This window comes from Micromonospora sp. NPDC048063, from assembly GCF_043202855.1.
Taxonomy (GTDB): Bacteria; Actinomycetota; Actinomycetes; order Mycobacteriales; family Micromonosporaceae; genus Micromonospora.
In genome coordinates this window covers 287,640-343,811 of sequence record NZ_JBIDBG010000006.1, presented here as the reverse complement: position 1 = coordinate 343,811, position 56,172 = coordinate 287,640, and the positions used below count along the sequence as shown (strand labels likewise).

At 73.4% G+C, this 56,172-nt stretch carries 52 protein-coding genes and 1 tRNA gene (2 of these 53 running past the window's edge); 20 read left to right on the top strand and 33 right to left on the bottom strand.

Annotated features, from left to right (window positions below; all coding sequences use genetic code 11):
- A protein-coding gene (locus ACGFZ2_RS18310; protein ID WP_393454897.1) for a maleylpyruvate isomerase family mycothiol-dependent enzyme crosses the window boundary here: on the top strand, positions 1–541 show its 3' portion. The gene continues 176 nt to the left of window position 1, outside the view; 541 of the gene's 717 nt are visible here — the last part of the coding sequence; its start codon lies off the left edge, out of view; it ends in the stop codon at positions 539–541.
- 6 nt (positions 542–547) lie between these two features.
- On the top strand, positions 548–1,201 hold the full coding sequence (locus ACGFZ2_RS18305) for an MBL fold metallo-hydrolase (protein WP_350709178.1): 654 nt from the start codon (positions 548–550) through the stop codon (positions 1,199–1,201).
- 57 nt (positions 1,202–1,258) lie between these two features.
- Here ACGFZ2_RS18305 and ACGFZ2_RS18300 read toward each other — a convergent pair whose 3' ends face one another.
- Positions 1,259–1,870 (bottom strand): DedA family protein, encoded by a 612-nt coding sequence (locus ACGFZ2_RS18300; protein ID WP_393454894.1) that lies wholly within the window; start codon positions 1,868–1,870, stop codon positions 1,259–1,261.
- A 99-nt stretch (positions 1,871–1,969) separates the two neighbouring features.
- Positions 1,970–2,665, bottom strand: coding sequence for a class I SAM-dependent methyltransferase (locus tag ACGFZ2_RS18295; protein WP_393454891.1), 696 nt, complete (start codon positions 2,663–2,665; stop codon positions 1,970–1,972).
- Between the two features lie 174 nt (positions 2,666–2,839).
- Here ACGFZ2_RS18295 and ACGFZ2_RS18290 point away from each other — a divergent pair, with 174 nt between their 5' ends.
- Positions 2,840–3,043: a cold-shock protein gene (locus ACGFZ2_RS18290; RefSeq protein WP_007072071.1), complete on the top strand. Its 204-nt coding sequence runs from the start codon at positions 2,840–2,842 to the stop codon at positions 3,041–3,043.
- Between the two features lie 48 nt (positions 3,044–3,091).
- On the opposite strand, the gene ACGFZ2_RS18285 is transcribed toward ACGFZ2_RS18290, so the two are convergent.
- The 5 genes from ACGFZ2_RS18285 to ACGFZ2_RS18265 all read right to left on the bottom strand — a co-directional run bounded on the left by ACGFZ2_RS18285 (position 3,092) and on the right by ACGFZ2_RS18265 (position 8,374).
- A complete protein-coding gene (locus ACGFZ2_RS18285) occupies positions 3,092–4,420 on the bottom strand; it encodes an MFS transporter (protein WP_393454888.1) in 1,329 nt (442 codons plus the stop codon).
- On the bottom strand, positions 4,417–4,992 hold the full coding sequence (locus ACGFZ2_RS18280; RefSeq protein WP_393454885.1) for an ArsR/SmtB family transcription factor: 576 nt from the start codon (positions 4,990–4,992) through the stop codon (positions 4,417–4,419). The genes ACGFZ2_RS18285 and ACGFZ2_RS18280 overlap by 4 nt, the downstream gene beginning before the upstream one ends.
- A gap of 141 nt (positions 4,993–5,133) precedes the next feature.
- Complete coding sequence (locus tag ACGFZ2_RS18275; RefSeq protein ID WP_393454882.1) at positions 5,134–6,000, bottom strand: hypothetical protein; 867 nt, start codon at positions 5,998–6,000, stop codon at positions 5,134–5,136.
- Positions 6,001–6,147: 147 nt separating this feature from the next.
- Entirely contained in the window at positions 6,148–7,854 is a 1,707-nt protein-coding gene (locus tag ACGFZ2_RS18270) for a CocE/NonD family hydrolase (protein ID WP_393454879.1), read from the bottom strand.
- A gap of 4 nt (positions 7,855–7,858) precedes the next feature.
- Positions 7,859–8,374 carry a MarR family transcriptional regulator gene (locus tag ACGFZ2_RS18265; RefSeq protein ID WP_350709378.1) on the bottom strand — a complete coding sequence of 172 codons (516 nt, stop codon included), beginning with the start codon at positions 8,372–8,374 and terminating at the stop codon, positions 7,859–7,861.
- A 166-nt stretch (positions 8,375–8,540) separates the two neighbouring features.
- Between ACGFZ2_RS18265 and ACGFZ2_RS18260 the strand changes: the two genes are divergently transcribed.
- Complete coding sequence (locus ACGFZ2_RS18260; RefSeq protein WP_393454876.1) at positions 8,541–10,670, top strand: MMPL family transporter; 2,130 nt, start codon at positions 8,541–8,543, stop codon at positions 10,668–10,670.
- Positions 10,671–10,795: 125 nt separating this feature from the next.
- Here ACGFZ2_RS18260 and ACGFZ2_RS18255 read toward each other — a convergent pair whose 3' ends face one another.
- Positions 10,796–12,193, bottom strand: a complete 1,398-nt coding sequence (locus tag ACGFZ2_RS18255) for a DedA family protein (RefSeq protein ID WP_393268962.1) — start codon at positions 12,191–12,193, stop codon at positions 10,796–10,798.
- A gap of 135 nt (positions 12,194–12,328) precedes the next feature.
- On the opposite strand from ACGFZ2_RS18255, the gene typA reads away from it, so the two are divergent.
- Positions 12,329–14,197, top strand: coding sequence for a translational GTPase TypA (typA, locus tag ACGFZ2_RS18250; protein WP_393268965.1), 1,869 nt, complete (start codon positions 12,329–12,331; stop codon positions 14,195–14,197).
- Positions 14,198–14,271: 74 nt separating this feature from the next.
- Here the strand turns inward: typA and ACGFZ2_RS18245 are convergent, their stop codons facing one another.
- Positions 14,272–14,937, bottom strand: coding sequence for a class I SAM-dependent methyltransferase (locus ACGFZ2_RS18245; protein WP_393454873.1), 666 nt, complete (start codon positions 14,935–14,937; stop codon positions 14,272–14,274).
- A 65-nt stretch (positions 14,938–15,002) separates the two neighbouring features.
- Between ACGFZ2_RS18245 and ACGFZ2_RS18240 the strand changes: the two genes are divergently transcribed.
- The gene (locus tag ACGFZ2_RS18240; protein ID WP_393454870.1) at positions 15,003–15,863 is read left to right on the top strand and encodes a serine hydrolase; all 861 of its coding nucleotides are present in this window, start codon (positions 15,003–15,005) and stop codon (positions 15,861–15,863) included.
- Positions 15,864–15,903: 40 nt separating this feature from the next.
- Here the strand turns inward: ACGFZ2_RS18240 and ACGFZ2_RS18235 are convergent, their stop codons facing one another.
- The gene (locus ACGFZ2_RS18235; protein ID WP_393454867.1) at positions 15,904–16,701 is read right to left on the bottom strand and encodes a tyrosine-protein phosphatase; all 798 of its coding nucleotides are present in this window, start codon (positions 16,699–16,701) and stop codon (positions 15,904–15,906) included.
- 116 nt (positions 16,702–16,817) lie between these two features.
- On the opposite strand from ACGFZ2_RS18235, the gene ACGFZ2_RS18230 reads away from it, so the two are divergent.
- Both ACGFZ2_RS18230 and ACGFZ2_RS18225 read left to right on the top strand, forming a co-directional pair.
- Positions 16,818–17,918 carry a mandelate racemase/muconate lactonizing enzyme family protein gene (locus ACGFZ2_RS18230; protein WP_393454864.1) on the top strand — a complete coding sequence of 367 codons (1,101 nt, stop codon included), beginning with the start codon at positions 16,818–16,820 and terminating at the stop codon, positions 17,916–17,918.
- A 50-nt stretch (positions 17,919–17,968) separates the two neighbouring features.
- Entirely contained in the window at positions 17,969–18,886 is a 918-nt protein-coding gene (locus ACGFZ2_RS18225) for an NlpC/P60 family protein (RefSeq protein WP_393454861.1), read from the top strand.
- A 63-nt stretch (positions 18,887–18,949) separates the two neighbouring features.
- Here the strand turns inward: ACGFZ2_RS18225 and ACGFZ2_RS18220 are convergent, their stop codons facing one another.
- From ACGFZ2_RS18220 to pnuC, 3 genes are all read right to left on the bottom strand, one after another.
- Positions 18,950–19,951 carry a TerC family protein gene (locus tag ACGFZ2_RS18220; RefSeq protein ID WP_393268981.1) on the bottom strand — a complete coding sequence of 334 codons (1,002 nt, stop codon included), beginning with the start codon at positions 19,949–19,951 and terminating at the stop codon, positions 18,950–18,952.
- Positions 19,952–20,272: 321 nt separating this feature from the next.
- The gene (locus ACGFZ2_RS18215) at positions 20,273–21,478 is read right to left on the bottom strand and encodes an AAA family ATPase (protein WP_393454858.1); all 1,206 of its coding nucleotides are present in this window, start codon (positions 21,476–21,478) and stop codon (positions 20,273–20,275) included.
- Entirely contained in the window at positions 21,475–22,128 is a 654-nt protein-coding gene (pnuC, locus tag ACGFZ2_RS18210; protein ID WP_393454855.1) for a nicotinamide riboside transporter PnuC, read from the bottom strand. The genes ACGFZ2_RS18215 and pnuC overlap by 4 nt, the downstream gene beginning before the upstream one ends.
- A 99-nt stretch (positions 22,129–22,227) precedes the next feature.
- On the opposite strand from pnuC, the gene ACGFZ2_RS18205 reads away from it, so the two are divergent.
- Positions 22,228–22,521 (top strand): antibiotic biosynthesis monooxygenase family protein, encoded by a 294-nt coding sequence (locus ACGFZ2_RS18205; RefSeq protein ID WP_393454852.1) that lies wholly within the window; start codon positions 22,228–22,230, stop codon positions 22,519–22,521.
- Positions 22,522–22,658: 137 nt separating this feature from the next.
- A complete protein-coding gene (locus tag ACGFZ2_RS18200; protein WP_393454849.1) occupies positions 22,659–23,417 on the top strand; it encodes an SDR family oxidoreductase in 759 nt (252 codons plus the stop codon).
- Between the two features lie 97 nt (positions 23,418–23,514).
- Here ACGFZ2_RS18200 and ACGFZ2_RS18195 read toward each other — a convergent pair whose 3' ends face one another.
- The gene (locus tag ACGFZ2_RS18195; protein WP_393268993.1) at positions 23,515–24,375 is read right to left on the bottom strand and encodes a helix-turn-helix domain-containing protein; all 861 of its coding nucleotides are present in this window, start codon (positions 24,373–24,375) and stop codon (positions 23,515–23,517) included.
- Positions 24,376–24,653: 278 nt separating this feature from the next.
- A complete protein-coding gene (gene uvrB, locus ACGFZ2_RS18190) occupies positions 24,654–26,762 on the bottom strand; it encodes an excinuclease ABC subunit UvrB (RefSeq protein ID WP_393454846.1) in 2,109 nt (702 codons plus the stop codon).
- A gap of 300 nt (positions 26,763–27,062) precedes the next feature.
- Between uvrB and ACGFZ2_RS18185 the strand changes: the two genes are divergently transcribed.
- On the top strand, positions 27,063–28,556 hold the full coding sequence (locus ACGFZ2_RS18185; RefSeq protein WP_393454843.1) for a hypothetical protein: 1,494 nt from the start codon (positions 27,063–27,065) through the stop codon (positions 28,554–28,556).
- A 73-nt stretch (positions 28,557–28,629) separates the two neighbouring features.
- Here the strand turns inward: ACGFZ2_RS18185 and coaE are convergent, their stop codons facing one another.
- Both coaE and rpsA read right to left on the bottom strand, forming a co-directional pair.
- Entirely contained in the window at positions 28,630–29,811 is a 1,182-nt protein-coding gene (gene coaE / locus ACGFZ2_RS18180) for a dephospho-CoA kinase (protein WP_393454984.1), read from the bottom strand.
- 337 nt (positions 29,812–30,148) lie between these two features.
- A complete protein-coding gene (gene rpsA / locus ACGFZ2_RS18175) occupies positions 30,149–31,639 on the bottom strand; it encodes a 30S ribosomal protein S1 (protein ID WP_357700111.1) in 1,491 nt (496 codons plus the stop codon).
- 400 nt (positions 31,640–32,039) lie between these two features.
- Between rpsA and ACGFZ2_RS18170 the strand changes: the two genes are divergently transcribed.
- From ACGFZ2_RS18170 to ACGFZ2_RS18155, 4 genes are read left to right on the top strand one after another with little or no spacing between them, the layout of a single operon-like run.
- On the top strand, positions 32,040–32,897 hold the full coding sequence (locus tag ACGFZ2_RS18170) for a class I SAM-dependent methyltransferase (RefSeq protein WP_393454840.1): 858 nt from the start codon (positions 32,040–32,042) through the stop codon (positions 32,895–32,897).
- Between the two features lie 4 nt (positions 32,898–32,901).
- A complete protein-coding gene (locus ACGFZ2_RS18165; RefSeq protein ID WP_393269004.1) occupies positions 32,902–33,504 on the top strand; it encodes a Uma2 family endonuclease in 603 nt (200 codons plus the stop codon).
- Between the two features lie 44 nt (positions 33,505–33,548).
- Positions 33,549–33,770: a DUF2945 domain-containing protein gene (locus tag ACGFZ2_RS18160; protein ID WP_393269006.1), complete on the top strand. Its 222-nt coding sequence runs from the start codon at positions 33,549–33,551 to the stop codon at positions 33,768–33,770.
- On the top strand, positions 33,757–34,185 hold the full coding sequence (locus ACGFZ2_RS18155) for a DUF3140 domain-containing protein (protein WP_393269009.1): 429 nt from the start codon (positions 33,757–33,759) through the stop codon (positions 34,183–34,185). The genes ACGFZ2_RS18160 and ACGFZ2_RS18155 overlap by 14 nt, the downstream gene beginning before the upstream one ends.
- A gap of 156 nt (positions 34,186–34,341) precedes the next feature.
- Here ACGFZ2_RS18155 and polA read toward each other — a convergent pair whose 3' ends face one another.
- From polA to ACGFZ2_RS18100, 11 genes are all read right to left on the bottom strand, one after another.
- On the bottom strand, positions 34,342–37,041 hold the full coding sequence (polA, locus tag ACGFZ2_RS18150; RefSeq protein ID WP_393269011.1) for a DNA polymerase I: 2,700 nt from the start codon (positions 37,039–37,041) through the stop codon (positions 34,342–34,344).
- 106 nt (positions 37,042–37,147) lie between these two features.
- Positions 37,148–37,900 (bottom strand): amino acid ABC transporter ATP-binding protein, encoded by a 753-nt coding sequence (locus ACGFZ2_RS18145; RefSeq protein WP_393269053.1) that lies wholly within the window; start codon positions 37,898–37,900, stop codon positions 37,148–37,150.
- A 53-nt stretch (positions 37,901–37,953) separates the two neighbouring features.
- Positions 37,954–38,934 carry an amino acid ABC transporter permease gene (locus ACGFZ2_RS18140; RefSeq protein WP_393454837.1) on the bottom strand — a complete coding sequence of 327 codons (981 nt, stop codon included), beginning with the start codon at positions 38,932–38,934 and terminating at the stop codon, positions 37,954–37,956.
- A 3-nt stretch (positions 38,935–38,937) separates the two neighbouring features.
- The gene (locus ACGFZ2_RS18135; protein ID WP_393454834.1) at positions 38,938–39,849 is read right to left on the bottom strand and encodes an ABC transporter substrate-binding protein; all 912 of its coding nucleotides are present in this window, start codon (positions 39,847–39,849) and stop codon (positions 38,938–38,940) included.
- 33 nt (positions 39,850–39,882) lie between these two features.
- Positions 39,883–40,593: an ABC transporter ATP-binding protein gene (locus ACGFZ2_RS18130; RefSeq protein WP_393454831.1), complete on the bottom strand. Its 711-nt coding sequence runs from the start codon at positions 40,591–40,593 to the stop codon at positions 39,883–39,885.
- Positions 40,583–41,428 carry an ABC transporter ATP-binding protein gene (locus tag ACGFZ2_RS18125; protein WP_393454828.1) on the bottom strand — a complete coding sequence of 282 codons (846 nt, stop codon included), beginning with the start codon at positions 41,426–41,428 and terminating at the stop codon, positions 40,583–40,585. The genes ACGFZ2_RS18130 and ACGFZ2_RS18125 overlap by 11 nt, the downstream gene beginning before the upstream one ends.
- Complete coding sequence (locus ACGFZ2_RS18120) at positions 41,421–42,530, bottom strand: branched-chain amino acid ABC transporter permease (protein ID WP_393454825.1); 1,110 nt, start codon at positions 42,528–42,530, stop codon at positions 41,421–41,423. The genes ACGFZ2_RS18125 and ACGFZ2_RS18120 overlap by 8 nt, the downstream gene beginning before the upstream one ends.
- Positions 42,527–43,477: a branched-chain amino acid ABC transporter permease gene (locus ACGFZ2_RS18115; RefSeq protein WP_393269022.1), complete on the bottom strand. Its 951-nt coding sequence runs from the start codon at positions 43,475–43,477 to the stop codon at positions 42,527–42,529. Before ACGFZ2_RS18115 ends, ACGFZ2_RS18120 begins: the two co-directional genes overlap by 4 nt.
- Before the next feature lie 107 nt (positions 43,478–43,584).
- Positions 43,585–44,745 (bottom strand): branched-chain amino acid ABC transporter substrate-binding protein, encoded by a 1,161-nt coding sequence (locus tag ACGFZ2_RS18110; protein WP_393269024.1) that lies wholly within the window; start codon positions 44,743–44,745, stop codon positions 43,585–43,587.
- 259 nt (positions 44,746–45,004) lie between these two features.
- Entirely contained in the window at positions 45,005–46,174 is a 1,170-nt protein-coding gene (locus ACGFZ2_RS18105) for a hypothetical protein (protein ID WP_393454822.1), read from the bottom strand.
- Positions 46,175–46,332: 158 nt separating this feature from the next.
- A complete protein-coding gene (locus ACGFZ2_RS18100) occupies positions 46,333–46,953 on the bottom strand; it encodes an ANTAR domain-containing response regulator (protein WP_393269027.1) in 621 nt (206 codons plus the stop codon).
- 102 nt (positions 46,954–47,055) lie between these two features.
- On the opposite strand from ACGFZ2_RS18100, the gene ACGFZ2_RS18095 reads away from it, so the two are divergent.
- Positions 47,056–47,129, top strand: a tRNA-Leu gene (locus ACGFZ2_RS18095).
- Between the two features lie 265 nt (positions 47,130–47,394).
- Entirely contained in the window at positions 47,395–47,724 is a 330-nt protein-coding gene (locus tag ACGFZ2_RS18090) for a hypothetical protein (RefSeq protein ID WP_393269030.1), read from the top strand.
- A gap of 266 nt (positions 47,725–47,990) precedes the next feature.
- Here the strand turns inward: ACGFZ2_RS18090 and ACGFZ2_RS18085 are convergent, their stop codons facing one another.
- Positions 47,991–49,169 carry a trans-sulfuration enzyme family protein gene (locus tag ACGFZ2_RS18085; RefSeq protein ID WP_393269033.1) on the bottom strand — a complete coding sequence of 393 codons (1,179 nt, stop codon included), beginning with the start codon at positions 49,167–49,169 and terminating at the stop codon, positions 47,991–47,993.
- A gap of 83 nt (positions 49,170–49,252) precedes the next feature.
- Here ACGFZ2_RS18085 and ACGFZ2_RS18080 point away from each other — a divergent pair, with 83 nt between their 5' ends.
- From ACGFZ2_RS18080 to ACGFZ2_RS18070, 3 genes are all read left to right on the top strand, one after another.
- A complete protein-coding gene (locus tag ACGFZ2_RS18080; RefSeq protein WP_350682462.1) occupies positions 49,253–49,732 on the top strand; it encodes an Lrp/AsnC family transcriptional regulator in 480 nt (159 codons plus the stop codon).
- Positions 49,733–49,808: 76 nt separating this feature from the next.
- On the top strand, positions 49,809–50,819 hold the full coding sequence (locus ACGFZ2_RS18075; RefSeq protein ID WP_393454819.1) for an LLM class flavin-dependent oxidoreductase: 1,011 nt from the start codon (positions 49,809–49,811) through the stop codon (positions 50,817–50,819).
- A 218-nt stretch (positions 50,820–51,037) separates the two neighbouring features.
- Positions 51,038–52,471, top strand: a complete 1,434-nt coding sequence (locus ACGFZ2_RS18070; protein WP_393454816.1) for a pyridoxal-dependent decarboxylase — start codon at positions 51,038–51,040, stop codon at positions 52,469–52,471.
- A 15-nt stretch (positions 52,472–52,486) separates the two neighbouring features.
- On the opposite strand, the gene ACGFZ2_RS18065 is transcribed toward ACGFZ2_RS18070, so the two are convergent.
- The 4 genes from ACGFZ2_RS18065 to pyk all read right to left on the bottom strand — a co-directional run.
- Positions 52,487–53,461 carry a sulfite exporter TauE/SafE family protein gene (locus ACGFZ2_RS18065; RefSeq protein WP_393454981.1) on the bottom strand — a complete coding sequence of 325 codons (975 nt, stop codon included), beginning with the start codon at positions 53,459–53,461 and terminating at the stop codon, positions 52,487–52,489.
- A 338-nt stretch (positions 53,462–53,799) separates the two neighbouring features.
- Complete coding sequence (locus ACGFZ2_RS18060; protein WP_350709253.1) at positions 53,800–54,270, bottom strand: Rrf2 family transcriptional regulator; 471 nt, start codon at positions 54,268–54,270, stop codon at positions 53,800–53,802.
- An 88-nt stretch (positions 54,271–54,358) separates the two neighbouring features.
- Positions 54,359–55,243, bottom strand: a complete 885-nt coding sequence (locus ACGFZ2_RS18055; RefSeq protein ID WP_350682454.1) for an acyl-CoA thioesterase II — start codon at positions 55,241–55,243, stop codon at positions 54,359–54,361.
- Positions 55,240–56,172, bottom strand: the 3' portion of a protein-coding gene (pyk, locus tag ACGFZ2_RS18050) for a pyruvate kinase (protein ID WP_357701687.1). The gene runs 516 nt beyond the window's last position; the window shows 933 of its 1,449 coding nt (coding positions 517–1,449); its start codon lies beyond the right edge, outside the window; it ends in the stop codon at positions 55,240–55,242. The genes ACGFZ2_RS18055 and pyk overlap by 4 nt, the downstream gene beginning before the upstream one ends.

Sequence of the window (56,172 nt, the reverse complement as noted above, 5' to 3'; positions counted from 1 at the left end):
GTTCACCGCGGCCCGCACCGGCGAGCCCGTCCCGATGTACGCCTCCGCGACGGCCCGGGAGGCCGACATCGAGGCCGGCGCTCCCCGGCCGCCCGAGGCCCACCTCGACGACCTGCGCCGCTCGGCCGACCGGTTCGCCGAGGCGGTCGCGGCGATGCCCGTCGAGGCGTGGGCGGGCACGGTCCAGACCCGGCGCGGCCCGTGGCCGACGGCCATGCTGGTCTGGGGCCGGCTGCGCGAGATCGAGGTGCACCACGTGGACCTCGACGCCGGTTACCGACCGGCCGACTGGCCCGAGTCGTTCGGCCACCGGCTGCTGCACGAGGTCGCCGGCGACCTCGCCGGCCGCGCCGACGTGCCGCCGATGGTGCTGCGCTTCGACGGCAGCCGGCACGAGCTCGTCGTCGGCGACCGCTCGGCCGCGCCCACGGTTGCCGGCTCCGCCCCCGAACTCGCCGCCTGGCTGATCGGCCGCAGCCCCGGCACCGTGCTGGCCGTCACCCCCGACGGCCCCCTGCCGCAACCACCGGAATGGATATAGCCAACGATGACCTACAGCGGAGACGTCACGCCCGGCGGTGCGCCGGCCGTACGCGAGCTCGACGCGCTCACCATCACCAAGGTGTCGGTGGGCCCGATGGACAACAACGCCTACCTGCTGCGCTGCCGGGCCACCGGCGAGCAGGTGCTGATCGACGCGGCGAACGAGGCCCCGCGCCTGCTCGACCTGGTCGGCGACGCGGGGCTGGGCACCGTGGTCACCACCCACCAGCACATGGACCACTGGGTGGCGCTGGAGGAGGTGGTCGCCAAGACGGGCGCCCGCCCGCTGGTGCACGCCGACGACGCGGCGGGGCTGCCGATCGAGGCGGAGACGCTGGCCGACGGCGACACCGTGCCGGTGGGCGACTGCGCGTTGGAGGTCATCCACATCAAGGGGCACACCCCCGGCTCGATCGCGCTGCTCTACCGCGACCCGGCCGGGACGCCACACCTGTTCACCGGCGACAGCCTCTTTCCCGGCGGGGTCGGCAACACCGACAAGGACCCGGAGCGCTTCGCCGCGCTGATCGACGACGTGGAGCACAAGCTGTTCGACAGGTTGCCCGACGACACCTGGTTCTACCCCGGCCACGGCAAGGACAGCACGCTCGGCGCGGAGCGCCCGGCGCTGCCCCAGTGGCGCGCCCGGGGCTGGTGAGCACCGGCGGGGCCGGGTGCGTCGCGCGCCCGGCCCCGCTCCCCCCGTTGGCGGCGGTCAGCCCCCGGTGACCGCCCGCAGCCGGCGCCGCGTACCCATCAGCACCACCCCCGCCAGCAGCAGCCCGACCGCCATGGTGACCAGCATCGGGCTGGACTCCCCGGGCAGCAGCCCGGCCAGCGACCGCGAGGCGGTCCCCAGCATCAGGTAGAGCCCGGCCCAGGCCGCCGCGCCGACCGTCGCGCAGCCCAGGAAGCGCCGGTACGACATCCGCAGCCCGCCCGCCGCCAGCGGCAGCAGCGCGTTGAACACCGGCAGGAAGGGCGCGATCAGCACCATCCGGCCGCCCCCGCGCCGCAGGATCCCCTCCGCCGCCGCCCAGCGTTCCTCGCCGATCCACCCGCCGATCCGGCTGTGGCGCAGCCGGTCCCCGTACCGGCGGCCGGCGAGGAAGCTCAGCGACCACCCGGAGAGGCAGCCGGCCACCACGACGGCGAAGGTGGCGACGCCGGTGACCGGGCCGCCGACCCCCATGGCGGCCAGGATCGCCACGTCCCCCGGGACCAGCACGCCGAGCAGCGGTACGGCGTCAAAGAGCATCACCACCCCGAGCACCCCCATGAGCAGGGTGGTGGGAAGCTCTCCGACCTGGGCCAGCCAATCCGCCATGCCCCGTACGCTATGACCGCCCGGCCACCCCGGGCATCGGGTCCGATCCCCCACCGCCCCCTGGTATCCGGGTCGGGGTCGACCCTGAGGAGCCCGGGGTCACCGGGGGCGCAGCACCTGGACCCGCCGGATGGGCGTGTCGACGGCGGGCTCGGTGGTCGGCAGGACATAGCTCGTCACGGCCGCCAGCACGTCCGGCGGCAGGTGCCCCCGCCCGGGTTCGCCGACGAGCACGTCCGCGCCGGTCGCGGCGGCCCGGCGCAGGAAGGGCAGCACGCGCGCCGTCATCGCCTCGTCGTAGAGCACGTCCCCGGCCACCAGCAGGTCCACCTCGGACGGATCGGAGTCGAGCAGGTCGCCGCCGGTGGCCGCGACCGTCACCCGGTTGGCGCGGGCGTTGACGGTCACCGCCGCGACCGCGTACGGGTCGATGTCGTTGGCGACCACGCGGTCGGCGCCGGCGAGCGCGGCGGCGATCGCCACCAGGCCGGACCCGGCGGCCAGGTCGAGCACCCGCCGCCCGGCGGCGAGGTCGGGATGGTCGAGCAGGTGACGGGCGAGGGCCTGCCCGCCGGCCCAGACCGAGGCCCAGTACGGCGGCGGCAGGGCGTGCCCGGCGTGCGCCTCCATCCGGGCCCACCACACGATGGCGTCCTCGGCCAGGTGCAGCCGCACCTCGGGCACGAACGGTGCCCGCACCAGCCGGAGCCGGTCCAGGCCGGCGCCCGGAGCGTCGATCTCGCGCTCCAGCTCGGTCAGCGCGACGGCTGCGGCACCTCTCACCGGCGCAAGCATGCCCCAGCGAGCCGGTCGCCGCGCGGCTTTCGCCCAGTGGCCCCAAGAGTTCACCACGCCGCCTACGGCACTTCGGCCAGCAGATCGGCGTTCGGCCGGTTACTGTCGGGGAGGTACCGGGCGATCATCGGTCGAGCACCGAGGGATCACCCGCTTGGGAACAGGGAGAGATGCATGGCAACCGGCACGGTTAAGTGGTTCAACTCGGAAAAGGGCTTCGGCTTCATCGAGCAGGACGGCGGAGGGCCGGACGTCTTCGTCCACTACTCGGCCATCGCGACGAGCGGTTACCGGGAGCTGAACGAGGGCCAGAAGGTCGAGTTCGAGGTGACCCAGGGGCAGAAGGGTCCGCAGGCGGACAACGTCCGCCCGATGTAGATCCGTGCCGGTGGCGGCGGCCGGGAGCCGGCCGCCGCCGCAGCGCATTCAGGGCGCCTCCGGCGCGGCGGGCAGGTCCCGGCGCCGCCGCAGCGGCCCGACCAGCAGGATCACCGGGGTGAGCGCCAGCCAGCCGGTCATCACGGCGATCGCGGTGCCGGTCCCGTACGCCGCGCCGACCGCCCCGGCCAGCAGCGCGGCCAGTGGGATCGTGCCGTAGTTCAGCATCTGCATGCTCACCGTGACGCGGCCCAGCAGGTGGTGCGGGGTGTAGGTCTGCCGGAAGCTGCCCTTGATCACGTTACCGACCGCCACCCCGAGGCTGAGCAGCATGCCGCCGACCGCCGGCAGCACCAGCGCGCTCCCTGGGCCGGCGAGCGGGATCAGCAGCGCCGGCGGCCCGCTGAGTGCCCCCGCCAGCAGCAGGGCCCGGGCGGTGCCGATGCGCCGGCCGAGCCTGGTGGCCAGCAGCGCGCCGACGATGCCGCCGAGACTCATCACCGCGACCAGCGCGCCGACCGACGCGGGCGCGAGGCGCGCCTCCCGGACGAGGAAGACCACCAGGACGGCCTGGTAGCCGACCAGCCCGACGTTGCTGGCCGCGCCGAAGACGGTGAGTGCCCGCAGGTAGGGGTCCCGGGCGACGAACCGGATCCCCTCCCCGATCTCGCGTCGCAGCGACCGGGACCGCCGCACGCGCCCGGGAGGCTCCTCGACGGTGCGGATGCGCAGCAGGCAGACGGCGGAGAACAGGAAGCTCAGCGCGTCGAGCAGCAGCGCCGTGACCGCGCCGGCGAGCTGCGCGACCCCGCCGGCGAGCCCGGGGCCGAGCACGTAGCTCGCGGTCTGGGTGGCCTGGAGCTTGGCGTTGCCCTCCGGCACCTGCTCGGGGCGCAGCAGCACGGGCAGGTAGACCTGGTCGGCGGTCTCGAAGAAGACCCGGGCCAGGCCGGCGCCCAGCGCGACCACCAGCAGCTGCCCGACGGTCAGCACGCCGAGCAGGGCGGCGACCGGGACGCTGAGGAACAGCGCCGCGCAGACCAGGTCGCAGGCGATCATCAGGGGCCGGCGCGGCAGCCGGTCCACCCAGGCGCCGACCGGCAGGCCGACGAGCAGCCAGGGCAGCCAGGAGGCGGCGGTGAGCACCGCGACGCCAAAAGCGCCGGCGTCGAGCACGGTGACCGCGACCAGGGGCAGCGCCACGGTGGTGACGTTGCTGCCGACGGCACTGGCCGTCTGCCCGGCCCAGAGCAGCCGGAAGTCCCGGTGCCGCAGCAGGCCGCCGCGTCGTACCCCCGGGTCGCCCGCCGGGGGCGGCGGCGGGGTCTCGCCGGCGGCAGGGGTACGGGGCGGCGCGGAGCCGGCGGCCCGCGTCACGGCGTGGCCGGAATGCCGTAGGCGAACAGGAAGACCGGCTCGCGTTTCCGCCCGTCGTCGGGCACCTCCCGGTCGGCCCACCGGGCGAGCAGGTCGTTCACCTCGCGCCCCAGCTCGGCGAGTTCCTCGTCGGTCAGGTGCAGCCAGCGGTCGGTGGAGAACGGCCCCGAAGGCCAGGCGGCCTGGCTGGCCTCGTCGGTGGCGTGCCAGGCGCGGGCGAGGGCGGCGTGCCGGTCCAGGTTGAGCGAGGTGGCGGCGTCGGCGACCGCCCGGGCGGCGGGGTCGGCGTCGAAGTCCGACTGGGACCAGCGCACGCCCCGGCTGACCAGGCGCCACCAGCGTTCCCGGCGGTCGCGGGCCAGCTCGGGCGCCTCCTCGAGCAGCTCGGCGCCGGCCAGCACCCTGAGGTGGTGGCTGACGTTCGCCGGCGCCTGGTCGGTCCGCTCGGCGAGCTGCCCGACGGTCGACGGGCCGTGCACCTTGAGCACGTCCATCAACCGGCGACGCAGCGGGTGGGACAGCGCGGCGAGGACCCGCGAGTCGGTGACCTGGCGCACCTCAGGGTTCGTCATGCCGCCAGTCTGGCATCGGCAACGCCAATTGCGCAAGGATCATTGCGCAACTGACGTTGCCGGTTCCGGGTGGTCCCAGGCGCCCACACGGCGTTCGGCACCCCGCTCGCGCCGCCCAGAGGGGTCAGGGTCGACGGCGGGTCAGGCGGCCAGCCGGCGGCCCAGTTCGTCGGCGACCTGCGCGGCCATGGTGGCGGGGATCGCCGCGGCGATCTTCTCGGGGGTGAGGGTGGCGAGCACGCCCGCCACGATCGCCTGCTCGTCGGTGAAGTCCTTGCCGGACAGCGCGGTGAGCTGCACGACGAGCGTGTCGAGCCGCTGCATCGTGTAGTCCAGCTTCGCCACGATGCTGTTGCTGGCCTTCTCGGGGCCGCCCGCGTCGGGGTCGACGCTGCGCCCCATGCTCGACCCGCCGTAGAACATGCCGGTGTACATGCTGTTGATCTGACTCTCGGCCTGTGCGCTCATGTCGTCCTCCAGAAGTCCGATGGCGGTCAGGTAGCGGCGAAACAGCGGGGTCTGGTCGCGTCTCGCCTTGATCGAGTCGCGGAAGAAACTGAAGTGGGTGTGCCACAGGTGGGAGTCGTCCCCGCTCGTTCGCTTGCGCAGGCGGTCCCACCGTCGGACGACCCTGCCGTCCGGGGAGTAGATGATCTCCCTGATGTCCCGGCTGTCCGGGGTGTTGGCGACGCACTGCGCCACGCACCAGTTGGAGAAGGTGCGCAGGTCGTGCGTACGGCCGCCGGAGTCGACCGCGAAGAGGCCGACGTCGAGCGCCGCCGCGTCGAGGGTCAGGCCGGCGGAGTCGCGCGGCGACTCGACGACGGAGTAGTCGTTGGGCACCACCCGGTCGGAGCCGCAGTGGTAGCCGCCCCGGTGGGCGGGGTCGCCGACGATGCCGACCTCGTCGGGTTCGAGGTCCTGGCTGCGACTGGTGTCGGGGTCGATGTCGAGGTGGTCGAGCAGCAGACGGCGGACGGTCAACAGGTTCTCCGGTGCCCGCGTCATGGGATTCCCCCTTGCGGATGGTCAGGGGCCGGGCACGACGGTTACACCGCGTAGGCGGTGTGGGGCCGCACGCGCGGGCCCGGCCGAGTGGTGCACAGCGCCGGGCGTTGGCCCAACCATAGCGCCGCCGATGAATGAATGCCCAGCTCAGAAGGGGTTTTTTCGACTGGTAGAAAGCTGCGTGGGGGTCGCCGTGATCGGCAGGACCACTGCGGACGGTCGCTGCGGGTCGTGCAGGATTTCTCGCCATCCGGCACGGAGGGTGACGGCAGCCCCGAGGGCTTCGCCGGTGCCGGGGTTGCGCGCGTAGCGCGGATGGGCGCCGCCGGAGACCTGTACCCGCAGCCGGTGCCCGGGCGCGAACCGGTGTGCCGTCGGCCAGATCTCCACCGGCACGCGCACCACCCCTTCCGGGTCGGTGGGGTACCGGCCGGGTGTGACGCGGACCAGCCCGTCGCAGACGTTCCAGGACCGGCCGCGCCGGTCCACGTCGCACAGTCGCACGAAGACGTCCAGGTGGGACAGTTCGCTGCGGAGGTGGATCTCGGCGCGTACCGGGCCGATCACTTCGACGGGCCGGTCGAGCGGGGCGCTGGTGAAGGTCAGCACGTCGGGTCGGGCCTCGACCAGGCGGTTGTCCACCGGCCCGGCACGCTGGGCGACGAGCAGTGGCCCGCCGAGCGAGGGCGTCGGGTCGGCCGGGTCGTAGCGGAAGCGATCCGGCGCCGACGGGACCGGCGCCGCGGTGTCCAGCCGGCCGCCCGGGTGCAGGTGCCACCGGATCGGCGCGGCCGGCGGGGGCCAGTCCGGCAGGTCGCGCCAGCCGCCACCGGCCCCGCCGACGTGCACCCGGACCGGGGCCGCCCGGCCGGCGGCGGTGCCCCGCCGCTCCGCCCGGTGCGGCGGGCGGCCGGCGAGGTGCTCGTCGAGCCAGTCCAGCCCCTCGCGCAGGGCGGCGACGAACAGCCCTGGGCTGCCGTGGGTCCACGGCCCGACGGTCAGCCGGGGGTGGGCACCGGCCGCGCGCAGCGCCGCGAAGTCGCGCAGCTGCGCCGGCAGGAAGATGTCGTGCCAGCCGGTCACCATCGCCACCGGGGCACGGACCTCGGCGATCCGGTCGCCGAAGACGCGGTCGCGCCAGTAGCCGGCGTCCGGAGTGTGGTGGCGCAACCACTCCTGGAAGAACGGCACCGTCACGCCGGTGGCCACGCGGTCCGCCTCCAGCAGCGGCAGGTGCGCCAGCGCCGCGGTGAGCCGGGGCTGGCCGCGCTTGAGCTCCCACTGCCGGGCCAGCCACGGCACGGTCTGCGCCTGGAGCAGCTCCGCCCAGGTGAGGACCGTGTCCAGGGCGAAGGACTCCCCGGCGTACGTCGAGTCGCGGGTGCCCGAGGCGGTCACCACCGCGACCATCGCCCGCAGCTCCGGTCCCGCGTCGGCGGCCAGGGCCCACTGCACGAAGCCCTGGTAGCTCGCGCCGAACATGCCGAACGCGCCGGACCACCAGGGCTGGCGGCGCAGCCAGTCGAGGGTGTCCAGGCCGTCGTCGCGCTCGTGCACCAGCGGGTCGAAGGTGCCGCCCGAGCCGAACGTGCCGCGGCAGGACTGGATCACCACGTGGAAGCCGCGCTCGGCGGCCAGCCGGCCGAGCAGCCGCATCGGCCCGCCCCGCCCGTAGGGGGTACGGATCAGCACGGTGGGCGCGCCGGGGAGGTCCGGGGCGTAGTGGTCGGTGCGCAGCGGCACACCGTCGCGGACCCGCACCGCGATGCCGCGGGTGACGGTGACCCGCCGGGTGCGCGCGGGCGGCAGCCGCAGCGCGGCGACGGCGAGCCGGACGGCCGGCCGGTCGAGCACGACGTCAGCCCTTCGCGCGCCGGGGTGGCTCGTCGCGGGCGGCCCGGACGGTGTCGCGGTGCTCCCGCATCGAGGCGGTCATCGCGGCCATGAACCGGTGCACGACCTCCAGCTCGTCGTCGCCGAAGCCGGCCATCACCTCGTCGGTGCGCCGGCCCAGCGGGCGGAAGAAGTCCGTCGCCAGCGCCGCGCCCCGCTCGGCGTAGTGCAGGAAGACCTTGCGCCGGTCGGCGGTGTCGCGGTCGCGGCGGATGTGCCCGGCGCGCTCGAGCCGGTCGATCAGCGCGGTGACGGATCCGGAGGAGAGGCTGAGCTGCTCGCCGAGGCGCCCCGGGGTGATCGGCTGGCCGGCCAGCTCGGCGTCCATCACCGCGATCAGCGCCTGCAGGTCGGTGGCGCCCAGCCCGTGCAGGTTGGCGAAGGCGTGCCCGACGTGCTGCGCGTCGACGGAGTAGCGCCGCAGCTCGGCCGCGATCTCGGCGACCAGCTTCTCGCGGCGGGTGTCGCGCCGCCGGTACATGCCGTGGCCTGTCACGTCCGCCGTTTCCTCCCGCCGCCGCTCCGGTTGCAGCATAACTCAGCAGCCTATAATCTCGATTATCGAGATACTCGACGGTCGGCATACTTCCGGTGGCGGCGAGGTCTTGCGTCGAAGCAGTCCCGCCGAGAGACCGTGAGGGCATCCGATGTCTGTGTTCACCCGCGTGGCCCGCGGACGACCGGCCGCATGGCTCACCGTGGTCACCGCGTTCTTCCTCGGCGCGGCCGTCTTCGGGCTGCCCAAGCCCGACAACCCGGCTCCCATCTCCGCCACCGGCCTGTCCGTCGAGTGGCAGTCGACCCAGGTGGAACGCCTCCAGGACCAGTTGCCCTCCCGCGACGTCCAGCCGGCGATCGTCGTGGTCAGCCGCGCCGACGGCGGGCCGCTCACCGAGGCCGACCGCGCGGCGCTCACCGGCCAGTCCGGCGACCTCGGCCGGTTCGCCGCCGACGGCCGCGTCAGCCCACCGCGGGTCTCCCCCGACGGCACCGTCGCGCTCGTCGCCGTGCCACTGTCCACCGGCGGCGGGCAGGAGGAGGTCGCCGGCCGGGTCGACGAGCTCCGCGCCTCCCTGGACGACGCACCCGAGACGCTCACCGTCGAGGTGACCGGCGGGCCCGCGTTCGCCACCGACCTGACCAAGGTCTTCGACGGCGCCGACACCACGCTGCTCGTCGTCACCGCCTGCGTCGTCGCGCTGCTGCTGCTGATCACCTACCGCAGCCCGTTCCTGTGGATCGTGCCGCTCGTCGTCGTCGCGGCGACCGAGCAGCTCACGCTGCGCGCCCTCGACACGATCGTCCCGGCGGTCGGCATCAACCTGCCCGGCGGAGCCGTCACCGGCATCGCCAGCGTCCTGGTCTTCGGCGCCGCCACCGACTACGCGCTGCTGCTCATCGCCCGCTACCGGGAGGAGCTGCGCCGCGAGGAGGACCGCTTCGTGGCGATGCGCGCCGCGCTGCGCCGCACCGCCGAGCCCATCCTCGCCAGCGGCTTCACCGTCGTGCTCGGCGTGCTCACCCTGCTGCTGTCCGAGCGGGAGCTGAACCACGCCCTCGCCGTGGCCTGCGCGACGGGCGTCGTCCTCGCCATGCTCTCCGCGCTGTTCGTCCTGCCCGCCGCACTGGTGATCTTCGGCCGCGGCCTGTTCTGGCCGTTCGTGCCCCGGGTCGGCGGCGCGGTCCGCGAGGGCCGGCTGTGGGGCCGGCTCGGCGCCGCCGTCGAACGCCGTCCGGTGCCGGTCGCCGTGCTCGCGACGCTGCTGCTCGCGGGGCTCGCCCTCGGCGGGCTCGGCATCCGCACCGGCCTGTCCGAGACCGAGCAGTTCCGGGTCAGACCCGAGGCGGTGGCCGGCGCGGAGACCCTCGCCCGCGCCTTCCCCGCCGGGACGACCCAGCCGGTCGCGGTCCTGACCACCCCCTCGGCGGCACGGGCCGTCACGGACGCCGCCGCGGCCGTGCCCGGCGTCGCCTCGGCGCGGCCCGGCGAGGCGGGCGCGCGGGTCGCCCAGGTCGACGTCGTCCTCGACGCGGAGCCCGGCACCGCCGCCTCCGACCGCACCGTCGAGGCGCTGCGCGACGCGGTCGCTGCCGTGCCCGGCTCCGCCCCGCCCGCGGTCGAGGGCGCCGCCGCGTTCGACGGGGCCGTCGTGGGCGGCCCGGTCGCCGCGACCCACGACTCGGGCGCGGCCGACGGCAGGGACCTACGGCTCATCCTGCCGGTCATCCTGCTGCTCGTCGGCGCCGTACTCGTGCTGCTCCTACGCGGCCTGATCGCACCGGTGCTGCTCGTGCTCACCGTGATCGCGTCGTTCTTCGCCAGCATCGGCGCGTCGTGGCTGATCTTCGACCACGTGCTCGGGTTCCCCGCGCTGGACAGCGGCGTGCTCCTGCTCGCCTTCGTGTTCCTGGTGGCGCTGGGCGTCGACTACAATATCTTCCTCGTCACCCGGGCCCGCGAGGACGCGCGGCGCACCGGCACCCGGGACGGCATGCTGTCGGCCCTGCGGATCACCGGCGGCGTCATCACGAGCGCCGGCATCCTGCTCGCGGCGGTCTTCGCCGTGCTGGGCGTCCTGCCGCTGATCCTGCTGACCCAGATCGGGATCATCGTCTGCATCGGCGTCCTGCTGGACACCCTGCTCGTCCGGACGGTCCTGGTGCCGGCGCTGGCGTTCGCGCTCGGCGAGCGCTTCTGGTGGCCGGGCCGGATCGCCCCCGAGCCCGCCACGCCCCACGCCCCGACCCGCCCGGAGCCGGCGGCGGCCCGGGACTGACCGACGCGATCCGGGGCCGTGGCGGGGACCAGCGCGTGCCGGGTCACCACCGGGTGTACCTGGCCCGCCAGGTCGGGGTCGCCCACCCGGCGACGTCACGGCCCCGGCGGAGGCCGCGGACCCGGTCAGGCGTCGGCGCGCACCGCCGCCGGTTCCGGTTCCGCCGGGGCGTCGCCCACCGCCCGGTCGCGGGTGGCCCAGGCCACCACGAACAACACCGTCCACGCCACCCCGAGCAGCACCGCCGTGGCGCTGCCGCTGGCGGTGCTCCACCCCAGGTAGAGGCGGGCGCCGACGATGCCGACCATCCCGGCCGCCGCGCCGGTCCAGGCGGCCACCGCCACCGGCCAGCGCGCCCCGCGCGACAGCAGCCAGGCGAGGGTGCAGAGGCTGGCCGCCACCACGGCGTTCTGCGTCGGGAACAGGGCGGGATCCCGGCTCCCCGGGCCGCCGGTGGCCGACCCCGTCAGGTCGACCACCACGGCGAGCACCACCAGCGGCACGAACGCCCCCACCGTGCCGACCACGCTGAGCAGGTCGGCCCGCCAGGGCCGGTTGCGCCAGGCCAGCACCGCGGCCACGACGGCCACCAGCACGATCAGCGTCGACCCGCGCAGCGCCGAGACGACCACCAGCGTGACGTCGACGGCCCCCGGCGTACGCCGGTCGGCGAACCAGTCGGCGATGGCCCCGTCGATCACCGCCAGCCCGCTGTGCCGGACCACCGCCCCGAGCACCCAGGCGATGGCGAACCCCGCCACGAAGAGCAGCAGCAGCCCGCCGACCAGATTGATCAGCAGCGTCCAGGCCGGCCCCACGTGCATGGCGAGCAGGAAGAACAGCACGCCGTAGCGGCCGCTGAGCCAGCGCACCGGCCGCAGCCCGGCGGCCCGGGACGCCAGCGCCCGCGCCGGGTCCGGGTTGCGGCCCAGCCACCGTCCCGCCAGCACCACCGCGACCAGCGCGGCCACCAGCACCAGCACGGCGCCGGTGGCCCGCCCCAGCAGCCGGGAGACCGTCTCGTACGACTCGCCGGCCAGGTTGCCGGCCAGCACCGAACCGCCCACCCAGGTCACCACGCCGGCGAGGTTCCACGGCGCGAACCGCCGGTACGGCATCCCCGCCGCGCCGGCCAGCCGGGGCACCAGGGTGCGGGCGAAGGCCACCCAGCGGGCGGTCAGCACGCCACGCCCGCCCAGCCGGCCCAGCATCCCGTCCGCCCGGCCCCACCGCTCGTGGCCCACCCAGGCCCCGAGCCGGCCGGCCCGCAGCCGGGGCCCGTACCGGCGGCCGGCACGGAACGCGAGTGTGTCCCCGATCACGGCTGCAAGGATCATCACCAGCAGGGCCGGCGCGAGCCGCAGCGTCCCCGCGTACGCTAGGAAACCGACCAGCAGCAGGGTCGCCTCGCCCGGCACCAGCAGACCGAAGATCACGGCGGTCTCCCCCGCGACGATCATCGCGGCGATCACATAGATCAGCAGGGGCGGCAGGCCCTGCAGCCAGGTCAGCAGGTCGTGCATCGGGCCCCCATTCCCACGGGGGTCAGCATGCCAGGCGCTGAAACGGTCGGAACATCAGTTTCGGCAGAGATCCGGGCCATCTGGGGGGAGACCCCGACGCGTGCCCCGGCAACCGCAGACAGGAGTATGAAGCGTATGCAGCTTCGCACCGACCTCCGCAACGTCGCCATCATCGCCCACGTCGACCACGGCAAGACGACCCTGGTCGACGCCATGTTGCGGCAGGCCGGCGCCTACGGCGCCCGCGGCGAGGTAACCGAGCGGGTCATGGACTCGATGGACCTCGAACGGGAAAAGGGCATCACCATCCTGGCCAAGAACACCGGCGTGCGGTACATGCCGGCGGACGGCTCCGACCCGGTGACCATCAACATCATCGACACCCCCGGCCACGCCGACTTCGGCGGCGAGGTCGAGCGCGGCCTGACCATGGTCGACGGGGTGGTACTGCTGGTGGACGCCAGCGAGGGCCCCCTGCCGCAGACCCGGTTCGTGCTCCGCAAGGCGCTCAAGGCCCGCATGCCGATCATCCTCGTGATCAACAAGGTGGACCGTCCCGACGCCCGCATCAAGGAGGTCGTGGACGACACCTACGAACTCTTCCTCGACCTGGACGCCGACGAGGAGCAGATCGACTTCCCGATCGTCTACGCCTGCGCCCGCGACGGCATCGCCTCGCTGACCCAGCCCGCCGACGGCGCGGTCCCGGACGACAGCCACAACCTCGAGCCGCTCTTCCGCACCCTGCTCGACACCATCCCGCCGCCCGCGTACGAGGAGGACGCGCCGCTGCAGGCGCACGTCACCAACCTCGACGCGTCCCCGTTCCTCGGCCGGCTGGCGCTGTGCCGGGTGCGGCAGGGCACCATCCGCAAGGGCGAGACCGTGGCCTGGTGCCGCACCGACGGCAGCACCCAGCGGGTCCGCATCTCCGAACTGCTGATGACCGAGGGCCTGGAGCGCAAGCCCGCCGACTCGGCCGGCCCGGGCGACATCATCGCGGTCGCCGGCATCCCCGAGATCATGATCGGTGAGACCCTGGCCGACGCGGAGAACCCGCAGCCCCTGCCGCTGATCACCGTCGACGAGCCGGCCATCTCGATGACCATCGGCACCAACACCTCGCCGCTGGTCGGCCGGGTCAAGGGAGCCAAGGTCACCGCCCGCATGGTCAAGGACCGGCTCGACAAGGAGCTGATCGGCAACGTGTCGCTGCGGGTGCTGCCCACCGAGCGTCCGGACGCCTGGGAGGTGCAGGGCCGCGGCGAGCTGGCCCTGGCCATCCTGGTCGAGCAGATGCGCCGCGAGTCCTACGAGCTGACCGTGGGCAAGCCGCAGGTCGTCACCAGGGAGATCGACGGGAAGACCTGCGAGCCGGTCGAGCGGCTCACCATCGACGCCCCCGAGGAGTACCTCGGCGCGATCACCCAGCTCCTCGCGACCCGCAAGGGCCGGATGGAGCAGCTGGTCAACCACGGCACCGGCTGGATCCGGATGGAGTGGCTGGTCCCGGCCCGCGGCCTGATCGGCTTCCGCACCGAGTTCCTCACCGAGACCCGGGGCACCGGCATCCTGCACCACGTGTTCGAGTCGTACGAGCCGTGGGTCGGCGAGCTGCGCACCCGCAACAACGGCTCGCTGGTCGCCGACCGCTCGGGCGCGGTCACCGCGTTCGCGATGACCAACCTCCAGGAGCGCGGCCAGCTCTTCGTCGAGCCCGGCACCGAGGTGTACGAGGGCATGATCGTCGGGGAGAACTCCCGCTCCGACGACATGGACGTCAACATCACCAAGGAGAAGAAGCTGACCAACATGCGCTCCTCCACGGCAGACGAGACCGAGAAGCTGATCCCGCCGCGCAAGCTGTCGCTGGAGCAGGCCCTCGAGTTCTGCCGCGAGGACGAGTGCGTCGAGGTCACCCCGGCCGCCGTCCGGATCCGCAAGGTGGTGCTCGACCAGACCGCCCGCGGCCGGGCCGCCGCCCGCCGCAAGCACGCCGGCTGACGTACGACGACAGCCTTTCCCGGAGCCCGGACCGCCCCACGCGGTCCGGGCTCCGCCCGTTCACGACGCCCGGGTCAGGCGGGGCGGGTGGCGAGGAAGGCGAACAGGTCGGGCACCGGGCCGGGGCCGGACTCGGCCGTGCGGACCAGGGTCAGGCCGGCGTCGGTGACCGCGTTGAGCAGGTCGGCCAGCGGGACGTGCCACGCACCCACCCGCACCCGCACCCCGTGCGGCGTCCAGGCCCGGAAGCTGCGCTCCCGGTCGGCGTAGCCGCCGTCGACCACGATCCGCTCCGCGTCGGACCGGTCGGCGAACGCCCCGACGAAGCACGGGTGCACTCCGACGTGGACGAACCGCCCGCCGGGCGCGAGCACCCGGGCCGCCTCGGCGACCACCGCCGCGTAGTTCGGCACGTCGGTGTGGGCGAGCACGCACGCCACGGCCGGCACCGAGCCGTCGGCGACCGGCAGCGCCGCCGCGTCGGCGCGGGCCACCGGCAGGCGCGGCCGGGCGTGCCGCAACTGCCCGCCCGACAGGTCGACCCCCACCGGCTGCCACCCCAGCCGGCGCAGCTCCGCCGCCTGCAGGCCGGTGCCGCAGCACAGGTCGAGGCAGCGGCCGGCGCCGGCGCCGAGCAGGTCGCGCAACCGGCCGCGGACCCGGGTCATGTAGTCGCTGGACGTGTCGGTGGCGAACGCCTCGTACCAGTCGGCGTGCGCGTCGTAGGCGGCGACCGTCATCCCCGCACGGTACGGCGCTCCGCCCCGTTCCGCCGCCCCGCCGGTGGTCCGCTACGGTCAGCCGCATGACCTGGGACGAGCTCGACGCCCACCTGGACGGGGTGCCCGGCACCGTGTCGGCGTACGTGGGGCGGCCCGGCGCCGCCCCCGCCTGGACCCGGCACGCCGACGCCACCCACTACGCGGCCAGCACCATGAAGGCGGCGGTGCTCGTCGCGCTGCACCGGGCCGCCGAGGCCGGTGCCCTCGACCTGGACGCCCCGGTGCCGGTGCGCAACAAGTTCGACTCGGCGCTGCCCGGCGCGCCCCGATTCTCCTGCGCCCGCCACTACGACAACGACGAGGCCGTCTGGGAGCGGGTCGGCGACAGCGCGCCGCTGCGCTGGCTCGCCCACCGGATGATCGTCCGCTCCAGCAACCTGGCCACCAACATCGTCATCGGCCACGTCGGCCTGCCGGCGGTGGCGGAGGTCTGGGCGCTCGCCGGGGCCCGGCACAGCGTCACCGGGCGGGGCATCGAGGACTTCGCCGCCCGCGAGGCGGGCATCACCAACCTGGTCACCGCCGCCGACCTGGCCGCCCTGCTCGGCGCGCTCGCCACCGGGGCGGACACCCCGGGCCCGCTCGCCTCGCCGGCCGGCTGCGCCGCCATGCTCGACGTGCTGTTCGCCCAGGAGCACCGCGAGGACCTCGCCGCCGGGCTGCCCGAGGGCACCCGCATCGCGCACAAGAACGGCTGGGTGCACGGCGTGCGGCACGGCGCCGGGGTGGTCTTCCCCGACGACGCGCCGGCGTACGCGGTGGTCGCCTGCACCACCACCGACCTCGCCGACGGCGGCCCCGACGGCGACGAGGCGGAGGACGACGCCTGCCGGCTGATCGCCGGGATCTCCGCCGCCGCCTGGGCCGCCCGACACGACCTGTGACGGCCGGTCGGCCCACCTGGGCCGGCGCCGCGCGGTGCCGTCACTCCAGCAGGTGCGCCCGCAGCGCCGCCACGACGTCGTCGGTGATCCCGAGCCCGTCGCGCAGGTACGCCCCGAACGAGCCGTGCACCCGGCGCACCTCCCCGTACGCGGCGTCGAGGTAGTCCTCGCGCGCCTCCAGCACCGGCCGCACCGCCCCGACGTCCAGCCCCGGCTGCCGCCGGCGCATCGCCTCCAGGAGGACCTCCCGCAGGCTCTCGGTCAGCGCGTTGTTCGCCAGGTAGTCCGCCCGGATCGCGGCCTCGTCCACGCCGAGCGCGCTGAGCAGCAGCACCGTCAACCAGCCGGTGCGGTCCTTGCCGGCCGAACAGTGGTAGACCAGCGGCAGGTTCCGCGCCTCCGCGGCCAGCCGCACCGCCGCGCCGAAGCTCTCCCGCGCCGACGCCCCCGTGACGAACCAGCGGTAGATCGCCGCCATCGCCGCCGGGGTGCCCTGCTCGGCCAGGGCCGCGTACGCGCCCAGGTCGTGCCCGAGCAGCACCGCCGAGACGTAGGTGAAGACGGGGTGTTCGGCGTCGTGCACCGGCAGGTGCACGACGGTGGGCTCACCCGGCAGCCGGTCCGGCGGGGCGACCACGATCTCCGAACGGTCCCGCAGGTCGACCACGCAGGCCGGGCCGAGCCTCGCCAGCACCGGCAGGTCCTCGTCGGCCAGCCGGCCCAGCGCCGGGGTGCGGATCAGCACGCCCGGCCGCACCCGCCGGCCGTCCACGCCGACCAGCCCGCCGAGGTCCCGGGCGTTCGGCGCACCCACCAGATCCCAGCCCCGCTCGCTCATGCCGGCACTCCGCTCCGCTCCGTGCCGCCACGAGGCGCCACCGCACCGCACCCCATGATTCGCTCGCTCATGCCGGCCTCCCCTTCGCTCGTGCGTGTCCGTATAGGGTGCCGGACATGACGATCGCCGCGGTGCGCACCCACCGGCTCTCCGCCCCCCTGCACACCCCGTTCGTCACCGCGCTGCGCCGCACCACCACCGTGGAGACCCTGGTGGTGGAGGTCGTCGACGCCGACGGCCGCTCCGGCTACGGCGAGGCGCCGCAGGTGTGGCAGGTGACCGGGGCGTCGGTGGCCGGCTCCGAGGCGTGCGTCCGCGACCTGCTCGGCCCGGCGCTCACCGGGCGCGACGCCGACGACCTGGTGGCCCGTTGCACCGAGGTGCAGCGGGCCGTCGCCGGCAACGAGGCGGCGAAGGCGGCCGTCGACGTCGCCCTGCACGACCTGGCGGCGCGGCGGCTCGGCGTACCGCTGGTGCGGCTGCTCGGCGGCACGGCCCTGCGGGTCCCCACGGACGTCACGCTCGCCGCAGGCGACGCGGTGGATCTCGCGGCGGCGGCCCGGCAGCGGCAGGCGGAGGGCTTCGGCGTGCTCAAGATGAAGGTGGGCACCGACGCGGCCGGCGACCTGGAGCGGGTCCGCGCCGTGCGGGCGGCAGTCGGCCCGGACGTACGGATCCGGCTCGACGCCAACCAGGGCTGGACCCCGCGCGAGGCGGTCCGGGTGATCCGCGGCGTCGAGGACGCGGGGCTGGACGTGGAACTGGTCGAGCAGCCGGTCCCGCGCTGGGACCTCGACGGGCTGGCCTGGGTCAGCGACCGGGTGGACGTGCCGGTCCTCGCCGACGAGGCCGTCTTCGGCGTCCGCGACCTGGTCGAGGTCATCCGCCGCCGGGCCGCCGACATGGTCAACGTCAAGCTCGCCAAGTGCGGCGGCCTGCACCCCGCCCGGACCCTGCTCGACCTGGCCGCCGCGCACGGCCTCGGCACCGTCGTCGGGTCGATGATGGAGAGCCAGGTGGGCATCGGCGCCGCCGCCAGCCTGGTCGCCGCCTACGGCACCACGGCCGTCGCCGACCTGGACGCCGCGTGGTGGCTGGCCCGGTCGCCGGTGCGGGACGGCCTCCGGTACGACGGCGCGACCGTCGTGCTGCCGGACGCGCCGGGCCTCGGCGTGACCTCCGTGACTGAAGCAAAGATGCAGACTGGCGATTGCTGACTGGCGGAAACTTTCATAGGGTCGCGGGAACGATCGAGCTGGGGGTGGACGTGGAGCTGCAACCGGGCCGGGAGGCCGTGGTCCGGGTCGCCGTCGCGACCCTCTGGGCCTCTCCCGAGGCGGTACGACCCGTCGACGGTCCCGCCCTGGCCGCGCGCACCGACATCGCGGCCTGGATCTCCGGGTTGGACACCGACCAGCAGGTCGGCGACTGCGTGCTGAGCCAACTGCTGCTCGGCGAGCGGGTGCTCGTCACCGACGTGCGCCCGGACGGCTGGGCGCACGTGGTGGCCGTCGAGCAGCCGGCCCCCGGGCTGCACCCGCGCGGCTACCCCGGCTGGCTCCCCGCCGAGCAGCTCGCCCCGGGCGCGGTCCCCGCCGACGCCGAGTCGCTCGTGGTCGACGCCACCGTCACCGCCCTGCACACCGCCCCGGGCGGGGCCGAGGTCGTGCCCGGAGTGGTCCTCGGCACCCGGCTGGCCCCGACCGGCCCGGCGGTCGACGGATGGCGCCCCGTGCACGCCCCCGGTCACGCCGACCCGCTCTGGCTGCCCGCCGCCCACGCCGTGCCGGTGCCCACCACGCCCCCGTCGGCCGGGGAGGTGCTGGCCGTCGCCCAGCGGCTGGTCGACGTCGTCTACATCTGGGGCGGCGTGTCCGCGTACGGCATCGACTGCTCCGGCCTGGTCCACCTGGCCTGGCGGCGGCTCGGCGTGCTGCTGCCGCGCGACGCCGACGACCAGGCCGCGGCGACCACGCCGGTGCCGCTGGGCACGGAACGCCCCGGCGACCTCTACTTCTTCGCCCGGCCCGGCCGGAAGATCCACCACATCGGCATCGTCACCGCCGACCCGCGTCCCGGCGACGACCGGCGGATGCTGCACGCCTGCTACCTGCGGCGCCGGGTGCTGGAGGAGCGGCTGCCAGCCGAACGCACCGCCACCCTGGTCGGCGCGCACCGGGTCTGACCCGCGTACGGCACGAGGGGGCGCTCCCGGTCCGGGAGCGCCCCCTCGTCGCGTGGGTACGCCTCAGCGGCGGGCGTCGGACAGCAGGCGGCGCTGGTCGCGGGAGGACTTGACCAGGCTGGCGACGGTCGCCACGGCGAGGGTGCCGAGGATGACGGTCAGCGAGAGCCAGATCGGGATGTGCGGGGCCCAGGAGACGTGCTGCCCACCGTTGATGAACGCCAGGTTGTTGCCGGCCAGGGCCTCCAGCACCAGCTTCACGCCGATGAAGCCGAGCACCACGGCCAGGCCGTAGGTGAGGTAGATGAGCCGGTCCAACAGGCCGCCGAGCAGGAAGTAGAGCTGCCGCAGACCCATCAGCGCGAAGACGTTCGCGGTGAAGACCAGGTACGGCTCCTGCGTGATGCCGAAGATCGCCGGGATCGAGTCGAGCGCGAAGATCAGGTCGGTGGTGCCGATGGCGATCATGACGATCAGCATCGGGGTGAAGATCCGCTTGCCCTTCGGCGAGTGGGTGGTCAGCCTGGCGCCGTCGTAGTCCTTCGAGATCGGCAGCGCCTTGCGGCTCCACCGGATCATCACGTTCTCGCTGAAGTCGTCCTCGTCCGGCTCGCCCTGCCGGACGAAGTTGATCGCGGTGTAGATGAGGAACGCGCCGAAGATGTAGAACACCCAGGAGAACTGGGAGATCAGCGCGGCGCCGGCGGCGATGAACCCGCCCCGCATGACCAGCGCCAGCACGATGCCGATGAGCAGCACCTTCTGCTGGTACTTCCGGGGCACCCCGAAGCGCGCCATGATGATCACGAAGACGAAGAGATTGTCGACCGAGAGGCTGTACTCCGTCAGCCAGCCGGTGTAGAACTCCCCCGCCGCGCCCGCCCCGGAGGCGAGCCAGACGCCGGCGCCGAAGATCAGGGCCAGTGCGACATAGAAGCCGACCCACAGGCTCGACTCACGCACGCTCGGCTCGTGGGGGCGCCGACCGATGATCAGCAGATCCACGAGCAGGATCGCGGTCAGTACGACAAGGGTCGCCGCCCAGACCAGTCCGGACACGTCCAAGGCTCATTCCTCCGGCAGACACGCAACGACGGGCACACCGTACGCCCTCGGTGGGCGCGGTGTGCCGGTGACGCTGACTCTGGTGACTGTCGGAGGTCTCTTCCGTCACCGTCCTGCGGGCGGTGACCGACGGGGCCGGGTCGCGCACCGGGGACCGACGCTCGACCGTGCTGACGACTCCGTCACGGGGGAATACTCCCCTCCTCGTCCGCCATTCTTGCCCACCGGGCCCAGCCACCGCACCTCGGGCTGGCCGTGTCTTAGCCCACCGACAGCCGCCGACCCTCTCGGTGATCCTGAGCGCACTCTGCGTACGCCATCCTAGGAGGCTAGGTGCTCCCGGTTGGCGGGGTCGCGCGAGGCTAGGTGCTCCGGGGTGGCGGGGTCGCGCGGGTCCGCCGGCGACCCGCCGGGCACCAACGGGTCGGCCAGCGGCCAGCCGGCCGCGAGCAACGCGTCGCAGGCGGCCACCGCGCGGGCCAGCCGCTCCGGATGCGGGCCGGTCAGCTCGACCACCGGCACCCCGCACCCGGCCAACTCCGTCCGGAACCGCCCGGTCATCCACGCCCGCAGGTGCTCCCCGTCGCGCAGCCCGTCGTCGTCGAAGGGCACCCCGACGTGGTCGGTCAGCAGGTACAGCGCGGGCCGCCGGGCCGCCGCCCGCACCCGCGCCGACGCCGACCCGAGGTAGCGCTCCTCCCACACGGCGGTGGCCCGGGCGTCGGTGTCGCAGAACAGCAGCGGGCCGCACGACCGGGCCGCCGCGTCCTCCGCCGCCTGCTGCTCCCGGACCACCTCGGCGAAGTCGTCACGGTCCCAGGACACGTCGAAGATCGTGGCCGCCGGGTCCCGCTCGCGCAGCCGGGCCAGCTTCCGTTCGGTCAGCTCCCGGCCGTACTCGGGGACCCACCCGGTGCCGTAGTGCTCCGCGAGGGCGGCGGCCATCGTGGTGGTGCCGGTGGACTCCGCGCCGACCACCACCACCCGCCGCACGAACCACGCCCGCACCGGCGCGCTGAGCCGGTCCCAGTGGCCCGCCGGGTCCGCACGCACCGCCGTCCCGGAGACCGGCACGCACCGCCGCCCCTGGTCCACGCACACGCCGACGGCGTCGAAGCGCCGGGCCAGTTCCTCGCCGTACGCCTCGGAGGAGAAGACGGCGTCCACCCGCCGCCCGCCCAGCGCCTCGCGGAACACCGCGCAGTGCAGGTCCCACACGGCCGGGTCGGCGTAGTCCACCGGGTGGTCGTCGTACCGGCCGACGAAGCGGACCCACGGGGTGTCCGCGTGCACCTCGCGCAGCCAGTCCAGCCGCAACCCGAGCGGGATCGACTCCCGGCGCGACGGCGCCACCACCACGGTGACGGCCGCGCAGCGGGCGGCGGCGGCCTCGATCAGCCCGTGGTGGCCGGCGTGCGGCGGATAGAACTTGCCCACCACCAACCCGTGCCGGAACTCCGGCGCCCCCGGCCCGGCCGCGCCGCCGCCCGCCGCCGGGCGTTCGTCGGCCGGCGCCGGGCCCGTCATGCCGCCACCGGGGCCGGACCGGACGGCGCCCGGGTCGCGCCGGCGCCGCGCCGCAGGTCCGCCCGCCACTCGCGCAGCCCGAGCACACAGAGGCCGAGGAAGATCAGGTAGAGCGCCGCCGTGAGGTACAGGCCCTTGTAGGCGTAGAGCGGGATGTAGATCAGGTCGGCCGCGATCCACAGCCACCAGCTCTCCACCCGCTTGCGGGTCTGCCCGTACGTGGCCAGCAGCGACAGCGCGGTGGTCAGCGCGTCCGGCAGCGGCACCGTCGAGTCGGTGGCCCGGTCCAGCAGCACCCACAGCGCTCCGGTCAGCGCCACCCCGGCCAGCCCCAGCGCCCACCACTCCCGACGGCTCGTCCCGCGGACCGTCAGCCGGCTGCGCCGCTCGCCGCCGTAGAGCCACGCCCACCACCCGTACAGGCCCAGGACGACGTAGACGACCTGGAGGCCGGCGTCGGCGTACAGGCCGGCGGTCCAGAACAGCAGCATCAGCAGCAACACGTTGGCGATGCCGACCGGCCAGTTGGCAATCCGCTGCCGGGCCACCAGCCAGACGTTGAGCACCCCGGTGGCGAAGCCCAGCAGCTCCGCGCGGGTCGTGCCGGTGCCCGCCATGGTGAACGCCGTGCCGGTAAGCCAGTCGATCATGCCTCTCCCCTCTCCGCGCGCCCACCCTAGATCCGCCCGACCACCGGGAACAGGCCCCCGCGACGGCGGGCCGCCGGGGCGACGTGAAAGGCTGCGGCCATGGTGCTTGAGGTCGCGCTCATCGACGTACTGCCGGGACACGAGGACGAGTTCGCCGCCGCGTACGGCAAGGGACACCCGGTGCTCGCCGGGACGCCGGGCTGCCGGTCGGTGCGGATGACCCGGGGCGTGGAGTCCCCGTCCCGGTTCGTGCTGCTGGTCGAGTGGGACTCGGTCGAGGCGCACAACGACAACTTCCGGGGCACCGAGCGCTTCACGCAGTGGCGGGCGCTGATCGGCCCGTACTTCGCCAACCCGCCGCTGGTCGAGCACTTCGTGGACGTGCCGGCCTGAGGCTGTCGTACCCCTGCCCTACCCTGCGCGGTGCACGCGCCGGCTGCCGGTCCCGACGGGCTCGGGGGCGCCGGGCCCGGTGGCCGCGCGGCGAAATCGGGTGGCCGGCGACCGCCCGTGCGGGTTGACTGGCGATCATGACGGACCGGGTGGCCCTGGTGACGGGCGTGAGCCGGCGGATCGGCATCGGCGCGGCGGTCGCCCGCACGCTCGCCGCGGACGGTTGGCGGCTGTTGCTCACCGGCCTGCCGGAGTTCGACGAAGCCCAGCCCTACGGCGGCGATCCCGAGGGCGTGCCGACCCTGCTGGGCGCGTTGGGCGGCGCCAGCTACGTCGCGGCCGACCTGCTCGACCCGGCCGCGCCCGCCGAGCTGGTGGCCGAGGCGGTACGCCGGCACGGTCGGCTCGACGCGGTGGTCGCCGTGCACGCCTACTGCACCGACACGCCGTTCGGCGCGTTGGACCCGGCCGAGGTCGACCGGCACCTGTTGGTCAACGTGCGGGCCACCCTCCTGCTCGCCGAGGCTTTCGCGGCGGCGTTCACCGCCGGATCGGGCGGCCGGCTGGTGCTCTTCTCCAGCGGGCAGCGCCTCGGTCCGATGCCGCAGACCCTCGCCTACGCGGTGAGCAAGGCGGCGGTGGAGAACGCCACGTTCCAGCTCTCCCCGCTGCTGATGCCGCAGGGCATCACCGTCAACTGCGTCCACCCGGGCCCGACCGACACCGGATACGCCTCACCCGAGGCGCACGCCGAGATCGCCCAGCTCTTCCCGGCCGGACGCTGGGGCACCCCGCAGGACGCGGCCCGGCTGGTGCGCTTCCTCTGCTCAGCCGACGCCGACTGGATCACCGGGCAGGTGATCGACTCGGAGGGCGGGTTCCGCCGCCACCTCTGATCCGCGCGCCGACGCCACTGCTCCCCGGCTCGGCCGCGCTGCGCGCACCCGGCCGGGTCTGTCGGTGGGCGTCGCCGCCCCGGTGCGCCGGCAGGGGTCACCCGGCGGCACGACGGCTCAGCGCCGCGCTCGTCTCCTCCGGGCTGAGCGCCGCGTCCAGCAGCCAACCGGTGAGCTGGTCGTAGCGGTCGACGTCGGCCGTCGTCGCCAGGCGCACGTCGGTGGTCAGCGCCTCCAGCATCACGGTGCGGGGGTCGGCCGGGTCGGGGAACGAGTAGCAGGAGTACGGCGTGAGCGGCTGCGCCCCGCCCCGCGCGGCGACGCCCCGGGGCAGCAGCCGGATCGTCACGTGCGGCAGGCCGGCCAGGTCGACCAGGAACCGCAGCTGCTCCTGCCACACCTGCGGCGGAATGTCGCCGGCCTCGCAGGCCGCCTCGGCGAGCAGCGCCGTGTAGCGGGGCGGATCGGTGCGCCGCAGCACCTCGTGCCGCATCGCGCGGGCGCGCACGTCGGCCTCCACGTCGACGGTCGGGTCGAGCAGCCGCCCGGCGGCGATCCGCAGCCGCGCGTACGCCGGGGTCTGGAGCAGCCCCGGCACGACGGCGGGCTGCCAGTCCACGATGGTCGCCGCCCCCGCCTCCAGCTCGGCGTAGGTGCGCTGCCGCTCCCCCATCTCCCCCAATGCCTTCCACCAGCCCCGGCTGGTGGCGGCGTCGCGGGCGATGACGATGAGCGCCTCCCGCTGTGGCGGCGGCACCTCGTAGACGTCGAGCAGATCGAGGACGTCGGCGAGATCCGGCCGGCTCTGCCCCAGCTCGATGCGGGACAGCTTGGAGGTGGACGCCCAGCCGAGCCGGTCGCAGACCTGCTCCAGTGTCAGCCCCTCCCGCCTGCGCAACTGGCGCAGCTCGGCGCCCAACCGCGCGCGTCGAATGACCGGACTCGTTGGCAACGGCATCCCCGCCTCCCCACCGAGGGAGATTACGCAGCACGATCACCCAGCGCAATAGTCTGCTCGCGTACCGCAATCGAGACTAGTAGCCCCGTTGCCGACCGGGCCCCGCCGGCCGCCCGTCAGGGCCGGTCCGTGCCGAACGCGCAGACGTCGCCGGCCAGGTCACGGGCGCTGCGGTACCAGGCGCGACCGGGCCCGGCGCCCGAGGCCGCCGACGCCCGGTGGTCTTCGGCGACGGGCCGGCCTCGTGGCGGAACCGCGCGGAGCCGCCAGCCGGGCGGTTACTTCACGCCGGCGGCGTCCATGCCGCGCAGCTCCTTCTTCAGGTCGGCGACCTCGTCGCGGATCCGGGCGGCCAGCTCGAACTGCAGCTCCCGGGCCGCGGCCAGCATCTGGTCGTTGAGTTCCTGGATGAGCTGGGCCAGCTCGGCCCGGGCCATCCCCTCCCGCGCGGGCCCGGCACCGCCGGCCCGGCCGCGACTGCGGGTCTCCTTCACCGGCGCCTTGCCCCGGGACAGCTGCCGCACCGCCCCGCCGACCCGGCTGTTCTCCGTGTCCTCCGCCTCGCGGTAGATGTCGTCGAGGATGTCGTGGATCTTCTTGCGCAGCGGCTCCGGGCTGATGCCGTGCGCCTCGTTGTGCGCGATCTGCTTGGCCCGCCGCCGGTTGGTCTCGTCGATCGCGTCCGCCATCGACGGAGTGATCTTGTCCGCGTACATGTGGACCTGGCCGGAGACGTTCCGGGCCGCCCGGCCGATGGTCTGGATCAGCGACCGGCCACTGCGCAGGAAGCCCTCCTTGTCGGCGTCGAGGATGGCGACCAGCGACACCTCGGGCAGGTCGAGGCCCTCCCGGAGCAGGTTGATGCCGACCAGCACGTCGTAGTCGCCCTTACGCAGCTCGCGCAGCAGCTCCACCCGGCGCAACGTGTCGACCTCGGAGTGCAGGTAACGCACCTGGATGCCGTTCTCCAAAAGGTAGTCGGACAGGTCCTCGGCCATCTTCTTCGTCAGCGTGGTGACCAGCACCCGCTCGTCGCGCTCGGTGCGCAGCTTGATCTCGTGCATCAGGTCGTCGATCTGGCCCTTGGTGGGCTTCACGACGACCTCGGGGTCGATCAGGCCGGTCGGCCGGATCACCTGCTCGACGAACTCGCCCTGGGCCTGCTCCAGCTCCCAGGGGCCGGGCGTGGCGGACAGGAAGACCATCTGGCCCACCCGCTCCAGGAACTCGTCGAACCGCAGCGGCCGGTTGTCGGCCGCGCTGGGCAGCCGGAAGCCGTGGTCGATCAGCATCCGCTTGCGTGACGCGTCGCCCTCGTACATGCCGCCGATCTGCGGGATGGTCACGTGCGACTCGTCGACGACCGTCAGGAAGTCGTCGGGGAAGTAGTCGAGCAGGCAGTGCGGCGGGCTGCCCGGCAGCCGGCCGTCGATGTGCATCGAGTAGTTCTCGATGCCGGAGCAGAAACCGACCTGCCGCATCATCTCGATGTCGTAGGTCGTGCGCATCCGCAGCCGCTGGGCCTCCAACAGCTTGCCCTGCCGCTCCAGCTCGGCCAACCGCTCGCCCAGCTCGGCCTCGATGTCGCGGATCGCCCGCTCCATCCGCTCCGGACCGGCCGCGTAGTGGGTGGCCGGGAAGATCAGCAGGTGGTCGACCTCGCGGACCACGTCGCCGGTGAGCGGGTTGAGATAGTAGAGCTTCTCCACCTCGTCACCGAAGAGCTCGATCCGGACGGCCAGCTCCTCGTAGGCCGGGATGATCTCCAGCGTGTCGCCCCGGACCCGGAAGGTGCCCCGGTTGAAGGCCATGTCGTTGCGCGAATACTGGATGTCGACCAGGCGGCGCAGCAGCTGGTCGCGGTCGAGCTCCTGCCCGACGGCGACGCGCACGGCCCGGTCGAGGTATTCCTCCGGGGTGCCCAGGCCGTAGATCGCCGAGACGGTGGCCACCACCACCACGTCGCGCCGGGTCAGCAGCGACATCGTCGCCGAGTGCCGCAGCCGCTCGACCTCCTCGTTGATCGAGGAGTCCTTCTCGATGTAGGTGTCGGTCTGCGGGATGTAGGCCTCGGGCTGGTAGTAGTCGTAGTAGGAGACGAAATACTCCACCGCGTTGTGCGGCAGCAGCTCGCTGAACTCCTTGGCCAACTGGGCGCAGAGCGTCTTGTTGGGCGCGAGCACCAGCGTCGGCCGCTGCAACCGCTCGACGAGCCACGCCGTGGTGGCGCTCTTGCCGGTGCCGGTCGCGCCGAGCAGCACCGTGTTGCGGTCGCCGCGTCGGACCCGACGCTCCAGGTCGTCGATGGCCGCCGGCTGGTCGCCGGCCGGCTGGAAGTCGCTGACGACCTGGAAGCGGCCGTCGAGCCGGGGAATGTCGAGCGCCATGACCCCAACGGTACGCCGGGGGTCCGACACCCCGCTCCGACTACGGACGGTCCCTGATCGGCTTCGATATTCCCATTGTGTGGCCGATCTCACGAGACTACGCTCTCGGTGTAGGCCGCTCGCGGCGGCCGACCGGGCAGGCGGCCAGGCCCTCAGCGGCCGGCCCGCCCCCGGCACAGGGGTCGCAGCACCCGGCACGCCCGGCGTGCGCACCCGACGTGGTCGCGCCCGAGGCGCTGACCGGCCGCCGCGAGCGCCCCTGCTCGTCACCCCGCGACGGTGAATCCCGTTCAACCATCCGTGGACACCTCCGCCGCCCGGGCCACCCGTGCCGACCCGACCTCCCCGCCGCAGGACCGGCCGCCGCACGACGACGCCCACACCGGGGCCGTCCCGCGGGTGCTGACCGGCCGCCGGCGCACCACCCTGCTGGTGCTCGCGGTCGTGGCCGTGCTCTCCGCGGCGGCGCTGGTCGCGGGGCTGCTGAGCTGGTCGCCCGACCGGTCGGAGCCGTCCCGGGCGCTGACCGGTGACGAGCGCGAGCGGCTGGCCGCGATGCGGGTCACCAACCACCGCGACCTGCGGGCCGGGGTGCGGGTGACGACGGGCACCGGGTCCGACCGCATCGAACTGGTCGGCTGGGTCGACTGGTCCCGGCCGCTGGTCTACCTGGACGTCGGCGGGCCCGGCGCGGGCGCCGAACGCGGCCTGCTGCAGGCCACGCCGACCGTGGCCGTGCTGCGGCCCGACCCGTCGGCGGTGCCCACCGCCGCACCGCCTCCGCTGGTGCCGCCGGCGGACCGCTGGCGGCTGCACGACCCGTCCGGCGGGCGAGGGCTCGCCGCCGTGCTCGACCTGCTCTTCCGGCTCGGCGCGGACCGCCCCGAGCCGCCCTCGGCGGCCGCCCGCTGGGTGGGCCGCTCCACCGTCGGGGCGGAGCCGGTCGACATCCTCCAGGCGCCGTCGGCCCCGGGCACGCCACCGCCACCCGCGTCCGCGGCGACGGGCGACCACCCGCGCTACTGGCTGGACCGCGACGCCCGCCTGCACCGGCTGGAGACCGGACTGCCCGGCGTCGGGCCGGTCACCGTGCAGTTCACCCGCACCGACCGGCCGACGCTGCGGCCGGTCGACGCCCTCGGCGGCCGGCCCGGGCAGCCCCGGGCCCTGACCGCCGGGGAGCGGGACCGGCTGGACCGGCTGCCCGCCCGGCTCCGCGCCGCCGGCGGCGCCTCCGTCACCCTCACCGGGCCCCTCGCCGCCGGCACCAACCTGCGCGGCGCCGGCTGGGTGAGCTGGACCGACCGGGCCGCGTACGTGGCCGTCGCCGACCTCGGCGCACCGGAGCACCGGGCGCTGCTGCGCGTCGACGGGACGGACGTGACCCGGTCGGAGGTCCCCGCCACGACGGTTCCCGGCACGGTGGAGGCACCCGGCCGGCCCCCGCTGCCGCCGCCCGCCCGGGGCTGGCGGGCCGACCCGACGCGCGCCGGCGACCTGGGCCTGCTGCTCGGCGCGGCGCTACGGGCCGCCCGGTCGCCCGCGCCGCGGGGCGCCACTCTCCGGGTGCGCGGAGACAGCCTGTCCGGGAGGACCGTGGACGTGGTCGAGCTGCGCACGTCCGGGGCGCTGCTGCGCTACTGGATCGACCGGTCCGGCGTGCTGCGCCGGCTGGAGCTGCGTACCCGGTCGGGTGCCTGGGCCCAGCTCGACCTGGCCCCCGGCGCGGTGCCCCGGTTGCCCGCCGCCCGGCCGGCGCCGCAGCGCCCGGAAGCGCCGGCCGGCGGGCGATGACCGATCGGGGTCAGGGGCGCCGCCGGGGCGACGTCAGGGCCCCGGCGCGCCGGCGACGGCGGCCGGTGACGGGTCAGGGGCGCCAGCCGGTCTGCGCCGCCCAGTCCTCGGCGCGCAGGTGCTCCTCGTCGAACCACGGGTCCTTCGCCGTGGTGTAGGTGGCGCTGTCCGGGGCCGAGGCGGCCAGTTCCCGCTTCAGCAGCAGGTAGGCCGCCCGCTGGTCCGGGTCGGCACGCAGGTGGTCGCGCATCAGCAGCGCGTACCGCCAGCCGGGCGAGTCCACGGCGCGGACGTGCAGGTACACGGGGCGGCCCGGGTCGGCGCTGCCGTGCAGCCGCTTCTCCCACCGGCCGCTGCCGGGCAACCGGGGGTTGTCCCACCAGTCGCCGGGCAGGCGCGGGAAGCCCGCGGCGGCGAGCCGCTCGGCCAGCGGGCCGTCCGCGTCGGCGAGGGTCGGCACGGTGAGCTGGATGTCGATCACGTCCTTGGCGGCGAGGCCGGGCACCGCGGTCGAGCCAATGTGATCGATCCGCAGGTCGGCGGGGGCGATCGCGTGCCGGATCCGGGCGGCGAGCCGCGCGTACTGCTGCGGCCAGGTCGGGTCGGCCTCGGTCAGCACGACGCGGTGCGGTCGCACCGGTCGCCGCTCGCGCAGGTTCGCCTCGTAGGGCAGCAGCCGCTCCTGCCACAGCGCGTCGACCGCCGCGTGCAGGTCGGCGAGGCTGCCGTCGTTGGTCAGCACCACGTCCGCCGCGGCCCGGCGTCGGGCGTCGTCGGCCTGCGCGGCGATCCGCCGCTCGGCCTCCGCCTGGTCCATCCCGCGGTCGCGGGCCAGCCGCGCCAACCGGGTGGCCACCGCCGTCTGCACCACGATCACCAGGTGGTACGTGGGCGCAAGCCCCACCTCCACCAGCAGCGGCACGTCGTTGACCACGATCGCGTCGGGCACCGCCGCGGCGGCCAGTTCGGCCGTGCGGGCCCGTACGCGGGGATGGATGATCCCCTCCAGCCGACGCCGGGCCGCCTCGTCGGCGAAGACCACCGCGCCCAGCGCCGCCCGGTCGAGGGCCCCGCCGGCGTCGAGGACCCGGTCGGAGAAGGCCGCGACGATCTCGGCCAGTCCCTCGGTGCCCGGCGCCACCACCTCCCGGGCCACCTGGTCGGCGTCGATGACCACCGCGCCCCGCTCGGCCAGCCGGGACGCCACCGCGCTCTTGCCGGATCCGATCCCCCCGGTCAACCCCACCATCAGCACCGGACCAGTCAACCCGATCTTCCCCGCACCGCCAAACCGGGCCGGTGCCCGCGCCCGGCACGCCCGCCCCGCCGGACGGAGGCCGGCGCGGGCCATCCGGGCCACGGTCTGGCTGGCCGCCGGGTGGATGGGCCCGGCCTCCGGGCCCCACCGGCACGGACGGGCCCGGCGCCCCGCCCCACCGGAACGAACCGGCCGGTGCCGGGGCCCGCCGGAGCGGCGCCGAGCGGCCGCCCCGCGCCGGAGCGGGGGCCGGCAGGGGCGGGCAACGGCGAGGGCCCCGCCCCCGGCGATCTCGCGATCGCGGGGACGGGGCCCTCGTCCGTCGTTCAGCGGGTCACTTGCCGCCGGCGAGCTTCTCCCGCAGAGCGGCGAGCGCCTCGTCGGTGGCCAGGGTGCCGGCCGGCTCCTCGGCCTGCCGGCTCGGGGCCGCGCTGGTCGAGGTGGTGGTGCCACCGGTGACGGCCGGAGCCGGGTTGGCAGCGGCCTCGGCGTCGGCGGCGCGGGAGGTCTGCACCTGCTTGGTGTGGGCCTCCCAGCGCTGACGGGCCTCGGCGTACTGGTTCTCCCAGGTCTCGCGCTGCTTGTCGTACCCCTCGAGCCACTCGCCCGTCTCCGGGTCGAAGCCCTCCGGGTAGATGTAGTTGCCCTCGGCGTCGTAGGTCGCGGCCATGCCGTAGAGGGTCGGGTCGAAGTGCTCCTCGCCCTCGACGAAGCCCTCGTTGGCCTGCTTGAGCGACAGCGAGATCCGGCGGCGCTCCAGGTCGATGTCGATGACCTTGACCATGACCTCGGAGCCGACCTGGACGACCTGCTCCGGGATCTCCACGTGGCGCTCGGCCAGCTCGGAGATGTGGACCAGGCCCTCGATGCCGTCGTCCACCCGGACGAAGGCGCCGAACGGCACCAGCTTGGTGACCTTACCCGGCACGATCTGCTGGATCGCGTGGGTGCGGGCGAACTGCCGCCACGGGTCCTCCTGGGTCGCCTTCAGCGACAGCGAGACCCGCTCGCGGTCCAGGTCGACGTCCAGGACCTCGACCTCGACCTCCTGGCCCACCTCGACGACCTCGGACGGGTGGTCGATGTGCTTCCAGGACAGCTCGGAGACGTGCACCAGGCCGTCCACGCCGCCCAGGTCGACGAACGCGCCGAAGTTGACGATCGAGGACACGACGCCCTTGCGGACCTGGCCCTTCTGCAGCTTGTTGAGGAACTCGGTGCGCACCTCGGACTGCGTCTGCTCCAGCCAGGCCCGGCGGGACAGGACCACGTTGTTGCGGTTCTTGTCCAGCTCGATGATCTTGGCCTCGAGCTCACGGCCGACGTACGGCTGCAGGTCCCGCACCCGACGCATCTCGACCAGGGAGGCGGGCAGGAAGCCGCGCAGCCCGATGTCGAGGATGAGGCCGCCCTTGACCACCTCGATGACCGAGCCGCGGACGACGCCGTCCTCGTCCTTGATCTTCTCGATGGTGCCCCAGGCCCGCTCGTACTGCGCCCGCTTCTTGGAGAGGATCAGACGCCCCTCCTTGTCCTCCTTCTGGAGGACCAGGGCCTCGATGTGATCACCAACCGAAACGACCTCGGCCGGGTCCACGTCGTGCTTGATCGACAACTCCCGAGAGGGGATGACGCCCTCGGTCTTGTAGCCGATGTCGAGCAGGACCTCGTCCCGATCGACCTTGACGACGGTGCCTTCGACAATGTCGCCGTCGTTGAAGTACTTGATGGTCTCGTCGATCGCGGCGAGGAAAGCCTCCTCGGAACCGAGATCGTCGTGGGTGACCCGGGTGGCGCTCGAGGGGGCCTCGATGCTGCTCGTCATGTGGGCGGTTGCTCCGGTCGGATGGTGTGTCACAGCAGGCTGGTGTCGCGGTGACCTGTTCGCGCCAGCGGATCCGTCGCCGGGCACACCGAAGATCGAGTGAGATCATGGAGGTAACTCCGCCAGTGGTCCCGGAGACCGCGCACCTGCTCCCTGCCGAGGCACACGATTCGCGAGCGCATCGTCTAGCCTACCCGCTGCATTACCACAGCGTGCAAGGCCTCCCGCCCTCTCGCCGCCTCGCCACCTGCGAAAGCGGAGATTTCGGTAGGAAGCTGTCCCACCTGTCGCGTCCGTCACAACGGCACCACCGGGAACCGTAGCGCCACCCCTGTTCCGCCACGCCCGGGGGCTCGCCGCCCGCCGCCGCGCCCTGCGGGAGAGGCACTAGCGTGAGCGGGTGGACGACGACAGCAGCCGGGTGACCCGGCGCCGGGTGGGCGACGCCGAGGCCCGGCGCGCCAGCCGCCACTGGTGGGACACCGACGCCGACGACTATCAGGCCGAGCACGGCGGCTTCCTCGGCGACCTCGACTTCGTCTGGTGCCCCGAGGGGGTACGCGAGGCGGACGTACGGCTGCTGGGCGAACTGACCGGGCGGCGTGTGCTGGAGGTCGGCTGCGGCGCCGCGGCCGCCGCGCGGTGGCTCGCCACCCGGGGCGCCCGGCCGGTCGCCATGGACCTGTCCGCCGGCATGTTGCGACACGCCGCCCTCGCCGCCGCGCGCACCGGCGTACGCGTGCCGCTGGTGCAGGCCGACGCGTTGGCGCTGCCCTTCGCCGACGCGGCGTTCGACACCGCGTGCACGGCGTTCGGGGCGATCCCGTTCGTGGCCGACTCGGCGGCGGTGATGCGCGAGGTGTTCCGGGTGCTGCGCCCCGGCGGTCGCTGGGTGTTCTCGGTGACCCACCCGATGCGGTGGATCTTCCTCGACGACCCGGGCGAGGGCGGGCTGACCGCCACGCACTCGTACTTCGACCGCTCCCCCTACGTGGAGCAGGACGAGACCGGCGCGGCCACCTACGTCGAGCAGCACCGCACGCTCGGCGACCGGATCCGGGAGATCGTGGGCGCCGGGTTCGGCCTGGTCGACCTGGTCGAGCCGGAGTGGCCCGAGGGGCACGAGGGGATCTGGGGGCAGTGGAGCCCGCTGCGCGGCCGCCTCTTTCCCGGCACTGCCATCTTCGTCGCCGAGAAGCCCGCCCGAGAAGCCGGACAGTCGGTGCGACGGCCAGGGCCGCCCGCAGGGTTACGCTGAGCCGGTGAGCGCCGAGCCGATCGCGACACCACCTGGCCCCTGGTGTCCTGACCCGATCCGGCAGCAGCGTGCGGACTACACGCTGGAGGATCTGCTCAACCTGCCGGACGACGCCCCGCGCGTCGAACTCGTCGACGGAGTCATCCAGGTGACACCCTCCCCCACCCTGGGCCACCAGGACATCTCCAGCCTGCTCTGGCTGTGGCTGCGGACCCACGCCCCCGCCCACCTCCGCGCCGCTCAGGCCGTCGGCGTGGCCCTCAACGCGAACACCAGTCGACAGCCGGACGTGCTGCTGCGCCGGGCCGAGGTGACCCCCGACCGGTCACTGCTCGTGCCTGACGACGTCATCCTCGCCGTGGAGGTGGTGTCCCCGGGTACGCGGCGCACCGACAGGTTCGCCAAGCCGGGTGAGTACGCCGCCGCGGGCATCCCGTTCTACTGGCGCATCGAACAGGACCCCGTGCACCTGTACGCCTACCGCCGGGGCGAGCGGCTCGGGCCGGGCGGAGAGCGGCAGTACGAACTGATCACCGACAGCGCCGAGCTGGTCGAACTCAGCGAGCCGTTCGAGATCAAGCTGCCGATCGCCGAGATCACCCCCTAGGGGTCCCCCCGTTTCCTGGCATCGACGCCGGGTACCCACCCGGCATGGCCGAGCAGAACGAGTTCCGCAAGGGTGACCACGTCTCCTGGGCCAGTCACAGCGGCCGGGCGTACGGCGTGGTCAAGGAGAAGCTGATCGACCGGACGCACGTGCGCGGGCACGCCGTGAACGCGTCCCCGGAGCACCCGCAGTACCGGATCCGCAACGACGACTCGGGCCGGGACGTCGCCCACCGACCGGAGGTGCTGCGCCATGAGCGGGGGTGACGAGGGTCGGGACGTCTATCGGGAGTTCACCGAGGCGGTGAACATGAAGCCCGGCGAGCTGTCGACGTGGCTGGAGACCGACGAGTCGAAGCATGTCGGCTGGCGGAAGGGCACCAAGGGCGGCGAGTCGGTGGGGCACGAGTCCGGCCGCAGGATCATCAGCCTGCTGCGCCGCAAGCGCGACCAGCTCTCCGAGGACGACTACCGGCACATGCGCAAGGTCGTCGGGTACGTCCGGCGGCACATGGCGCAGCGACCGAGCGGCGACGTGCGCCAGACCCGGTGGCGGTACTCCCTGATGAACTGGGGTCACGATCCCGTCAAGGCCCCGCTCCCGCCGCCCGGCGGACCGTCCCGGAAGGCCCTGGAGCGGCACGGCGCCCCGCCGAAGTCCCGCCGGGGACCGGGACGGTGAACCGGACCCGGCCACGACGTCCGGCAGGGGTGGTACACCGGAACGGGCCGACACGACGCCGACCGCGACGGGTTGCGGGGCAGCCCGACCAGCGCAGGGATCACGCCTGACCGCCCGGAGCGGGTCGGGCCGCCCCGCAACCCACCACGAAGACACTCAGTGGTCGGCGCTGTTCCAGTCCCGCCCCTCGCCGACCGACACCTCCAGCGGCACCGACAGCGGGTACGCCCCGCCCATCTCCCGCCGCACCAGCGCCTCGAGGGCCTCCCGCTCGCCGGGCGCGACCTCGAACACCAGCTCGTCGTGCACCTGGAGCAGCATCCGCGAGCGCAGGCCAGCCTCGCGCAGCGCGGTGTCGACGTGCAGCATGGCCACCTTGATGATGTCGGCGGCCGAGCCCTGGATCGGCGCGTTGAGCGCCATCCGCTCGGCCATCTCCCGGCGCTGCCGGTTGTCGCTCACCAGGTCGGGCAGGTAGCGCCGGCGCCCCAGGATCGTCGAGGTGTAGCCGTCGTGCCGGGCCCGGGAGACGATCTCCTGGAGGTAGTCGCGCACCCCGCCGAAGCCGGCGAAGTAGTCCTCCATCAGCCCGCGCGCCTCCTCGGCGGTGATGCCGAGCTGCTGGGAGAGGCCGAACGCGCTCAGCCCGTACGCCAGGCCGTAGTTCATCGCCTTGATCTTGCGCCGCTGGTCCGCGGTGACCTCGTCGAGGGGCACCCCGAAGACGGACGAGGCGGTGGCGGCGTGGAAGTCGGCGCCGGAGTTGAACGCCTCGATGAGCGCGTCGTCCGACGACAGGTGCGCCATGATGCGCATCTCGATCTGGCTGTAGTCGGCGGTGAGCAGGCACTCGTAGCCCTCCCCGACGACGAAGGCGCGGCGGATCCGCCGCCCCTCCTCGGTGCGGATCGGGATGTTCTGCAGGTTGGGCTCGGTAGAGGAAAGCCGGCCGGTGGCCGCCACCGTCTGGTTGAACGTCGTGTGGATGCGCCCGTCGTCGGAGACCGACTTGAGCAGCCCGTCGACGGTGGTCTTGAGCTTGGCCACGTCCCGGTGGCGCAGCAGGTGGGCCAGCACCGGGTGCGGGTTCTGCGCGTGGAGCCACTGCAGGGCGTCGGCGTCGGTGGTGTAGCCGGTCTTGATCTTCTTGGTCTTGGGCAGGCCCAGCTCGCCGAAGAGGATCTCCTGCAACTGCTTCGGCGAGCCGAGGTTGAACTCGCGCCCCACCGCCGCGTACGCCCCCTGGGCGGCGGCCTTCACCTCGGCGGCGAAGTGCGCCTCCAGCTCGGAGAGGTAGTGCGTGTCGGCGGCGATGCCGGTGCGCTCCATGCCGGCGAGCACCCGCATCAGCGGCAGCTCCACCCCGGCCATCAGCCGGGCGGACTGCTCGCCGTCGCGGGAGAGCTCGGCGTCGATGGCGTCGGCGAGGTCGAGGGTGGCCCGGGCCTGGAGCATGAGGTTCTGCTCCGCCTCGCCGTCGTTGCCGAGGCCGTCGAGGGTGAGCTGACCGGTCTCCGGCGCGTCGACCCGCAGCTCGCGGTGCAGGTAGCGCAGGGCCAGGTCGGTCAGGTCGTAGGAGCGCTGGTCGGGGCGGGCCAGGTAGGCGGCGATCTGGGTGTCGCGGAGGATGCCGTCCAGGCGCCAGCCGTGCGCGGCGAACGCGAGCACGGCCGGCTTGCTGTCGTGCAGCACCTTGGGCCGCGCCTCGTCGGCCAGCCAGGCCGCCAGGGCCGCCTCGTCGGCCGGCTCCAGGGTGGCGGGGTCGAGCCAGGCCGCCGCGCCGCCGGCGGTCGCCAGGGCCAGGCCGGTCACGGAGGCGGTGTGCCGGCGGTTGGGCCCGGTGTCGAGCTTCGCCGCCACGCCCACCGGGGTGCCGGCCGGCGCGTGCGTCTCCAGCCACCCGGCCACCGCCCCGGGCGCGGTGAGCACCTCGCCGGTCAGGTCGAAGCCGGCCTCGGCCTCCGGCTCGACGGCCTCCAGGTACTGGTAGAGCCGGTCGCGCAGGATGCGGAACTCGAGGGTGTCGAAGACCTGGTGGACGGCCTCGCGGTCCCACCCCTGCCAGCGGGCGTCCTCGGGGCGCAGCGGCAGCTCCAGGTCGGAGACGAGGCAGTTGATCTCGTAGTTGCGGATCACGTCGGCGAGCCGCTCGCGCAGGCTGTCGCCGGCCTTGCCCTTGATCTCGTCGGCCCGCGCGACGACGCCGTCGACCCCGCCGTACAGGTTGATCCACTTCGCGGCCGTCTTCGGGCCGACGCCCGGGACGCCGGGCAGGTTGTCGCTGGTCTCGCCGACCAGGGCGGCCAGGTCGCGGTAGCGCTGCGGGGCGACGCCGTACTTCGCCTCGATCGCCGCCGGATCCATCCGGGCCAGGTCGGAGACGCCCTTGCGCGGATAGAGCACGGTGATGTTCTCACCGACGAGCTGGAAGGCGTCCCGGTCGCCGGTGCTGATCAGCACCGACATGCCCTGGTCGCGGGCCTGGCAGGCGAGGGTGGCGATGATGTCGTCGGCCTCGTAGCCCTCCTTCTCCACCACCGGGACGCGCAGCGCCGCCAGGACCTCCTTGACCAGGCTGACCTGGCCCTTGAAGTCGGTCGGGGTCTCGCTGCGGCCGGCCTTGTACTCCGCGTACTTCTCGGTGCGGAACGAGCGGCGGGAGACGTCGAAGGCGACGACGATGTGCGTGGGCTGCTCGTCGCGCAGCACGTTGATCAGCATGGACGTGAAGCCGTAGACGGCGTTGGTCGGCTGCCCCGTCGTGGTGGAGAAGTTTTCCACGGGCAGGGCGAAGAAGGCCCGGTATGCCATGGAATGTCCGTCGACGAGGAGCAGGCGCGGCGTCGTAGCTGTCACGGCAGCGACTCTAGCCGCCCGCCCCGACAGTTCGGGACACCGGCACGGCCGCCATCGGCCCGGCGCGGACGCCGGCGCGGCCCGTACGGCCGCGCCGGCGTCCCCGTCACAGCACCTTGGCCAGGAACGCCTTCGTCCGGTCGTGCCGGGGGTTGGCGATCACCTCGCGCGGGTTGCCCGACTCGACCACGACGCCGCCGTCCATGAAGACCAGCGAGTCGCCGACCTCGCGGGCGAAGCCGATCTCGTGGGTCACCACGATCATCGTCATGCCGTCGCGGGCCAGGTCCTTCATCACGTCGAGCACCTCGCCGACCAACTCCGGGTCGAGCGCGCTGGTGGGCTCGTCGAAGAGCATCAGCTTCGGCCGCATCGCCAGCGCCCGGGCGATCGCCACCCGCTGCTGCTGGCCGCCGGAGAGCTGACCGGGATAGTTGCCGAGCTTGTCGCCCAGCCCCACCCGCTCCAACAGGGCGGCGGCCCGTTCGCGGGCGGCGGCCTTCTTCTCCCGACCCAGCAGCACCGGCGCCTCGGCGACGTTCTGCAGGGCGGTCATGTGCGGGAAGAGGTTGAACCGCTGGAACACCATGCCGATCGCACGGCGCTGGGCGGCCACCTCCTTCTCCCGCATCTCGTGCAGCTTCCCACCGCGCTCGCGGTAGCCGATCAGCTCGCCGTCCACCCAGATCCGACCGGCGTTGATCTTCTCCAGGTGGTTGATGCAGCGCAGGAACGTCGACTTGCCGGAGCCGGAGGGGCCCAGCAGGCAGCAGACCTCGCCGCTGCGGACCTCCAGGTCGATTCCCTTGAGCACCTCGACCGACCCGAACGACTTGTGCACCTGCTCGGCCCGGACCATCGGCCCGGACTCCGCCGTCGGCGCGCCGGCCTGGGCCGGCACCGTCACCTTGGTCATCCGCCGTCCACCTTCCCGGTCGCGCCGCCCGCCTCCGCGGTGATCCCGCGCAGCTTGGTCTTCGCCCGCCCGCTGCGCCCGACGCCCCTGGAGAAGTGCCGCTCCAGGTAGTACTGCCCGACCAGCAGCACACTGGTCAGCAGCAGGTACCACAGGCACGCCGCCACGTACATCGGGAAGACCTGGAAGGTCCGGTTACCGACGGCCTTGAGCTGGAAGAACAGCTCGGCGGAAACCGGCACGAAGGCCACCAGCGAGGTGTCCTTCAGCATCGCGATCGTCTCGTTGCCGGTCGGCGGGATGATCACCCGCATGGCCTGCGGCAGCACGATCCGGCGCAGAATCTGCCCCCGGGTCAGGCCGAGCGCCTGCGCGGCCTCCGTCTGCCCCTCGTCGACCGACTGGATGCCGGCCCGGACAATCTCCGCCATGTAGGCGGCCTCGGAGAGGCCGAGCGCCAGCATGCCGGCGACGAAGCCGGTCAGGATCTCCACGGCGGAGAAGCCGAACAGCCGCGCCTCGAAGTCGTCGACCCCGAACAGGGCGCCGATCTGCCGGTCGAAGGGCAGCCCGAACTCGATCCGGGCCCACAGGATGCCGAGGTTGCCGAAGAGGATCGCCAGCACCAGCCGGGGCACCGCCCGGAAGAACCAGGTGTACGCCCAGGCGACGCCGCGCAGGATCGGGTTCTCCGACAGCCGCATGATGGCGATGACGACACCCAGCCCGACGCCGATCAGCATCGAGAGGATGGTCAGCGCGATCGTGCCGCGCAGCCCCTCGATGATCGGCGGCCGGAACATCTCGTCGACCATGAACGACCAGTTGAACGCCTTGTTCGTCACCAGCAGGTGGACGAACATGGCCACCAGCACCCCGATCACGGCGACGGCGACCCACCGCCCGGGATGCCGCACGGGCACGGCCTGGATGGGTTCCGGCCGTGCCCGCTCGGGTGTGTCTGTTTCGACCGACATGGGTCAGCTGGTCGGGTTCAGCGCCGGGGTCGTGATGGCGCCGCCCTCGACGCCCCACTTCTTCAGCGCGGTCTCGTAGCTGCCGTCGGCGATGACCGCCTGCACGGCCTCCTTCAGCACCTCGGCGAACGCGGCCTGGTCCTTCTTCACCGCGTAGCCGTACGGGGCGGACTCGTAGATGTCGCCGAGCAGCTCCAGCTGGCCGTTGCTCTGCTTCACCGCGTACGCGCCGACCGGCGAGTCGGCCAGCATGGCGTCGTCCTTGCCGCTGACCACGGCGGCGGTGGCGTCGCTCTGCGCCTGGTACTGGTCGATGGTGATCGCCGGCTTGCCGGCGTCGGTGCACTTCTTCGACCGGGCGGTGATGTCGTCGAGCTGTACGGTGCCGACCTGCACGGCGATCTTCTTGCCGCAGGCGTCGTTCGGGTCGATCTTGGCCGGGTTGCCGGCCTTGGTCGCCCACTGGGTGCCGGCGGAGTAGTAGCTGACCATGTTGACGGTCTTCATCCGGTCGGCGTTGATGGTGAACGAGGAGACGCCGATCTCGTACTTGCCGGAGTCGACGCCGGGCAGGATCGAGTCGAACGGCGCCGACTCGTACTCGGCCTTCAGGCCGAGCTTCTGCGCGACGGCGTTGAAGAGCTCGACGTCGAAGCCGACGACCGTCTTGCCGTCGGCGTCGAGGAACTCCGCCGGGGCGTACGTCGAGTCGGTGCCGACCTTGATCACGCCGTCGGCCTTGATGGCGTCGGGCACCTTCGCGGCCAGCGCGGAGTCGGCGGCGGCGGTGACGCTGGGTCCGGCGCCGGGCTGCTCGGTGCTCTCCTTCTCGCCGCAACCGGCGAGCGAGAGGGCGAGCAGCGCGGCACTCGTGGCGCCGAGCACGGCCCGGCGGCCACCAGAGATGTGGAACATGTCGTTCTCCTTGCGGTGAGGGGTGGCGGCCGGTCAGGCCACGCCGAGGTAGGCCTCTTTGACCGCCGGGTCGTGCAGCAGGTCCGCGCCGGTCCCGCTCTTGACGATCCGGCCGGTCTCCAGCACGTACGCCCGGTGCGCCCGGGCCAGGGCCTGCTGGGCGTTCTGCTCGACCAGCAGGATGGTGGTGCCCTGTTCGTTGATCTCGGTGATGATGTCGAAGATCTGCTGGATCAGCATCGGCGCCAGACCCATCGAGGGCTCGTCGAGCAGCAGCAGCTTCGGTCGGCTCATCAGCGCCCGGCCGACGGCCAGCATCTGCTGCTCGCCGCCGGAAAGGGTACCCCCGGCCTGCTTGCGCCGCTCTGCCAGGCGCGGGAACAGGTTCAGCACCCGGTCGAGGTCCTGGGCGATGCCCGCCCGGTCCCGCCGGGTGTAGGCGCCCATGTCCAGGTTCTCCAGCACCGTCATGCCCGGGAAGATGCCCCGGCCCTCCGGCGCCTGGCACAGCCCCCGCCTGACCCGCAGGTCGGCCCGGAGCTTGGTGATGTCCTCACCGTTGAACCGGATGTTCCCGCTGGCGACCGGGCGGATCCCGGAGATGGCCCGCATCGTGGTCGACTTGCCGGCGCCGTTGGCGCCGATCAGGGCGACGATCTCGCCCTCGTCCACCGTCAGGCTGATGCCGTGCAGCGCCTGGATCCGCCCGTACAGCAGGCTCACGTCGTCGATCTCAAGCAGCATCGTCCGGCACCCCCAGGTACGCCGCGATCACCTTCGGGTTCTCCCGCACCTCGGCGGGCAGCCCCTCGGCGATCTTCTTTCCGAACTCCAGCACCACGATCCGGTCGGTGACCCCCATGACCAGGCGCATGTCGTGCTCGATGAGCAGCACGGTCACGCCGGTGTCCCGGATCTGCCGGATGAGCTGGAGCAGTTCCTCCTTCTCCGCCGGGTTGAAGCCGGCGGCCGGCTCGTCGAGGCAGAGCAGCACCGGGTCGGTGGCCAGCGCACGGGCGATCTCCAGCCGCCGCTGCTCGCCGTAGGAGAGGTTGCGGGCGAACTCGTGCATCCGCTTGCGGATGCCGACGAACTCCAGCAGGCGCTCGGCCTTCTCCCGGCCCTCGCGCTCCTCCTTCCAGTACCGCGGCAGGCGGAACAGCGCGGAGATGACGCTGGTCTTGTGGTGCGCATCCGCGCCGACCAGGACGTTCTCCATAGCGGTCATCTCGGGGAAGAGGCGGATGTTCTGGAACGTCCGCGCCATGCCCATCTTGGTGATCTGGTGCCGCTTCTTGCCGCTGATCTTCTGGCCACGGAACCGGATCTGCCCCTCGGTGGGCTGGTAGATGCCGGTCATCGCGTTGAAGCAGGTGGTCTTGCCGGCGCCGTTCGGCCCGATCAGACCGAGGATCTCCCCCTTGTAGAGGGTGAAGTCCACCTCGTTCAGCGCGACCACGCCGCCGAAGCGCAGCGTGACGTTGTCGACCTCCAGCAGCGGCTCCCGGGTGGGCACCGTCTCCACGGCCGGCGCGCCGGCCTGCGCCGGGACGGCCGGCGTCTGCTCGGTGTCACTCACCGACGGTCACCTCCTTGCGGCGGTCCTTGAACTCCGCCGCGCGTCGTCGGTTCGGGATCAGGCCCTCGGGCCGGAAGATCATCATGATCACCAGCACCAGGCCGAAGAACAGGAACCGGTACTCGTACAGCTCGATGCCGAGCACCTCGATGCCGCGGAACCGCTCGATCATGTACGCCACCAGGCCGCCGCCGACGATCGCGCCGACGATGTTGCCCGAGCCGCCGAAGATGACGGCGGCCAGGATGATGATCGAGTTCAGCAGCTCGAAGTTCTGCGAGTTGACGAAGTTCTGCTTGCCCGCGAAGAGCGCGCCGGCCAGACCGGCGATCGCCGCGCCCGCCGCGAACGCCCACAGCTTGAACTTGAAGGTCGGCACGCCCATCAGCTGCGCCGCGTCCTCGTCCTCCCGGATCGAGATCCAGGCGCGACCGACCCGGCTGTGGGTCAGGTTCCGCACCCCGATCACCACCAGGATGATCAGCGTGAGCACCAGCCAGTAGTAGGGCCGGGCGTCGAGCACGCCGAAGATCGGCTTGCCGTCGGCGTACTGGCCCGGCGGGTGCGGGATCTGGTTGAAGCCCCGCTGGCCCTTCAGGAACTCGGAGCTGACCGCCCCGATTCGGATCATCTCGGCGAAGCCGAGCGTCACCAGCGCCAGGTAGTCGCCGCGCAGCCGCAGGGTCGGCGTGCCGAGCATCACGCCGGAGACCATGGTCAGGGCGATTGCCACCGGCACCGCCAGCAGCCACGGCCACAGCGTCTTGATGTCGCTGCTCGGCGAGGTCAGCACCGCGACGGTGTACGCGCCGACGGCGAAGAAACCGAAGTAGCCGAGGTCGAGCAGGCCGGCGAAACCGACCACGATGTTCAGGCCGACGGCCAGCAGCACGTAGATCGAGACGGTGAACATCACCTGCGTGAAGTTCGCACCGGGGGTCGGGATCGGCCCGAGGTACTGGTAGAACTCCTTGTTCGGCAGTGCGTAGAAGAACACGATCACCGCGGCGAGCAGCGCCCAGCGCACCCAGCGCGGCGCGCCGCGCCACCGTTCCCCGGCCGCCTCTCGGCCGGAGCGCACCTTCTCCAGGACGGTCGTCATGCCCGTGCCCTCCCCAGCGACTCACCCAGCAGACCGGTCGGCCGGAACATCAGCAGCACCACCAGCACCGCGAACGCGGCGAAGTCCTTCCACTCGCTGCCGAACAGGCCGGAGGCGTAGTTCTCCACGACGCCCAGCAGCAGGCCGCCGAGCAGCGCGCCGCGCAGGTTGCCGATGCCGCCCAGCACCGCGGCCGTGAACGCCTTGAGGCCGAGCATGAAGCCGACGCTGTAGGTGAGGGTCTGGATCCGCACGTCGTAGAGCAGGCCCGCGACGCCGGCCATCGCGCCGCCGGCGATGAAGACCATCAGGATGATCCGGTCCTTGTTCACGCCCATCAGCGCGGCGGTGTTGGCGTCCTGCGCCACCGCCCGGATGCCGCGGCCAACCCGGCTGCGGTTGATGAACATGTCCAGCGCGATCATCATCACCAGCGCGGACCCGAGGGTCAGCAACTGGATGGCGTCGATCGGCACCCCGGCGATGTGGAACAACGGCTTGGAGCTGACCAGGGCCGGTGCGCCCTGCGGCAACCGGCGGGTCCAGATGCCGAACGCCTCGGCGATGGCGATGGACGCGCCGATCGCGGTGATCAGGAACGCCAGCGGCGGCGCGTTGCGCTTACGCAGCGGCCGGTAGGCCACCCGCTCGATGACCGTCGCGGTGCCCGCCGAGGCGATCGCCGCCGCGAGCGCCGCGACCAACAGGTAGAAAATGATCGTGCCGACGCCGCTGACCTGCGAGTTCTGGTCCAGGCCGAACCATCTCCAGGAGACCAGCGCAGCGAACGCGCCGGCGATGAAGACCTCGGAGTGGGCGAAGTTGATGAGTCTCAGCACGCCGTAGACCAGCGTGTAGCCCAGCGCGACCAGGGCGTAGATCGCGCCCTGCGTCAGGCCGGTCGTGGTGAGTTCTCCGAAGTTGGAGAACAGTCCGTCGAAGTTCAAGGGAGGGACGCTCCATCAGGGTCTGGAGAGAAAAAGGGGGTGCGGCCGGGAGCGAGCTCCCGGCCGCACCCGCGATCACAACTCAATCGCTGTAGCAGCGACCGGCGTCAGGACTTCGGGATCTCCTGGTCCGGGACGACCTTGCCGCCCTGGACCTTGAAGGCCCAGACCTTGACCTGCGCCGGGTCGAGCTCGCCGCCCTCGACGAACTTGTAGCTCGCCGCGACGCCCTCGCCGCTGTAGCCCTTCACGAACTCCAGCAGGCCCGCACGGGTGGTCTTGCCCGCCTTGATGCCGGCGAGCAGGATGTTCGCCGCGTCGTAGGCCGTGTCGCTGTAGGTGCCCGGGTCGGTGCCGTTGAGGGCCTTGTACTCCTGGGCGAAGGTGCCCCGCGCCTCGGTGGCCGGCTGGCACGGGCAGGTGAGGATGGTGCCCTCGGCCGCCGCCGCACCCGCGGAGGTGATGTACGCGCCGTCGTTGACGCCGTCACCGGCGATCAGCGGAGCGGTGACCCCGGCAGCGCTGAGCTGCTTGCGGATCAGGCCCGCCTCCTGGTAGTAGCCGCCGTAGAAGATGGCCTTCACGTTCGCGGCCTTGACCTTGGTGACCACGGCGGAGAACTCGGTCTGCTTGCCCTCGCCCTGGACCTTGTCCGAGCCGACGACCGCCGGGCCGAGCAGCTTCTTGACCTCGTCGGCCAGGCCGGCGCCGTACGCGGACTGGTCGTCGATGACGTAGACCTTGTCGGCCTTCAGCACGTTCTTGATGTAGTTGCCGGCCGCCGGGCCCTGGCTGAAGTCGTTGCCGACCGCGCGGAAGAAGGTCTTCCAGCCCTGCTCCGCAAGGCTCGGGCGGGTCGCGGAGGGGGTGATGGTGACCAGACCGGCCTCGTTGAACAGCGGACCGGCGGCCTCCGACTCACCCGAGTAGGCCGGGCCGACGATGCCGAGGATCTTCGTGTCGTCGATGGCCTTCTGGGCCAGACCCGGGGCCTGGTCCGGGCTGCCCTGCGAGTCCAGGGAGACCAGCTCGACCTTGCAGTCGGCGTTTTCCTTGTTGTACTTGTCGACGGCCAGCTTGACGCCGTTGTTCTCGTTGATGCCGAGCGCCGCCGAGCTGCCGGTCAACGCGCCGAAGAACGCGATCTTGTTGCCACAGGCTTCCCCACCGGACGCCGTGTCGTCTCCACCGCTGGAGCATGCGGTGCCGCCGGCGACGAGCGCCAGCATGGCCACCCCACCGATAACGCGCGCGAGCTTCTGCCTCAAGGCCCGAACCCTCCTCCGTCCCATGGTCCGAACCACCCGCTGCCTATTGGCCCTTGCGGGGGCGGACGAACCAGACCGTCGTCGCCGGTCTGGGGCCGGACGCTATCCCACCTTTCAGCTGTGACGAAAGCCCCAGCGGAGCGGGTTGACCGAACCGTTACACGCCGTGGCGGATTGGAAACGATCGCTGTAAGAACCGTCGGTCATGAATGGCCCTCGCCTTCGTTTCGTCGGTAACGGGCAGGTCAGCGCCCACTCCCTACCGATCAATGACCGGCAACCCGGTCCACCAGGCACGGGACGTTTGGCCGTCATCGGCGACCAACACCAGTCGATCCCCCTGGGCCGCCGCGGCCACCGCCGTGTTGCCGCCGTCGGGCACCACGGCAGGCATCGCCATCGTCCGCCACGAATCCCCCGAATCGACCGAGAGCCACAGTCCGCGACCGCCGCCGTCCCCGGTCACCGCCACCAGAGCACGCCCGGCCGGCACCAGACCGTCGACCGACGACACCCCCGGCCCCGGCACGCCGAACCCGCCGACCCGCCGCCACTCGTCCCCGGCCAGCCGCCAGGCCGCGAACCCCTCGCGCACCGGACCGACCGTCACCAGCCCGCCGTCGCCCACCGACGCCACCCGCTGCGCCTGGCCGCGCCCGTCCGCCGCCGGCAACGCCACCCGCCGCCAGGCAAGGCCGTCCGCCGAGGCCCACGCCAGGGGCGCCAGCGCGGTCGCGCCCGGCGGCAGCACCGCCCCCACCACCCACCAGCCCGACGGCACGGCCACCGCGTCGTACGCCACCGTCCGGCCGCGCCCGTCACCGGCGAGCTCCGGCACACCCTCCCGGATGGTGAACCGCGCGCCGTCGGGGGACGTCCAGACCGCCGCGCCGTCGACCCGGGCCCCCGCGATCAGCCAACCGGCCGGCCCGGCGGCCAACCGGGCCACGCTCACCGCCCGCGGCCCCGCGTACAGTTCGAAGGGGGCCGGCACCTCCCGCAGCGCGCCGTCCGGGGCCTGCGCCCAGGTGCCCGTGCGGGGATTGCCGTGCACGCCGCCGTTCTTCGCCCCGAGCGCCGCCACCCGGCCGTCCCGGCAGGCGGCCGCGTACAGCACGTGCTGGCGGCCGTAGAAGCTCGACGCCGCCACCGGCAGCGCCGACCACGCCGCGCCGTCGGCGCTGCTCCAGGCCGCCGGCCGCGTCTCCCCCGCCGCGTCGGCCAGCCCGCCCACCACGTACCACCGGCCGGCGCAGGCCACGGCGTCGCGCAACAGCGGCCGGCCGGCCGCGCCCGGCGGCGCGGGCAGGCTCAGCGGCTGCCACGCCGGGCGCAGCGGCTCGGCGGTGGGCTCCGCCGGGGCCCGGTCGCAGCCGGCCAGCAGCGCGGCGGCCACACCGAGCACCGCCACCAGCCGCCGGGACCACATGGGATCAGATGTTATCGATCGGCCGGCCCGGCGGGGAGCCCGGTTCCACGGGCCCCGGCGTGTCGCGCCGTCCCGGTGCGTCGCCCCCGGGCCGTACGGTCGACCGCGACGGAGGGCCCGGCGCGGACTCCGAGCGGCCCGGCGTGTTCCGCCCCGGGTCAGGCGGTGGGCTGCGCGACCTCGCCGCCGGCGGTCTCGGCGAGGATCCGCTCGGCGACCTCCTTCATGGTCATCCGGTGGTCCATCGCCGTGCGCTGGATCCACTTGAACGCCTGCGGCTCGGTCATCCCGTAGGTCGTCATGAGCGCACCCTTGGCGCGCTCCACGGTCTTGCGGATCTCCAGCCGGTCGGTCAGCCCGGCGACCTCCGACTCCAGCGCGGCGATCTCGGAGTAGCGGGACAGCGCGATCTCCACCGCCGGCACCAGGTCGCTCTTCTGGAACGGCTTCACGAGGTACGCCATCGCGCCGGCCGCCCGGGCCCGCTCCACCAGGTCGCGCTGGCTGAACGCGGTCAGGATGATCACCGGGGCGATCCGGGCGCCGGCGATCCGCTCGGCGGCGGCCAGCCCGTCCATGATCGGCATCTTGATGTCGAGGATGACCAGATCGGGTTTGAGCTCCTCGGCGAGCCGGACGGCCGTCTCGCCGTCACCGGCCTCCCCGACCACCTCGTAGCCCTCTTCGACCAGCATCTCGGCGAGGTCCAGCCGAATGAGCGCCTCGTCCTCGGCGATCAGAACGCGCCTGCGCTCGACGTCCGTCTGCGTCTCCGCCACGAGCCACTCCCACCACTCTGTTCCCGGCACCCGCCGGTCCGGTACCGTCGTGCCTAGCGTAGTGGGTAACCTATGTGGCGCCGCCACAGCGTGGGTGGCGAAGTCCCCGTATTCCAACTGGCAGAGAAGCGGAGCTCAAACCTCCGACAGTGTGGGTTCGAATCCCACCGGGGGCACCGAAACTGTCGCACGTACGTACCAAACTCGTCGGCGTGCATCCACCGGAAGTACGCGCACGAGCGCACCAGGTCCACCGCTTGGGAGCGACGGTCGCGGAGACGGCCCGCGCCGTCGGGCTTCCCTACCGCACCGTGTGGGAGTGGTGCCGCCGGCCCGAGGCCCCGGTCCGGGGCACGGCGCTGCGCTGCTTCCGCTGCCGTCCCGGCGTCGACAATCGGACTCAGGCCCAGGCCTACAGCTTCCTGCTCGGCCTCTACCTGGGTGACGGCTATCTGGTGTCCTCCGCCCGGGTGCCGGATCGTCCTCACCGACTGGCAGCGGGAGATCGTCACCGCCCATCCCGGCGACTTCGTCCGCGGCCTGTTCCACTCCGACGGGTGTCGGACCACCAACCGGGTGACGGTGCGCGGCAAGCAGTACGTCTACCCGCGCTACATGTTCGTCAACGAGTCGGCCGACATCATGGGCCTCTGCCAGTGGGCGCTCGACCTGCTCGGGGTCGCCTGGCGGATGAACCGCCGCAACTCCCTGTCGGTCGCGCGTCGCGAGGCGGTCGCCGCCCTCGACCGCCGCGTCGGCCCGAAGTCCTGACCTGACGGTCGGAATCCCCGGCTGTTCGGCCCGATCGAAGGGGCCAGCCGCTCCGCGCGGTCGGAGAGACCCGCCGGCTCCGCGCGGTCGGCTGCTCGCCTCGCCCGCCCCGGCGGGGCTTCGGCTCGACGAGTGGAATCCATGGGTGCGACGCCGCGTCTTCGACACCCCTGGTGTTCCACCCGCGCCTCCAATGCGGCGGTCCGACGTGGCGAGGCGCCAGCCGTGCCGAGGTGCCGAGTCGTCGGGCGCGCGGACGTGCCGGCTCAGCCGAGTTCGGCGAGCGCCCCCGCCAGGTCCGCGCGCAGGTCCTCCGGGTCCTCCAGGCCGACGGAGACGCGCAGCAGCCCGCCGACCGGCTTGGCCCCCTCCTCGACGGGCCGGTGGGTCAGCGAGGCCGGGTGTTGGATGAGCGTGTCGACCCCACCGAGCGACACGGCGTGGGTGATCAGCCGGCAGCCGTCGGCGACGGCGGCCGCGGCGGGCGCGCCGCCGCGTACCTCGAAGGCGAGGAGGCTGCCGGGGCCGGTCATCTGCCGGCCGACGAGCCCGGCCGGGTCGTGCAGCGACGGGTGGTGCACCCGCGTGACGGCGGGGTGGGCGGCGAGCCAGGCGGCGAGTTTCTCCGCGCCGGCCTGCTGGGCGCGGACCCGCACCGGCAGGGTCTGCAGGCCGCGGTGCAGCAGGTACGCGCCGAGGGGGTGCAGGATCGCGCCGGTGAGCGCGCGGACCTGGCGCAGCCGGGCAGCCCAGTCGGCGTCGCAGGCGACGACTCCGGCGAGCACGTCGCCGTGTCCGCCGATGCTCTTGGTGGCGCTGTGCAGCACGAGGGCGGCGCCGTGCCGGGTGGGCTGCTGGAGCACGGGGGTGGCGACGGTGTTGTCCACGAGCAGCGGGACGTCGCCGGCGGCTCGCGCGAGGGCGGCGATGTCGACCAGGTCGAGGGTGGGGTTCGCCGGGGTCTCGGCGATCACCAGGGCGGTGTCGGGGCGGACGGCGGCGGCGACCTCGTCCGCGTGGGCCCAGGTGACGGTGGTGCCGAGCAGGCCGGTGGCGAGCACGTGGTCGGTGCCGCCGTAGAGCGGGCGGACGGCGACGAGGTGGCGCTTCCCGTCCCGGGTGGCGGCGAGCAGCGTGGCGGTGAGGGCGGCCATGCCGCTGGCGAAGGCGACGGCGTCGCTGGTGCCTTCGAGGGCGGCGAGGGCGGTCTCGAAGCGGGCGACGGTGGGGTTCCACAGGCGCTGGTAGACGGCGCTGCCGCCGGCGGGGAGCGTGCCCCCGGTGGCGAGGGTCTCGTACGCGTCGCCGCCGGCGTCGACGGACGGCAGGGGGTTGGTGGTGGAGAGGTCGATGGGCGGCACGTGGACGCCGAGGGCGGCGAGGTCGTCGCGGCCGGCGTGCACGGCTCGGGTGTCCACGGTCGTCATGCCGGAAGGATCGAACATAGAGCCAGCAGTGGACAATAGTTCCGAAGATGATTCGGCTAGATTCCTATGATTGGCGCGGCGATTCGACGGAGGATGTCTCCATGCCCCTTGCGACGAACGATGTGCGGCGGTTCGCGACCCTGGACGACACCGATCGGGCGATCCTGTCCGAGCTGGCCGCGGACGGCCGGCTGCCGAACAACGCCCTCGCCGAGCGGGTCGGGGTGGCCCCCTCGACGTGCCTGACCCGCACCCGCGCGCTGCGGGAGTGTGGCGCGATCCGCGGGTTCCACGCGGAGGTGGACCCGGCGGCGGTGGGGCTGCCGTTGCAGGCGCTGGTGTCGGTGCGGTTGACCGCGCACGAGCGGGCGGTGGTGGACGCGTTCCGGGCCCGCTCGGTGCGGCTGCCGGGGGTGGTGTCGGTGTTCCACGTGGCGGGCGCGGAGGACTACGTGCTGCACGTGCGGGCCGCCTCGGCGGACGCGCTGCGCGACTTCGTGCTGGACCACCTGGCGGTGGACCCGGCGGTGCTGCACACCCAGACGAGCCTGATCTTCGAACAGGCCCGCGGCCTGGGCTGAGCACCCGGTGCGGGGCACCGCGTGAGCTTGGTTGCCCCGGGGAACAATTCGGGGGCCGGGCGGGTTGGCCAGCCGTGTGATCAACGTACCGCTGTCTGTTCTTGACCTTGCCCCGGTCGCGGCCGGTGCCACGGCCGGCGAGGCCCTGCGGCACACCACCGAGCTGGCCCGCCGCACCGAGGCGTTGGGATACCACCGGTTCTGGGTGGCCGAGCACCACAACATGCCGGGGATCGCGAGTTCCGCTCCGGCCGTGCTGCTCGCGCACCTGGCGGCGCACACGTCGACGATCCGGCTGGGCTCGGGCGGGGTGATGCTGCCCAACCACGCGCCGCTGGTGGTGGCCGAGCAGTTCGGCACCCTCGACGCGCTGCACCCGGGCCGGATCGACCTGGGCATCGGCCGCGCCCCGGGCACCGACCAGGTGACCGCGCTGGCGCTGCGCCGGACCATGGAGGGGCTGTCGGCGGAGGGCTTCCCCCGGGAGCTGGCGGACCTGATGAACTACTTCACCGGCGAGCGGCCGGGGCCGATCACGGCCACCCCGGGTCGCGGGCAGCAGCCGGCGATCTGGCTGCTCGGCTCCAGCGGGTTCAGCGCCCAGCTGGCGGGGATGCTGGGGCTGCCGTTCTCGTTCGCGCACCACTTCAGCTCGCAGCACACGCTGCCCGCCCTGGCGCTGTACCGGCAGAGCTTCCGGCCGTCGAAGTGGCTGGCCGAGCCGTACGCGATGGTGGCGGTCAACGCGGTCTGCGCGGACACCGACGAGCGGGCGGAGTGGCTGGCGGGGCCGGGCGCGCTGTCGCTGCTGCGGCTGCGCTCGGGTCGACCGGGGCCCCTGGCCACGCCGGACGAGGCGGCGGCGTACCCGTACACCGAGATCGAGCGGGAGTTCGTGGCGCAGCGCCGGGAGGGCCAGGCGATGGGCTCGCCGGAGACCGTACGGCGGCAGCTCGGCGACCTGCTGGCGCGTACCGGCGCGGACGAGCTGATGCTGACCACGCTGGTGTACGACGTGGCCGACCGGGTGCGCTCGTACGAGCTGATCGCCGCGAAGGTGGCCGGTGGCCTGCGCCGGGACGGCTGAAACACGATCTTCACGTCGCCGTCACCGGGGAGACGCGCGGGCCGCCTAGGTTTGTCCCCGGTGGTGGTACGGCATCCCCGGTCGGGACGGGTCGGGGATGCCGCGGTGTGGGGCACCGGGCCGCGGCTGTGCGGATTCCGCGGCTGCGGCCCGGTGCCTGCCCCGTCCGCGACCGCCGTTTCCTTGCCGCCGGCCCAAATTATTGATCAACTCAGGGCGTGGCTGAGCACATGACCCCGGACGAGTTCCGACGCGCCGGGCACGCGGTGGTGGACTGGATCGCCGACTACTGGGCGACGGTGGGGCAGCGCCCGGTGACGTCGCAGGACCCGCCCGGCGCGGTGGTCGCCGGGCTGCCGGCCGGCCCGCCCGAGCACGGCGAGCCCGTGGCGGCCGTCCTCGCCGACCTGGACACGCTGATCGCCCCGCGCCTGACCCACTGGCAGCACCCCGGGTTCTTCGGCTACTTCCCGGCCAACGTCTCCGGGCCCAGCGTGCTGGGCGACCTGGTCAGCTCGGGACTGGGCGTGCAGGGCATGCTCTGGGCCACCGGGCCCGCGTGCACCGAACTGGAGACGGTGATGCTGGACTGGCTCGCCGACCTGCTGGAGCTGCCGAAGCGGTTCCGCGCCGGCTCCGGCGGCGGCGGGGTGATCCAGGATTCCGCGTCCTCGGCGACGCTGGTGGCGACCCTGGTCGCGCTGCACCGGGCCGGCGGCGGCCGGTGGCGCGAGGTCGGCGTCGACCGCCGATACCGCGCCTACACGTCCACCCAGGGCCACTCCTCGATCGAGAAGGCCGCGCGGATCGCCGGGCTGGGCGCCGACGGCGTACGACCGATCGAGGTGGACTCCGAGACGCAGGCGATGTCCCCGGCGGCGCTGCGCGCGGCGATCGAGGCGGACCGGGCCGCCGGCGTGGGACCCGCCATCGTGGTGGCCACCGTCGGGACCACGTCCACGACCGCGATCGACCCGCTGCCGGAGATCGGCGCGACCTGCGCCGAGTACGGCGTCTTCCTGCACGTCGACGCCGCGTACGCGGGGGCGGCGGCGGTCTGCCCGGAGCTGCGGTTCGGGCACGCCGGCCTGGAGTACGCCGATTCGTACTGTTTCGACCCACACAAGTGGCTGCTCACCGGCTTCGACTGCGACGCGTTCTGGGTCGCCGACACCGCCGAACTGATCGAGGCGCTGACCGTGCTGCCGGAGTACCTGCGCAACGCCGCCACCGAATCCGGCGCGGTGATCGACTACCGGGACTGGCAGGTGCCGCTGGGCCGCCGGTTCCGGGCGCTGAAGCTCTGGTTCGTGCTGCGCTGGTACGGCGCCGAGGGGCTGCGGGCGCACATCCGGTCCGGGGTGGCACTCGCCGCCCGGTTCGCCGAGCGGGTCCGCGCCGACGACCGGTTCGCGCTGGTGGGGGCACACCCGTACTCGCTGGTCTGCTTCCGGCTGCGCGCCGACGACGAGGTCAACGCGGAACTGCTGGCCCGGGTCAACGCCACGGGTCGGGTGCACCTGACGCACACCCGGGTGAACGGCCGGTACACGCTGCGCCTGGCCGTCGGCTCGCCGCAGACCACCGAGGCCCACGTCGACGAGGCGTGGTCGCTGCTCCGCGACGCCGCGACCGCCCTCCTGCCCCGCTGACCCGCCACTCCCCCGCTAGCGCGGGTCGGGCGTGCCGGCGGTCGGCACCGGGACCCGGGTTCTCGTGCCGGAGACGGACGCCGGGGCCGGGACCGGGGTCGCGGCGAGGGCCGCCGCGGCGACGGCCCGCGCCCGGCGGGTCCGCAGCAGCGCCCGGACGGCCAGCGCCAGGGCGGCGACCCAGGCGGCGGCGAGCAGCGCGTAGACCGCCGGTCGGGCGGGGCCGCCGAGGTCGGCCGAGCGCATCAGCGTGCGGGCGTTGGTCAACACGATCACGCCGCCGATCGCCGCGCCGAGCAGTTGGGCGGGGACGATCCGGACCAGCCAGGCGGCGACCGGCGCGGCGATCAGGCCACCGACGAGCAGCGCGGCCACCATGGGCAGCAGGAAGCCCTCCGCGCCGAGGCCGATGAGGAAGCCGATGCTGGCGGCGCCGGCGACCACGAACTCGGCCGTGTCCACCGAGCCGATCACCCGGCGGGGCTCCAGCCGGCCGCTGACCAGCAGGGCCGGCGTGGCGACCGGCCCCCACCCGCCGCCGCCCGTGGCGTCGACGAAGCCGGCGACCAGGCCGAGCGGGCCCAGGAAGCGCCCCCGCAGCCGACCGGCCCGCCGGTCGGTGCGCAGCGGGCGGGAGAAGCGCACCAGCAGGTACGCGCCGAGCGTGAACAGGATGCCGGCCATCCACGGGGCCGCCGACTCGGTGGAGATCGTGCTGAGGAAGGTCGCGCCGGCGAACGCGCCGACCGCGCCGGGGACGGCGATCCGGGCCACCACCCGCCAGTCGACGTTGCCGAACCGCCAGTGCGCCACCCCGGCGGCGAGCGTGGTGCCGATCTCGGCCAGGTGCACCGACGCCGACGCGGCGGCCGGGGCGACGCCCACGAGCAGCAGCAGCGTGGAGGAGGTCAGCCCGTACGCCATGCCGAGCGCGCCGTCGACGAGTTGCGCGACGAGCCCGACCAGTGCGAGGACCAGCAGCTTGCGCACGAGCGCCCCCTGACTTTTCGGCATCTCCTATCGACTTGGTCGACAATGCGGCACGCGGGGTGCCGGGGTCAAGACTCCGACCGGTCAGTGAGACGACAGTGACGCGGATCCGGCGACAGGGGCGACGGTGACGCCGGCCCGGCGACAGGGGCGACGGTGACGCCGGCCCGGCGACAGGGGCGACGGTGACGCCGGCCCGGACGGCGCGGCGACGCGTCGACCGCCGGCGCGCGAGCCCCGGCGCCGGCCGGTTCGGCCCGGATCAGGTCCAGGCGCGGGGGTCGGCGGCCAGCCCCCGGCGGCCGCCGCTCAGTCCGCCGGCGTGCACGTCGACCGGATCAGGTCCAGGCGCGGGGGTCGGCGGCCAGCTCCGTGACCCGCTCGGGCAGGGTGCCGGCGGCCACGTCGGCGACGGTGACCAGCTCCAGGATCTGGCGTTCGCTGGCCCGCAGGGCGATCCAGACCTCCTGGAGGGACCGGGCGGCGCCGTGGTAGCCGAGCTCCTCGGGCCGCTGCCCGCGTACGTGCGCGAGCGGGCCGTCGATCACCCGGATCACCTCGGCCAGCGAGATCTCCCCGCCCGGCCGCGCCAGCCAGTAGCCGCCCTCGGGGCCGCGCTGGGCGTGCACGATGCCGCCGCGGCGCAGTTGCAGCAGGATGCTCTCCAGGAACTTCGGCGGGATCTCCTGGGCGCGGGCGATCTGCTCGGCGGTCACCGGCCGACCTCGCCCGGCCCCGGCGCCGCCGGTCACCGAGGCGAGCTCGGCGACCGCACGGAGGGCGTAGTCGACCCGGGCGGAGAGGCGCATGCCGGCAAGGTTAACCCGCTGGTCGCCCCGGCCGACCGATCACCCCTCGGCCGATCGGCCGACGGCGATGTGCCGCCCCGGCTCGGCGTCACTCCCCGACGCGGCGCAGCAGCCCCTCCTGCACGGCACTGGCGATGTGTCGGCCGTCCGTGGTGAACAGGCGACCCGTGGCGAGCCCCCGCGCGCCGGAGGCGGACGGGCTCCAGCAGTCGTAGAGGAACCACTCGTCGGCGCGGAACGGCCGGTGGAACCACAGCGCGTGGTCGAGGCTGGCCCCCACCACCCCGCCGGGGCCCCAGACCTCGCCGTGCACCGACAGCACCGAGTCGAGCAGGGTCAGGTCGGAGGCGTACGTCAGCGCGCAGGCGTGCAGCAGCGGATCGTCGGGCAGCTTGCCGTCGATGCGCATCCAGACCCGCTGGTGCGGGTCGGCCGGCCGGTCGCCGGGGCGCACCCAACCGGGCTCGCCCACGTAGCGCACGTCGATCGGGCGCGGGATCTGCGCCCAGATGCCGAGCCGCTCGGGGTAGCGGGAGAGCCGGTCGGTCATCGTCGGGACCTCGTCCGGCCCCGGCACGTCGGGCGGCGTGGGCGCGTGGTGGTCCAGGCCCTCCTCGGGACGGTGGAACGACGCCGACATGAAGAAGATCGGCTTGCCGTGCTGGAGCGCCACGGAGCGGCGCACCGAGAAGGAGCGGCCGTCGCGGATGTTCTCCACCTCGTACACGATCGGCTCGCTCGGGTCGCCGGCGCGCACGAAGTAGCCGTGCAGGGAGTGCACGAAGCGCGCCGGGTCGACCGTCCGGCCGGCGGCCACCAGGGCCTGGCCGGCGACCTGGCCGCCGTACACCCGCTGGGGGCCGACCGGCGGGCTCATCCCCCGGAAGGTCATCTCGCCGGTGTGCTCCAGGTCGAGCACCTCGAGGAGCTGGTCGACCGCGGCCTGGCCGACCGCGACCTCCGCGGCACTCACTGAAGTGCTCGCGCGGACGCCGCGTCGACCAACGACCCGAGCTGGTGTACGCGCAGCGTGTTGGTCGAGCCGGGGGTGCCGGGCGGGCTGCCGGCGACGATCACCACGTGGTCGCCGGGGTTGGCCCGGTTGAGCCCGAGCAGCGCCTGGTCGACCTGGCGGAACATGTCGTCGGTGTGCTCGACGAACGGCATCAGGAAGGTCTCCACTCCCCAGGAGAGGGCGAGCTGGTTGCGCACCTCGGGCACCGGGGTGAACGCGAGCAGCGGCAGGTCGCAGTGCAGCCGGGACAGCCGCCGCACGGTGTCGCCGGTCTGCGAGAACGCCACCAGGGCCTTCGCGCCGATGGCCCGGGCGATCGAGGACGCCCCGACGGTGAGCGCGCCGCCGTGCGTACGCGGGTCGTGCTGGAGGCGCGGCACCCCGATCGAGCCGGACTCGGTGGTGGTGACGATCTTCGCCATGGTGCTGACGGTGAGCACCGGGTACTTGCCGACGCTGGTCTCGCCGGAGAGCATCACCGCGTCCGCCCCGTCGAGCACGGCGTTGGCCACGTCGGAGGCCTCGGCGCGGGTCGGGCGCGAATTCTCGATCATCGAGTCGAGCATCTGGGTGGCCACGATGACCGGCTTGGCGTTCTCCCGGCAGAGCTGCACGGCGCGCTTCTGCACCAGCGGGACCTGGTCGAGCGGCAGCTCCACACCGAGGTCGCCGCGGGCGACCATGACCCCGTCGAAGGCCAGCACGATCTGCTCCAGGCAGTCGACCGCCTCGGGCTTCTCCACCTTGGCCAGCACCGGCCGGTGCACCCCGACCTCGGTCATGATGCCGTGCACCAGCTTGATGTCGTCGGCGGAGCGGACGAAGGAGAGCGCGATCAGGTCGACGCCGAGGCCGAGGGCGAAGCGCAGGTCCTCGGCGTCCTTCTC

Bases quoted from the DNA above. Each gene is read 5' to 3' on its own strand.
- ACGFZ2_RS18305 (WP_350709178.1), top strand. From the start codon at position 548: ATGACCTACAGCGGAGACGTCACGCCCGGCGGTGCGCCGGCCGTACGC.
- ACGFZ2_RS18300 (WP_393454894.1), bottom strand. From the start codon at position 1,870: ATGGCGGATTGGCTGGCCCAGGTCGGAGAGCTTCCCACCACCCTGCTC.
- ACGFZ2_RS18295 (WP_393454891.1), bottom strand. From the start codon at position 2,665: ATGCTTGCGCCGGTGAGAGGTGCCGCAGCCGTCGCGCTGACCGAGCTG.
- ACGFZ2_RS18290 (WP_007072071.1), top strand. From the start codon at position 2,840: ATGGCAACCGGCACGGTTAAGTGGTTCAACTCGGAAAAGGGCTTCGGC.
- ACGFZ2_RS18280 (WP_393454885.1), bottom strand. From the start codon at position 4,992: ATGACGAACCCTGAGGTGCGCCAGGTCACCGACTCGCGGGTCCTCGCC.
- ACGFZ2_RS18275 (WP_393454882.1), bottom strand. From the start codon at position 6,000: ATGACGCGGGCACCGGAGAACCTGTTGACCGTCCGCCGTCTGCTGCTC.
- ACGFZ2_RS18265 (WP_350709378.1), bottom strand. From the start codon at position 8,374: ATGTACCGGCGGCGCGACACCCGCCGCGAGAAGCTGGTCGCCGAGATC.
- ACGFZ2_RS18260 (WP_393454876.1), top strand. From the start codon at position 8,541: ATGTCTGTGTTCACCCGCGTGGCCCGCGGACGACCGGCCGCATGGCTC.
- ACGFZ2_RS18255 (WP_393268962.1), bottom strand. From the start codon at position 12,193: ATGCACGACCTGCTGACCTGGCTGCAGGGCCTGCCGCCCCTGCTGATC.
- typA (WP_393268965.1), top strand. From the start codon at position 12,329: ATGCAGCTTCGCACCGACCTCCGCAACGTCGCCATCATCGCCCACGTC.
- ACGFZ2_RS18245 (WP_393454873.1), bottom strand. From the start codon at position 14,937: ATGACGGTCGCCGCCTACGACGCGCACGCCGACTGGTACGAGGCGTTC.
- ACGFZ2_RS18240 (WP_393454870.1), top strand. From the start codon at position 15,003: ATGACCTGGGACGAGCTCGACGCCCACCTGGACGGGGTGCCCGGCACC.
- ACGFZ2_RS18235 (WP_393454867.1), bottom strand. From the start codon at position 16,701: ATGAGCGAGCGGGGCTGGGATCTGGTGGGTGCGCCGAACGCCCGGGAC.
- ACGFZ2_RS18230 (WP_393454864.1), top strand. From the start codon at position 16,818: ATGACGATCGCCGCGGTGCGCACCCACCGGCTCTCCGCCCCCCTGCAC.
- ACGFZ2_RS18215 (WP_393454858.1), bottom strand. From the start codon at position 21,478: ATGACGGGCCCGGCGCCGGCCGACGAACGCCCGGCGGCGGGCGGCGGC.
- pnuC (WP_393454855.1), bottom strand. From the start codon at position 22,128: ATGATCGACTGGCTTACCGGCACGGCGTTCACCATGGCGGGCACCGGC.
- ACGFZ2_RS18205 (WP_393454852.1), top strand. From the start codon at position 22,228: ATGGTGCTTGAGGTCGCGCTCATCGACGTACTGCCGGGACACGAGGAC.
- ACGFZ2_RS18200 (WP_393454849.1), top strand. From the start codon at position 22,659: ATGACGGACCGGGTGGCCCTGGTGACGGGCGTGAGCCGGCGGATCGGC.
- ACGFZ2_RS18195 (WP_393268993.1), bottom strand. From the start codon at position 24,375: ATGCCGTTGCCAACGAGTCCGGTCATTCGACGCGCGCGGTTGGGCGCC.
- uvrB (WP_393454846.1), bottom strand. From the start codon at position 26,762: ATGGCGCTCGACATTCCCCGGCTCGACGGCCGCTTCCAGGTCGTCAGC.
- rpsA (WP_357700111.1), bottom strand. From the start codon at position 31,639: ATGACGAGCAGCATCGAGGCCCCCTCGAGCGCCACCCGGGTCACCCAC.
- ACGFZ2_RS18160 (WP_393269006.1), top strand. From the start codon at position 33,549: ATGGCCGAGCAGAACGAGTTCCGCAAGGGTGACCACGTCTCCTGGGCC.
- ACGFZ2_RS18155 (WP_393269009.1), top strand. From the start codon at position 33,757: ATGAGCGGGGGTGACGAGGGTCGGGACGTCTATCGGGAGTTCACCGAG.
- ACGFZ2_RS18145 (WP_393269053.1), bottom strand. From the start codon at position 37,900: ATGGTCCGGGCCGAGCAGGTGCACAAGTCGTTCGGGTCGGTCGAGGTG.
- ACGFZ2_RS18140 (WP_393454837.1), bottom strand. From the start codon at position 38,934: ATGTCGGTCGAAACAGACACACCCGAGCGGGCACGGCCGGAACCCATC.
- ACGFZ2_RS18135 (WP_393454834.1), bottom strand. From the start codon at position 39,849: ATGTTCCACATCTCTGGTGGCCGCCGGGCCGTGCTCGGCGCCACGAGT.
- ACGFZ2_RS18130 (WP_393454831.1), bottom strand. From the start codon at position 40,593: ATGCTGCTTGAGATCGACGACGTGAGCCTGCTGTACGGGCGGATCCAG.
- ACGFZ2_RS18120 (WP_393454825.1), bottom strand. From the start codon at position 42,530: ATGACGACCGTCCTGGAGAAGGTGCGCTCCGGCCGAGAGGCGGCCGGG.
- ACGFZ2_RS18105 (WP_393454822.1), bottom strand. From the start codon at position 46,174: ATGTGGTCCCGGCGGCTGGTGGCGGTGCTCGGTGTGGCCGCCGCGCTG.
- ACGFZ2_RS18085 (WP_393269033.1), bottom strand. From the start codon at position 49,169: ATGTTCGATCCTTCCGGCATGACGACCGTGGACACCCGAGCCGTGCAC.
- ACGFZ2_RS18080 (WP_350682462.1), top strand. From the start codon at position 49,253: ATGCCCCTTGCGACGAACGATGTGCGGCGGTTCGCGACCCTGGACGAC.
- ACGFZ2_RS18060 (WP_350709253.1), bottom strand. From the start codon at position 54,270: ATGCGCCTCTCCGCCCGGGTCGACTACGCCCTCCGTGCGGTCGCCGAG.